Origin of the sequence: Psychrobacter sp. Ps3, assembly GCF_022129275.1 — a bacterium.
GTDB lineage: Bacteria > Pseudomonadota > Gammaproteobacteria > Pseudomonadales > Moraxellaceae > Psychrobacter > Psychrobacter submarinus.
In genome coordinates this window covers 1-57,671 of sequence record NZ_JADQAL010000001.1, presented here as the reverse complement: position 1 = coordinate 57,671, position 57,671 = coordinate 1, and the positions used below count along the sequence as shown (strand labels likewise).

At 45.5% G+C, this 57,671-nt stretch carries 49 protein-coding genes, 2 tRNA genes and 1 pseudogene (1 of these 52 running past the window's edge); 29 read left to right on the top strand and 23 right to left on the bottom strand.

Annotated elements, in window-relative coordinates; all coding sequences use genetic code 11:
* Both gpmI and I3248_RS00255 read left to right on the top strand, forming a co-directional pair.
* On the top strand, window positions 1–40 hold the 3' portion of the coding sequence (gene gpmI / locus I3248_RS00260) for a 2,3-bisphosphoglycerate-independent phosphoglycerate mutase (protein WP_238062127.1). Its footprint begins 1,601 nt before the window's first position; 40 of the gene's 1,641 nt are visible here — the last part of the coding sequence; its start codon lies beyond the left edge, outside the window; the stop codon is at window positions 38–40.
* Between the two features lie 280 nt (window positions 41–320).
* Window positions 321–1,868: a S41 family peptidase gene (locus I3248_RS00255; RefSeq protein ID WP_238062126.1), complete on the top strand. Its 1,548-nt coding sequence runs from the start codon at window positions 321–323 to the stop codon at window positions 1,866–1,868.
* 66 nt (window positions 1,869–1,934) lie between these two features.
* Here the strand turns inward: I3248_RS00255 and I3248_RS00250 are convergent, their stop codons facing one another.
* The 3 genes from I3248_RS00250 to I3248_RS00240 form a co-directional block, all read right to left on the bottom strand.
* On the bottom strand, window positions 1,935–3,467 hold the full coding sequence (locus I3248_RS00250; protein WP_238062125.1) for a sigma-54 dependent transcriptional regulator: 1,533 nt from the start codon (window positions 3,465–3,467) through the stop codon (window positions 1,935–1,937).
* Between the two features lie 105 nt (window positions 3,468–3,572).
* Window positions 3,573–5,276: an ATP-binding protein gene (locus I3248_RS00245; RefSeq protein ID WP_238062124.1), complete on the bottom strand. Its 1,704-nt coding sequence runs from the start codon at window positions 5,274–5,276 to the stop codon at window positions 3,573–3,575.
* A gap of 104 nt (window positions 5,277–5,380) precedes the next feature.
* Window positions 5,381–6,016 (bottom strand): response regulator, encoded by a 636-nt coding sequence (locus I3248_RS00240; RefSeq protein ID WP_201557696.1) that lies wholly within the window; start codon window positions 6,014–6,016, stop codon window positions 5,381–5,383.
* Between the two features lie 446 nt (window positions 6,017–6,462).
* Here I3248_RS00240 and I3248_RS00235 point away from each other — a divergent pair, with 446 nt between their 5' ends.
* The gene (locus I3248_RS00235; protein WP_025647319.1) at window positions 6,463–7,569 is read left to right on the top strand and encodes a serine hydrolase; all 1,107 of its coding nucleotides are present in this window, start codon (window positions 6,463–6,465) and stop codon (window positions 7,567–7,569) included.
* Window positions 7,570–7,729: 160 nt separating this feature from the next.
* Entirely contained in the window at window positions 7,730–8,410 is a 681-nt protein-coding gene (locus I3248_RS00230) for a thiamine phosphate synthase (protein ID WP_238062123.1), read from the top strand.
* A gap of 128 nt (window positions 8,411–8,538) precedes the next feature.
* On the opposite strand, the gene I3248_RS00225 is transcribed toward I3248_RS00230, so the two are convergent.
* Window positions 8,539–8,868 carry a TraR/DksA C4-type zinc finger protein gene (locus I3248_RS00225; RefSeq protein ID WP_201557692.1) on the bottom strand — a complete coding sequence of 110 codons (330 nt, stop codon included), beginning with the start codon at window positions 8,866–8,868 and terminating at the stop codon, window positions 8,539–8,541.
* A 656-nt stretch (window positions 8,869–9,524) separates the two neighbouring features.
* Here I3248_RS00225 and I3248_RS00220 point away from each other — a divergent pair.
* The 5 genes from I3248_RS00220 to ruvB all read left to right on the top strand — a co-directional run bounded on the left by I3248_RS00220 (window position 9,525) and on the right by ruvB (window position 14,498).
* The gene (locus I3248_RS00220; RefSeq protein ID WP_238062122.1) at window positions 9,525–10,739 is read left to right on the top strand and encodes a phosphoglycerate kinase; all 1,215 of its coding nucleotides are present in this window, start codon (window positions 9,525–9,527) and stop codon (window positions 10,737–10,739) included.
* Between the two features lie 223 nt (window positions 10,740–10,962).
* Window positions 10,963–11,349 (top strand): hypothetical protein, encoded by a 387-nt coding sequence (locus tag I3248_RS00215; protein WP_238062121.1) that lies wholly within the window; start codon window positions 10,963–10,965, stop codon window positions 11,347–11,349.
* A gap of 281 nt (window positions 11,350–11,630) precedes the next feature.
* The gene (gene fba / locus I3248_RS00210; RefSeq protein ID WP_025647311.1) at window positions 11,631–12,668 is read left to right on the top strand and encodes a class II fructose-bisphosphate aldolase; all 1,038 of its coding nucleotides are present in this window, start codon (window positions 11,631–11,633) and stop codon (window positions 12,666–12,668) included.
* 64 nt (window positions 12,669–12,732) lie between these two features.
* The gene (gene ruvA / locus I3248_RS00205; RefSeq protein ID WP_201557688.1) at window positions 12,733–13,353 is read left to right on the top strand and encodes a Holliday junction branch migration protein RuvA; all 621 of its coding nucleotides are present in this window, start codon (window positions 12,733–12,735) and stop codon (window positions 13,351–13,353) included.
* A gap of 161 nt (window positions 13,354–13,514) precedes the next feature.
* A complete protein-coding gene (gene ruvB / locus I3248_RS00200; RefSeq protein ID WP_238062120.1) occupies window positions 13,515–14,498 on the top strand; it encodes a Holliday junction branch migration DNA helicase RuvB in 984 nt (327 codons plus the stop codon).
* 132 nt (window positions 14,499–14,630) lie between these two features.
* Here the strand turns inward: ruvB and I3248_RS00195 are convergent, their stop codons facing one another.
* The 4 genes from I3248_RS00195 to I3248_RS00180 form a co-directional block, all read right to left on the bottom strand.
* The gene (locus tag I3248_RS00195; protein WP_238062119.1) at window positions 14,631–16,292 is read right to left on the bottom strand and encodes an AarF/UbiB family protein; all 1,662 of its coding nucleotides are present in this window, start codon (window positions 16,290–16,292) and stop codon (window positions 14,631–14,633) included.
* A 73-nt stretch (window positions 16,293–16,365) separates the two neighbouring features.
* On the bottom strand, window positions 16,366–17,067 hold the full coding sequence (locus tag I3248_RS00190; RefSeq protein WP_025647298.1) for a hypothetical protein: 702 nt from the start codon (window positions 17,065–17,067) through the stop codon (window positions 16,366–16,368).
* Window positions 17,068–17,115: 48 nt separating this feature from the next.
* Window positions 17,116–18,231, bottom strand: a complete 1,116-nt coding sequence (ubiE, locus tag I3248_RS00185) for a bifunctional demethylmenaquinone methyltransferase/2-methoxy-6-polyprenyl-1,4-benzoquinol methylase UbiE (RefSeq protein WP_238062118.1) — start codon at window positions 18,229–18,231, stop codon at window positions 17,116–17,118.
* A 101-nt stretch (window positions 18,232–18,332) separates the two neighbouring features.
* Window positions 18,333–19,046 carry a hypothetical protein gene (locus I3248_RS00180; protein WP_025647294.1) on the bottom strand — a complete coding sequence of 238 codons (714 nt, stop codon included), beginning with the start codon at window positions 19,044–19,046 and terminating at the stop codon, window positions 18,333–18,335.
* A 520-nt stretch (window positions 19,047–19,566) separates the two neighbouring features.
* Here I3248_RS00180 and I3248_RS00175 point away from each other — a divergent pair.
* Together I3248_RS00175 and I3248_RS00170 are read left to right on the top strand one after the other, a co-directional pair.
* Entirely contained in the window at window positions 19,567–21,210 is a 1,644-nt protein-coding gene (locus tag I3248_RS00175; RefSeq protein ID WP_238062117.1) for an ATPase, read from the top strand.
* 562 nt (window positions 21,211–21,772) lie between these two features.
* Window positions 21,773–23,383 carry an inorganic phosphate transporter gene (locus I3248_RS00170; RefSeq protein WP_238062116.1) on the top strand — a complete coding sequence of 537 codons (1,611 nt, stop codon included), beginning with the start codon at window positions 21,773–21,775 and terminating at the stop codon, window positions 23,381–23,383.
* Between the two features lie 108 nt (window positions 23,384–23,491).
* Here I3248_RS00170 and I3248_RS00165 read toward each other — a convergent pair whose 3' ends face one another.
* Entirely contained in the window at window positions 23,492–25,210 is a 1,719-nt protein-coding gene (locus I3248_RS00165; protein ID WP_238062115.1) for an aminotransferase class I/II-fold pyridoxal phosphate-dependent enzyme, read from the bottom strand.
* A gap of 402 nt (window positions 25,211–25,612) precedes the next feature.
* Between I3248_RS00165 and msrB the strand changes: the two genes are divergently transcribed.
* From msrB to I3248_RS00145, 4 genes are all read left to right on the top strand, one after another.
* Window positions 25,613–26,038 (top strand): peptide-methionine (R)-S-oxide reductase MsrB, encoded by a 426-nt coding sequence (msrB, locus tag I3248_RS00160; RefSeq protein ID WP_025647286.1) that lies wholly within the window; start codon window positions 25,613–25,615, stop codon window positions 26,036–26,038.
* Window positions 26,039–26,179: 141 nt separating this feature from the next.
* Entirely contained in the window at window positions 26,180–26,668 is a 489-nt protein-coding gene (locus I3248_RS00155) for a glutathione peroxidase (RefSeq protein WP_238062114.1), read from the top strand.
* A gap of 356 nt (window positions 26,669–27,024) precedes the next feature.
* A tRNA-Val gene (locus tag I3248_RS00150) sits at window positions 27,025–27,100 on the top strand.
* Between the two features lie 50 nt (window positions 27,101–27,150).
* Window positions 27,151–27,227 (top strand) — tRNA-Asp (locus I3248_RS00145).
* A 284-nt stretch (window positions 27,228–27,511) separates the two neighbouring features.
* Here the strand turns inward: I3248_RS00145 and I3248_RS00140 are convergent.
* Together I3248_RS00140 and I3248_RS00135 are read right to left on the bottom strand one after the other, a co-directional pair.
* Window positions 27,512–28,942, bottom strand: coding sequence for a heavy metal sensor histidine kinase (locus I3248_RS00140; RefSeq protein ID WP_238062113.1), 1,431 nt, complete (start codon window positions 28,940–28,942; stop codon window positions 27,512–27,514).
* An 11-nt stretch (window positions 28,943–28,953) separates the two neighbouring features.
* Window positions 28,954–29,709, bottom strand: coding sequence for a heavy metal response regulator transcription factor (locus I3248_RS00135; protein WP_238062112.1), 756 nt, complete (start codon window positions 29,707–29,709; stop codon window positions 28,954–28,956).
* Between the two features lie 214 nt (window positions 29,710–29,923).
* Between I3248_RS00135 and I3248_RS00130 the strand changes: the two genes are divergently transcribed.
* The 7 genes from I3248_RS00130 (at window position 29,924) to I3248_RS00100 (ending at window position 37,389) form a co-directional block, all read left to right on the top strand.
* Window positions 29,924–30,217 (top strand): hypothetical protein, encoded by a 294-nt coding sequence (locus I3248_RS00130; RefSeq protein ID WP_238062111.1) that lies wholly within the window; start codon window positions 29,924–29,926, stop codon window positions 30,215–30,217.
* Window positions 30,218–30,260: 43 nt separating this feature from the next.
* Window positions 30,261–30,857: a cytochrome c gene (locus I3248_RS00125; protein WP_346268412.1), complete on the top strand. Its 597-nt coding sequence runs from the start codon at window positions 30,261–30,263 to the stop codon at window positions 30,855–30,857.
* 267 nt (window positions 30,858–31,124) lie between these two features.
* Window positions 31,125–31,751 (top strand): DUF411 domain-containing protein, encoded by a 627-nt coding sequence (locus I3248_RS00120; RefSeq protein ID WP_238062110.1) that lies wholly within the window; start codon window positions 31,125–31,127, stop codon window positions 31,749–31,751.
* Window positions 31,752–31,807: 56 nt separating this feature from the next.
* On the top strand, window positions 31,808–33,511 hold the full coding sequence (locus I3248_RS00115; RefSeq protein ID WP_238062109.1) for a copper resistance system multicopper oxidase: 1,704 nt from the start codon (window positions 31,808–31,810) through the stop codon (window positions 33,509–33,511).
* 25 nt (window positions 33,512–33,536) lie between these two features.
* Window positions 33,537–34,424, top strand: a complete 888-nt coding sequence (locus I3248_RS00110; protein ID WP_238062108.1) for a copper resistance protein B — start codon at window positions 33,537–33,539, stop codon at window positions 34,422–34,424.
* A 236-nt stretch (window positions 34,425–34,660) separates the two neighbouring features.
* Window positions 34,661–35,134 (top strand): DUF305 domain-containing protein, encoded by a 474-nt coding sequence (locus I3248_RS00105; protein ID WP_238062107.1) that lies wholly within the window; start codon window positions 34,661–34,663, stop codon window positions 35,132–35,134.
* Between the two features lie 53 nt (window positions 35,135–35,187).
* On the top strand, window positions 35,188–37,389 hold the full coding sequence (locus tag I3248_RS00100) for a copper-translocating P-type ATPase (protein ID WP_238062106.1): 2,202 nt from the start codon (window positions 35,188–35,190) through the stop codon (window positions 37,387–37,389).
* A 264-nt stretch (window positions 37,390–37,653) separates the two neighbouring features.
* Here I3248_RS00100 and I3248_RS00095 read toward each other — a convergent pair whose 3' ends face one another.
* The 6 genes from I3248_RS00095 to metG all read right to left on the bottom strand — a co-directional run bounded on the left by I3248_RS00095 (window position 37,654) and on the right by metG (window position 44,590).
* Window positions 37,654–38,448, bottom strand: coding sequence for an ABC transporter ATP-binding protein (locus I3248_RS00095; protein ID WP_025647265.1), 795 nt, complete (start codon window positions 38,446–38,448; stop codon window positions 37,654–37,656).
* 50 nt (window positions 38,449–38,498) lie between these two features.
* On the bottom strand, window positions 38,499–39,398 hold the full coding sequence (locus tag I3248_RS00090) for an ABC transporter permease (protein ID WP_201600998.1): 900 nt from the start codon (window positions 39,396–39,398) through the stop codon (window positions 38,499–38,501).
* A gap of 254 nt (window positions 39,399–39,652) precedes the next feature.
* Window positions 39,653–40,696: an ABC transporter substrate-binding protein gene (locus tag I3248_RS00085; protein ID WP_201559405.1), complete on the bottom strand. Its 1,044-nt coding sequence runs from the start codon at window positions 40,694–40,696 to the stop codon at window positions 39,653–39,655.
* 148 nt (window positions 40,697–40,844) lie between these two features.
* Window positions 40,845–41,879, bottom strand: coding sequence for an ABC transporter substrate-binding protein (locus tag I3248_RS00080; RefSeq protein WP_238062105.1), 1,035 nt, complete (start codon window positions 41,877–41,879; stop codon window positions 40,845–40,847).
* 294 nt (window positions 41,880–42,173) lie between these two features.
* Window positions 42,174–42,464: a hypothetical protein gene (locus I3248_RS00075; protein ID WP_238062104.1), complete on the bottom strand. Its 291-nt coding sequence runs from the start codon at window positions 42,462–42,464 to the stop codon at window positions 42,174–42,176.
* Window positions 42,465–42,526: 62 nt separating this feature from the next.
* Window positions 42,527–44,590: a methionine--tRNA ligase gene (gene metG, locus I3248_RS00070; protein WP_238062103.1), complete on the bottom strand. Its 2,064-nt coding sequence runs from the start codon at window positions 44,588–44,590 to the stop codon at window positions 42,527–42,529.
* Window positions 44,591–45,224: 634 nt separating this feature from the next.
* Between metG and I3248_RS00065 the strand changes: the two genes are divergently transcribed.
* From I3248_RS00065 to dcd, 7 genes and pseudogenes are all read left to right on the top strand, one after another.
* Window positions 45,225–45,938 carry a CoA transferase subunit A gene (locus I3248_RS00065; protein ID WP_238062102.1) on the top strand — a complete coding sequence of 238 codons (714 nt, stop codon included), beginning with the start codon at window positions 45,225–45,227 and terminating at the stop codon, window positions 45,936–45,938.
* 106 nt (window positions 45,939–46,044) lie between these two features.
* On the top strand, window positions 46,045–46,674 hold the full coding sequence (locus I3248_RS00060; RefSeq protein WP_238062101.1) for a CoA transferase subunit B: 630 nt from the start codon (window positions 46,045–46,047) through the stop codon (window positions 46,672–46,674).
* Between the two features lie 355 nt (window positions 46,675–47,029).
* Window positions 47,030–47,275 (top strand): annotated as a pseudogene (locus I3248_RS00055) (magnesium transporter); the annotation flags it as partial.
* 59 nt (window positions 47,276–47,334) lie between these two features.
* On the top strand, window positions 47,335–48,555 hold the full coding sequence (apbC, locus tag I3248_RS00050) for an iron-sulfur cluster carrier protein ApbC (protein ID WP_238062100.1): 1,221 nt from the start codon (window positions 47,335–47,337) through the stop codon (window positions 48,553–48,555).
* A gap of 93 nt (window positions 48,556–48,648) precedes the next feature.
* Window positions 48,649–49,074 (top strand): hypothetical protein, encoded by a 426-nt coding sequence (locus tag I3248_RS00045; protein WP_238062099.1) that lies wholly within the window; start codon window positions 48,649–48,651, stop codon window positions 49,072–49,074.
* Between the two features lie 27 nt (window positions 49,075–49,101).
* Window positions 49,102–50,223 carry a DUF2804 domain-containing protein gene (locus I3248_RS00040; RefSeq protein WP_238062098.1) on the top strand — a complete coding sequence of 374 codons (1,122 nt, stop codon included), beginning with the start codon at window positions 49,102–49,104 and terminating at the stop codon, window positions 50,221–50,223.
* Between the two features lie 112 nt (window positions 50,224–50,335).
* Window positions 50,336–50,911 (top strand): dCTP deaminase, encoded by a 576-nt coding sequence (gene dcd / locus I3248_RS00035; RefSeq protein WP_238062097.1) that lies wholly within the window; start codon window positions 50,336–50,338, stop codon window positions 50,909–50,911.
* 81 nt (window positions 50,912–50,992) lie between these two features.
* Here the strand turns inward: dcd and I3248_RS00030 are convergent, their stop codons facing one another.
* The 6 genes from I3248_RS00030 to I3248_RS00005 form a co-directional block, all read right to left on the bottom strand.
* On the bottom strand, window positions 50,993–51,430 hold the full coding sequence (locus tag I3248_RS00030; RefSeq protein WP_201559415.1) for a ClpXP protease specificity-enhancing factor: 438 nt from the start codon (window positions 51,428–51,430) through the stop codon (window positions 50,993–50,995).
* A 74-nt stretch (window positions 51,431–51,504) separates the two neighbouring features.
* Complete coding sequence (locus I3248_RS00025) at window positions 51,505–52,119, bottom strand: glutathione S-transferase N-terminal domain-containing protein (RefSeq protein WP_025647255.1); 615 nt, start codon at window positions 52,117–52,119, stop codon at window positions 51,505–51,507.
* Window positions 52,120–52,372: 253 nt separating this feature from the next.
* On the bottom strand, window positions 52,373–53,089 hold the full coding sequence (locus I3248_RS00020) for a cytochrome c1 (RefSeq protein ID WP_201559416.1): 717 nt from the start codon (window positions 53,087–53,089) through the stop codon (window positions 52,373–52,375).
* Window positions 53,089–54,294, bottom strand: coding sequence for a cytochrome bc complex cytochrome b subunit (locus tag I3248_RS00015; RefSeq protein ID WP_238062173.1), 1,206 nt, complete (start codon window positions 54,292–54,294; stop codon window positions 53,089–53,091). The genes I3248_RS00020 and I3248_RS00015 overlap by 1 nt, the downstream gene beginning before the upstream one ends.
* Window positions 54,295–54,316: 22 nt before the next feature.
* A complete protein-coding gene (gene petA / locus I3248_RS00010; RefSeq protein WP_238062096.1) occupies window positions 54,317–54,901 on the bottom strand; it encodes a ubiquinol-cytochrome c reductase iron-sulfur subunit in 585 nt (194 codons plus the stop codon).
* 610 nt (window positions 54,902–55,511) lie between these two features.
* Complete coding sequence (locus tag I3248_RS00005; protein ID WP_238062095.1) at window positions 55,512–57,449, bottom strand: ATP-binding cassette domain-containing protein; 1,938 nt, start codon at window positions 57,447–57,449, stop codon at window positions 55,512–55,514.
* Between the last annotated feature and the right edge of the window lie 222 nt (window positions 57,450–57,671).

Genomic DNA, 57,671 nt, shown 5'->3' with positions numbered 1-57,671 from the left:
CGAGATGACTGGTGAAAACTTACTGATCGCTAACGCTTAAGTCGATAAGCTTAAATCGATAAGTAGTTCTAAAGCGTACTTATAATCGGCGATTTAAACGGTCTTATCAGCATTTGCCAAAGATAGAAAAAGGGAAGAGTAGAGATTATTCTTCCCTTTTTTATGCTTTGCTGTGCAGGCTTTGTCCTCTATAGTTTTTGCTTCTATGGTTTTTAAAGTTTATTGGTTATTAAGCCGACTTTAAGTGGTTTTTATCATAGCCTTAAGCTATCTTATGGTGTTATATAACAAAATTATTTATTTTTCAGGTGAGTTTTCCTATGCCTTTATCTGCTCTCAAAAATCTTCTTTTGGTAATACCAGTGAGTCAGCAGCAAGTGCTCCGAGCTATGCTGAGCCCTTGTCTATTAGCGGTGTTCGGCTTGAATGGGCCTGCGCACGCTGCGCTCAATGATGATCAGATAAAAGTGATAGACAAAGCTGGTGAGCAACAAAAGCAGGACACCGATACTACTGCTAATCTGCAGCTGATCAGCTTACAAGATAACAGGCCAATGATTGACAGCAGCACTGATAATCGGAGTGATGGTTTTTTAGAAGACGATACTAGCGCTTCTGATCAAAGCCAAGATTGGCCAGAGGATGACAGTGATGACAATGATGACAATGATGATATCGATGCCTTTGGCGATAGTACAAGCAGCCCATTAGCAGACGATATTGACGATGACTATGAAGAGGTACCGCGTGAAGTGGCGAACGTATCGCTCAAAGCCATCTCTCCTGAGACCCTTAAAACCTTTGTCGCTGTCGTTGATTTGGTGCGCCGCGAGTATATAGATCCGGTCAATGATGAAGTGTTATTCAATAATGCTATGAGCGGTATGCTGACCAAGCTTGATAGTCATGCAGAGTTTTTGGATGCTGAGGCGTATGAAAACTTACGTGCTTTCACCCAAGGCGATGTGGGTGATGTCGGTATCGAAGCGCACTATCAAGCGGATGCTGATCATTGGGTCGTGACTGAAGTGATAAAAGATTCACCTGCAGACCAAAAAGGCGTGACTGTCGGAGATTATTTACACCAAGTGGGCGAGTTTAAGCTTGATGATGAACGTGCGCCTAATGATATCAAACAATTATTAACCGGTATTGCCGGCTCACAAATCGATGTCATCGTATCAAAAGCCGGACGACGTAAACGCGCAGTGACGCTCCAGCGTAATCATACACGTACACAGAAGATAGATACGCGTTTGCTAGATGGCGTGGCTATTGTAAAACTACCATCTTTTCAAGAAACAACGCGCGAAAAAATAGTACAAAGTCTGATTGATTTAGACGCGCCTATCACTGGAGTGCTGTTAGACGTACGAGATAATCCAGGCGGGGTGCTGACCTCGGCAATCGATGTCGCCAGCCTTTTTATGAAAGATACGGATGTGGTACAAGTTAAAGGCCGTCAAGGCGATCCACGTATCTTAGCGACGAAAGGCAGCGCGTTACTTGCGCCGTTGCCGGTAGTCATTTTACAAAACCGGTATTCTGCCTCAGCAGCAGAGGTGTTAGCCAGTAGCTTACAGGCGCAGAACCGCGCCACTATCGCTGGGGAGACAAGCTACGGTAAAGGCTCGGTACAGTCGGTAATCGCATTAAATGATGAGCAAGCCGTCAAGCTAACGGTAGCCCACTATCTAACTACAGAGGGTGCAAAAATCGATAAAGTTGGGGTGCAGCCTGATGTGACTTTGAATGGTAGTGAAGGCTCATGGGAGCAGCAAGCACTTGACTTACTACGCCCAAAAATACAAAACTCAGGAATTCATCTGGTTAGAAAAAGCCATGTTGCCCAGCCAGCGGTGAAGTAGCTAGAGCGCTGATTATATAGCTGTATGTAGCTCTTAATGGCTAGACTATGCTGATAACTAGCGTAGTTACGAGTCTGTTTGCTCTTCAGCAATTCCAAGTTTTTTCATGCGATAGCGTAAGGAGCGAAAGGTGGTACCTAAGAGCTCAGCAGCTTGTGTTTTATTCCAACCAGTCTGCTGCAGCGCAGTGACAATCAGCTGTTTTTCTTGCTGCTGTAGATAAGCCTCTAAGCCTTTTTCGGGTAATTCAGCAGAGGTACTTTCTTGCATCGCTGCTGATACACTCGCTTTCGTGTCTTTTTGAGGATTATCCGTTGGTAAACTATCCTCTGCCGCAGCTACGCTGTTGGATAAAGGCGTAGTTTGGCTAGTCGGATCAGTCGTAGATTGTGACTGATCATAATAGGATGGCTCAGACAATGACGCCTCAACCTCCGGTAATCCTAAGTGCTCGGCTGCGATGATATCACTCTCCGCTAACGTTATCGCTCGCTCTAACAAATTACGTAGCTCACGGACGTTACCGGCGAAATGATGCAACTTTAAACGCCCAATAGCATCATCACTGAGCTGTGGTGATCCTTCTAGTTGCCACTCCTCACGAATCAAAGCTAAGAAATGCTGAGCCAAAGCCGGAATATCATGCGCACGCTCGTTAAGCGCAGGTAGCTTTAGCTCAATGACATTGATACGGTAGTATAAGTCTTGTCTAAAGTGGTTAGCCGCTACCAGCTGCGCCAGATCTTTATGAGTGGCAGATAATAGGCGAATATCGATGGCGACCTCTTTGGTATCGCCAATCGCACGCACGGTTTTTTCTTGAATGGCGCGCAGGAGCTTGACTTGCATCGCTAAAGGTAAGTCTGCAATTTCGTCCAAGAACAACGTCCCGCCATTGGCTTGTTGAAACAGTCCTTGCTTGTCAGCCACTGCACCCGTAAAGCTGCCTTTTTTATGACCGAAAAACTCTGACTCCATTAGCTCAGAGGGGATAGCGCCGCAGTTGACAGGAACAAAATGCGCCTCACGTCGAGGACTTAAGTCATGAATGAGCCGAGCGGCGACTTCCTTACCTGTCCCTGAAGCCCCTGATAAAAATACCGGTGCTTGCGAGCGGGCAAGCTTTAAGATAGTCGATTTTAGCGTATGCATGACTTTGGTGTCGCCAATTAAGCGCTGGTCTAGCAATTGCTGTTCAGGCGTCTTCGCGTCTGCTGGTTGAACGCTATCATCTTGACGAATGACTTTTAGAGCGTTTTCGACCAACTGCCGCAAACGCGGTAGCTCCAAAGGCTTATTGACAAAATCAAATGCGCCTAATTTTAGCGCTTCGATAGCTAAGTCCATACTGCCATGTGCGGTGATGACAGCCACTGGCACAGTAGAGCTGCTGCTGATAAGTTTGACCAGATCAAGACCTGATCCATCCGGTAATTGCAGATCTGTGAGACAAAAATCGTATTCATTGTCTTGCCAGTAAGCTTTTGCCTGCGCTAAATCATAAGCGACATCGCTTTTGATGCCCATTTTAGTCAGGGTGATTTGCATTAAGCGGCACAAATCTACTTCGTCATCGACGACCAGTGCAGTTGCTGTCATAAATAACCTTTCAGTGTTCAACGAATAAAATGGGTATAAAGCAGTTAGTATAGATTAATGGGTTAAAAGGCAGCTAAAGTCGGCCACCAATGAACGCTTATCTGTTTAGAGGTCCACACTCTCGGCTATAGCCTGCTCGGTTAAAATAGCTGGAATGATCAAGCGAAAGCAGGTTTTTTCGTGCTCTGGAACATAGACTAAACGCGCCTGATTAGCCTCACTAAACGCTTGTGATAAATATAAGCCTAAGCCTGTACCAGCTTTATCAGTGGTAAAAAACGGCTCAAATAAGTGCTCAATGTCAGCGCTTTTTACCCCTTTGCCATTATCTAAAATATCGATTATAACATCGTTACGCCGACTATAAATCTCTACTTCTACGTAAGCATGAGGATGAGATAAGCTACTATAGCGCAAACCATTGTTGATTAAATTAATCAATATCTGCTCTAATTGATGAGTATCAAAGACAATAAGAGGCTGCACTTTACCGGATAAAAACACATCATGACCACTAAAATGGTTAGCGATAAACTCTACCATCCAGCTCTCAAGCGTAATGCTGTGTTTATTGGGCGGCTGTCGTTTGGAGAGCTTTAGCACATCTTCAATAATTCTGTTAACGCGCTTGGTTTGCGAGAATATCATCTTGTATAGCTCAAAATTGCTATCATCGACGCTGTTAGCCGCTATCCTAACTGACGCGTCATCAGTACTGACAGGATCGGCATCAATATCTTCCATAAGCAGCTGGCTGGCTTGTGATATGGCGGATAAGGGGTTACGAATCTCATGCGCAATACTAGCGGTTAGCTGTCCAAGCGAGGCAAGCTTGAGCTGCTGCGCGCTGGCTTGTTCACGGCGTAAGTCTTCTAAGATGATCAGGCGGCTATAGTCTTTTAGCGGGATAACTTGCACTCGTAAACGCGCTATAATTGAAGCTTCTATAGTCGTTGGCAGCTCGTAAGTAAACAGCCTTGATTGCCCCGCAGGTACCGCCAAACAAGTCTGCAATAACTGCGTGTGTAGATGCGCTAATTGCTCATGGAAGCTTGCAAGCTCGTTGTTTGTCTCATCGATGTCTAATAGCTGATATGTCGCGCGATTGGCCAGTACAACCTGCTGCTGATCTAGGACTATGACGCCATTGATCATTTGGCTGATAACTTCTTGGTTGATATCGTTGAGCCGGGCCACTTCTTTCGCTTGCTGCGCGGAGACTTTTTCAACGTGTAATAAGCGCTGCGATATCGTCCAAGTTAAAAAACCAACAACCAAAAAGCTTGCCGACATAAGCAGCGCGTCGCCTAGATTTGCTAAGCTGATGCTACTAGAGAGCGCATAAAAAAACTGTTGATAAATAACAAATATAACAGCGAGCAAAGTGATGACTAGCGCTTGCGAGCCGGGAAGCAGCATAAAGCTTGCGGCAACGACCACCATATACAGCATCGTCAGTTGTAAATCTGGCGCGCCACTGCTATAAAGCAACAAGCTGAGCATAATGATATCGACCGCTAAACCAAAGCTTAGTTGGCGCTGTGGGCGCTTGCGTACGACATAAAATAAACCCAGTAGAATGATACTAAGTAGCGTGTAAAATATCAGCGCGGTCTGCTGTAATAAACTAGGCAAAAGCAGATTATCAGCATTAGCATTCGCATAAGCTAATATCAAAAAAAACACATTAATAACCACACGGTAACTGCTATACACCAGCCCCAATCGACGCAGCTGTGAGGAGGGTAGCGTATCGTTTTGCTGACGATAGTTGTTGATAACAGTCATCGTTTTGGCTAATAGGGTCATAAAGTATAAGCATCGAAGCAGTACAATAAAAATAGCATCATAGTAGATCACCTCAGCGGGAGTACAGAGTTAAACAAAGTTAAAATGTAACCTTGTTTTAGTCATTAAGGCTGTATTAAACCATGACGAATGGCTAAGTGGGTCAACTTTACATCGCTATCGACGCCTACTTTTTCGTAGATACGGTAGCGGTAAGTATTGATGGTTTTGACACTCACAAAGAGCTGATCAGCGATTTCTTGTGGGCTTTGACAGTTGACTACCATCATCGCTACTTGCTTTTCTCTATCACTTAATAAGTCAAAAGGCGAGCCGGCTTTATCAGAGAGTAATACTTCCGCTAACTGCTCGGCCACATCGTGACTGAAGTAACGCCCACCTTGATGTACCTTTTTGATTGCTCTTATCATCTCATCAAGAGGCGTTCCTTTAGTGATATAACCGTTGACGCCTGCTTTTAGCAGCATAGAAGGATAGGGCTGAGTGACGACGCTGCTTACTGCTAAAATCTTGCTGCCTATGCCGAGCTGTACCAAACGTTTAGTCGCTTCTAGACCGCCGATATTCGGCATATTGACATCCAACAAGATGACATCAGGGATCAGGTCACGCGCCAGTTTGATAGCCATGTCGCCGCCATCAGCTTCCCCTACGACTTCGATATCAGCACTATCGGCCAACATCCGACTGATACCCATACGCACCAGATCGTGATCGTCTACTACTAATACTCTAATCATAGTTATACTCTTAATTATACGGTCCACAGCGTGTTTGATTGCTACTTTTACGATAAGCTATTATTTATGATTGGAAATAAAACTATTACTAATCAAAACCTTAGAGCTAAAAACTCCAAAAATAACAAGCGAATAGAATTATATTACTGGAATGTTAATCAATATTGCTAGAAACTAAAGCAAATGTAGCAAAGTTTACTTAAGACTCAAAAAGGTTTACGTATGCAGCATAGTCGATTACTCTAAAATACAAACCATGATACACTAAAAGTACACAATACTATCTTAGTAATCATTTGCCAGTCGTTATTGGGCTATATCAATAGAGAGCTGATAGTAAGCTAATTGTTATTAAGCTACGTATAGCCATCATCGTTTCACGCTATTTATCTATCGGTCGTCTATTATAATCGGTGACTGACGCCATACCAACCGCAGGGGGAAGAATGAGACATTTATCATTAACCAAACAGCAGCTCGTTGCTGCTCTAATTTCAATGAGTTTGGGCGGTGTTGCGCAAGCAGCGCTTACAATTAATGGTAACCCTGAAGCTAGTGCGCGCGTTAGTTGGGGCGGTGCTGATAGTCTATCAGAAGCTCGTAATATCATGTACAGTAAATCGTCTACTGTCAGCCGTGCTAATAATGGTTCAAGCATTAAAAAAGTAGATAACGGTTACGGCACTACCAATATTACTAACGCTAGTAGCTATGGTAGCAGCAATAATAGATTCAACGCTAATAATAGATATAACACGACTTACAATGGCAGCTTTGGCAGCAGTGATATGATTCCGATCAGCACTGACTCTCGTAGTGTGACGGTAATTGATGCGGAGACTGGCGAATCTATTTATGAAAAAGATGCGGATAGAGCGCGTCCTATGGCTAGTATCACTAAAGTGATGACAGCGATGGTGGTACTAGATAGTGGTCTAGATATGCGTGAGGAACTTATCTTGGAACCTGAGGATTTTATTGGGCCTAAACGTGCCAGCTCACGCCTAAAATCAGGCGATCGATTGAATCGTGCTGAGATGCTATTAATGTCATTAATGAAGTCTGAAAACCCTGCAGCAAAAAGCTTAGCGCGTAACTATCCAGGCGGCTATGATGCCTTTATGCGCGCGATGAACCGTAAAGCGCAAGAGCTCGGTATGACCTCTGCATTCTTTGGCGATCCGACAGGACTTGATAAGCGTAACGTTGCTTCCGCAAACGACTTAGTAAAAATGGTACGCGCTGCTGGTAACTATGATGTGATCCGCCGCTTCTCTACCACAAAGAGCTACGACTTTTATGTTGCCAACTATGCCCGTGGTAACCGTACTTACTCAGCTAACAATACTAGCAGTTTGGTTCGCTCAGGTAACTATCCTATCGGTATCTCGAAGACCGGTTTTATCAATGAAGCAGGTCGCTGCGTAGTTATGGAAACCCGCGTCAATAATCGTCCGGCTATCATTGTGATCTTAGGTGCTAATAGCTCAGCGACACGCTGGGGCGATGCTAAAAACATCTTAAATAGTTTAGCGAGCCGCCGTACGGTATAAGACTGTCCTACATTTGTGATTATGATTAGGCTGTTATTTAAGATAACAGCCTTTTTTATGACACTTATCTTTAGAGCTGAGATGTGACTTAAGTTTTAGCTTTTATGTCTTATATTTTGAACCCATAAATCATCTAAACTTACATCGAGCTGCCCGCGATATGACTGAGCTATTGAAACCTTTAAATCTACTAGTGCCTAAGCTGTATCTATTGACCAATGATGACAAGTTACCAGTGCTGCTGGCGAAGCTTGAGATGGCCTTGGCGACAGGAGTCGTGCACTTGCTTCAGATCCGCCGTAAGCAAGTTTTAGCTACAGATAATGGTGCCGCTAAGCTCTATCAAGAGGCGCTGCAAATCGTAGCGCTTGCCAAAAGATACAAGGTTGCGGTCGTGATTAATGACGATATAGCGCTCGCCGAGCAGCTAGGCGTGGGCGTACATCTAGGGCAGAGCGACGGCAGTATCGAGGCGGCTAGGCAGCGCTTAGGATGTCAGCAAGTGATTGGACGGACTTGCCACGATGATGTCGATTTGGTCGTTAAGGCGAAAAGCGCAGGCGCAAGCTATGCCGCAATGGGCGCTATCTTTAGCTCAACCACTAAGCCTAATGCCCAGCCTATAGAGCGCTCGAAGCTTATAGCAGGATGCAAGCAAGATATAGATATCTGCGTGATAGGCGGTCTAACCGCTGAGAATATTACCGGGCTGCAAGGTTTGCCTATTCGTTATGTCGCAGTCGTCGGCGATATTATGGATTTGAGCGTTGATAAAATCGCGCATCGTTGCCAGCAGTGGCAGCAAGCGTTAAATACTTGGAGTACGGCCAGCTCAAAATAAAGAGCTAATAAAGTCTTAGCATCAATGACTTCAACGTTTGCGACAAAATATTGCTATAAAAAAGGCATACTCATCACAGTATGCCTCAATGTTTATTAATAAAAACCCGATTTTAAACTTTAGATAGCTTATTCTGCGTGCTCCATACATAAAGTGGCGTAAGGCACGGCTTTTAGACGCTCTTCTTGGATAGGCTCACCGCAGACTTCACACTCAGTATAAGTCCCGTTTTCGATACGGCTTAGCGCCTCATTAACATAAATAAGGTTCTGCCTAGCTTCTTCAGCCAGCAGCTGGCGCGTATCGTTTTGACGAATAGAGATCGCTTGATCTTCCCAGTCTTTATTGAGCTCGTCTTGCGGGTTTTGAATATGGTCTTCGATAGTATCGATGCGGGTTTGGTATTCTTCTTGTAGCTCTAATAGTGTCTTTTTGGCCGCATCTAAATCAATACTCATTGTACTCTCCTATTGGTTTTTGTTGTTTTGTACCGTAACAGCTTAAGGCGAATAAGCAAATAGTGCCACCACGAAATGTTACTGATATTTATTGAATAGGCTTATAAGGGCGTGTTGAACATTCAAATATTAGGACTGCTGATAGATAAAATCGCACCAAACTAGGCGTAAACCGACGATAATGTCGAGGCCTTAGCTAGGTTTACAACACCGTTTGGGGTGATTTTAGCATCAGCCCTTTGGGGCGGGGCTCTTTTTTGCCAATACATGGCGAAATTGTCTATCCTAGAATGACTAGGCTTCGAAAATTTCACTGCGTATTGCCTGTAAAATAGCCGCCGCCAGTGCCACATTTGAATGTTCAACACGCCCTAAAAGCGTTTATCGAAGGTTTGTTATCATGTGGACTGTTTTGTTAAGTATAAATATAAGCGAGATTAAGTTGACGGTATATGAAATAGACCGCTAAAATGCGGCCAGCAAATAACGCTATACATAAGAGCCAGCATGTGAGGGCTAGCGATTAAAAGCTAGCTGGTAACAAGTTAGCAGATGCGGCTTGTAAAATGAAATAGTGTCAAAGCAGTTGGACGTGCTCAACATGAGCTAATGAATAAATTAAGTATTCAATAAGAGACGATAAGGTAGAGAAGGTCATGAACTTTTTGCGTATGAGTGAGCTGGAATTGGCGGATAAGGTGGTTTTAATTCGTGAAGATCTCAATGTCCCCATCAAAGACGGCAAAGTGATGAGCGATGCCCGTTTACAAGCAAGCTTGCCAACGATCAAAATGGCTTTAGACAAAGGCGCAGCTGTTATTATTTGCTCTCATTTAGGTCGTCCGACTGAAGGTAGTCCGGAAGATAAATACTCGCTTGCGCCAGTTGCCGACTATTTGACCCAAAAGCTGGGCACGCAGATTGATAAACCGGTCACTGTAAACCGTGATTATTTAGAGCAGAGTGTTGACATTCAGCCAGGAGAGGTGGTACTGCTTGAGAACGTTCGCTTCAATAAAGGCGAGAAGAGTAACGATGCTAGCTTATCGCAGCACTATGCTGACTTATGCGATGTCTTTGTGATGGATGCTTTTGGCACCGCTCATCGGGCGCAGGCATCTACAGAAGGGGTGACCCAAGCGATGCATCAGGCGGATAAAGTCGCTTGTGCAGGGCCACTACTAGCGGCTGAGCTCGATGCACTCAGCCGCGCGCTTGAGACGCCAGCTCAGCCTATGCTAGCGATTGTTGGCGGCTCAAAAGTTTCTACGAAGCTTGAGGTGCTGCATAGCCTAGCTGCCGTCTGCCGCCAAATTATCGTTGGCGGTGGTATTGCTAACACTTTTTTAGCAGCAAAAGGGCACAATGTTGGCGCTTCTTTATTTGAGGCAGACTTAGTCGATACCGCGCGTGATATTATGGCCAAAACTGACATTTTATTACCAGAGTATGTGGTTACCGCCAGCAAGAATGACATCGATTTTGCAGATTTTACCGGCTCACTGCAGCAAGCCAAGGCTGAGGTAAAAGCGGTTACCGATATAGCCGCTGACGATATGATCTTAGATATCGCTGAGCCAAGCGCCAAAAAACTAGCCGACGCTATCAATAATGCGAAGACTATTCTTTGGAATGGCCCGGTTGGGGTCTTTGAAGTGGATGCTTTTGGTACAGGCACCCAAATTATCGCTAGAGCTGTGCAAGACAGCGACGGGTTTTCGATAGCTGGCGGCGGCGATACGCTAGCAGCTATTGATAAATATCAAGTCGCTGATGGCGTGAGCTATATGTCGACAGGCGGCGGCGCGTTCTTAGAATTTGTTGAAGGGAAGGTTTTACCTGCCGTAGCCGCCTTACAATTGAGCGCTTAAAATCGCTGATAGTAACACTAGAAGTACAAACTACATAAATCAACTGAGGTAGGCTGTCAAATTATTCGCAAACGTTATCGTCATTTAATAGCGTTGAAGAATAATAGTATGGAGCAGTTATTATATTGTTAATACACTGAAAATTTTATTGCATGTCCTATTTGCTAACTATAAACTAGCGAAACCATGTGATTTGACATGCATTATTTATGAGAGGTTTATTATGTTAAAACGTCATTTGTTACTTGCCAGTATCCTTGCTGGTACTTTTGCAGTCATTGCATGTAGCCAACAAACTGAAGAGAACACCGAAGCTGCTGTTGAGTCTGCTGGTGATGACATCGCAGCTAACACAGAAGCTGCCGCTACTGAAGCTGAATTGGCTGCTCAAGACGCTGAAGTTGCTGCGCAAAACGCTGGTGATGAAATCGCTCAAGGCGCTGAAACAGCCGGAGCCGCTGCTACTGAAGCGCTAGCTAATACTGGCGATGCTATTGCTGATGGCACAAATGCTGCTGTCGAAGGTACAGCTGAAGCCGTAGCTGACGGTGCTGACGCTACAGAAGACGCTGCTAATGAAGTGGCCGTAGAAGCGGACCAACAGTACTAATACTCATTTAAGCCGCTGACACTATTTTGCAGTAGCTTTAAGAGCACTGAGTTAAAGATAAATCTCTACTTTATTGAAGAAGCCTTGGTTATTACCAAGGCTTTTTTTTGCGTTTAGTCGTGCTAACTAACGTTGTCTATTATTAGGTTTTATGATTAAGGTGGCAAAAAGATAAATACAGACACAAGCACTACGAGAGAGGGGTATATTTTGCTATAATCGCCCCGCAACAATTATCAGTGTTACTTTCATGTCTTTAAAATTTAAATAGAGAGCGTTTTATGGCCTTAATATCCCTACGTCAGCTACTAGATCATGCCGCTGAGCATAGCTACGGCGTACCTGCTTTTAATGTCAACAATCTAGAGCAGATGCGAGCAATCATGATGGCAGCCGACGCTTGTGATTCACCAGTGATAGTGCAAGCAAGTGCAGGAGCACGTACTTATGCTGGATCCGCTTTTTTGCGTCATCTCATTCTAGCGGCTATTGAAGAATGGCCGCATATTCCGGTCGTTATGCACCAAGATCATGGTATGTCGCCGGCGATCTGTCAGCGCTCTATTCAGCAAGGGTTCTCCTCAGTGATGATGGATGGCTCTTTAGGTGAAGATGGCAAAACACCGATGGACTATGACTACAATGCTAGCGTCACTCGTGAAGTCGTCAAGTTCTCTCATGCCTGCGGCGTCTCAGTAGAAGGGGAGATCGGCTGTTTGGGTAGCCTTGAGACGGGCATGGCAGGCGAGGAAGATGGTTCTGGCGCGGAAGGCGTGTTAGGTCATGAGCAATTATTAACCAGCAGCGACGAAGCCGAGCAGTTCGTCAAAGACACCCAAGTCGATGCGCTAGCGATCGCAATCGGTACTAGCCATGGTGCCTATAAATTCACCCGTCCGCCGACTGGCGACATCTTATCTATCGAGCGGGTCAAAGAGATTCATGCGCGTATCCCCAATACGCATCTAGTGATGCATGGCTCGTCATCGGTACCGCAAGAATGGCTCAAAGTTATCAATGAGTATGGCGGCGATATCGGCGAGACTTACGGCGTACCCGTCGAGCAAATCGTTGAAGCGATTAAGCATGGTGTACGTAAGGTGAATATCGATACTGACTTGCGTCTGGCATCCACAGGGGCGATTCGTCAACATTTGGCTCAAAACCCGAGCAACTTTGATCCGCGTAAATACTTCAAAGCGTCTATGCAAGCGATGTCCGACATCTGTACTAATCGCTTTGAAGCCTTTGGCTCAGCAGGCCAAGCGCATAAAATTCGTCCGATTAGCCTTGAGGGTATGGTTGAGTTTTATAAGTAAGTTTTTTGGTTAAAATAGCTTATTTAATGATATCTTATAACTCTATTAACGATAGGTGGCGCATATGATAGGACTGATTACTGGGCAAGTGCAGCATTTGATGGCACCAACCGCTTGTATTATGACCGCTTCTGGAGTGGGTTATGATATCGAGCTGCCGCTGTCGTCGTTCTGTCAGTTGCAGCTTGAACAGCAAGCGAGTATCTGGACGCATTTACATGTGCGTGAAGATGCGCAGCTACTGTTTGGCTTTATTGATCGTAAAGAGCGCGACGTGTTTCGGCAACTGATCAAAATCAACGGCGTCGGTGCCAAGATGGCTTTAGCGATGCTTTCAGCGATGTCAGCTGCGGAGCTCAAAATGCACGTTGAAGCGGATTCGGAAGTTGCGCTCACTCGCATACCAGGTATCGGAAAAAAGACCGCGCAGCGCTTGCTGATTGAGCTCAAAGATAAGCTGAAAAACATTGAAGTTGATAACAGCGCGCTTGAGCTCGACGTAGAGCCTGTTGTTGTCACCTCTGAAGGTAGTATTTTAGCGGAGGTGGAAGGGGCGCTAGTGAGCTTGGGCTATAAAGAAAAAGAAGCTCAGCAAGCCATCAAGGCAGCCAAAGCTGACGGCGCTACCTTTGATGACACCCAAAGTCTACTGAAAGCGACCTTGCAGCAGTTGTCCAGATTTTAGTTAACTTCGCTGATCACAACTTTTAATTCTTCATAAATAAGCGACACTAGATGTCGCTTATTTACCTTATATTGTCTCCGAATTAGGGTTTATGCATGACATAGACCAACACTTTGGTTATGCTATTTGCTAACTCAACATTTTTATAAAATGATACAACTATGACCCAAGAGCGATTAATTAATCCTTTAGAAGGCGCAGGTGATACGCCTGATGCCAATATTCGTCCGTCATTACTCGCTGAATATATCGGACAGCCGGTGGTGCGTGAGCAGATGGAGGTGTTCATTGGTGCGGCGCGGGCTCGTGATGAGGCACTAGATCATACGCTGATATTTGGTCCACCCGGTCTAGGTAAAACCACGCTTGCCAATATCATTGCGCGTGAGATGGGCGGCAATCTGCGCTCAACCTCAGGGCCAGTACTTGAGCGGGCAGGTGATTTGGCGGCGATGCTGACCAACTTAGAGACAGGCGATGTGTTATTTATTGATGAGATTCATCGTTTAAGCCCAGTTATCGAAGAGATCCTTTATCCAGCGATGGAGGACTTTCAGCTCGATATTATGATTGGCGAGGGGCCCGCTGCCCGCTCTATTAAGCTTGATCTGCCGCCTTTTACTTTGGTTGCGGCGACGACGCGAGCGGGCCTACTGACCTCACCGCTGCGTGATCGCTTCGGTATCGTGCAGCGCTTGGAGTTTTATAATATTACCGATCTGACCACTATCGTTAGCCGCGCAGCGCGCTTGATGGGAGTTCCTATGAGCGAAGATGGGGCAGTGGAGATTGCACGCCGTGCTCGTGGTACGCCAAGGATTGCCAATCGCTTGCTGCGCCGAGTACGCGATTATGCTGAGGTTAGAGGCGATGGTAGTATCAATGGAGTAATAGCGGCAAGCGCGCTTGATATGCTAGCCGTTGATAGACGCGGGCTTGACCACTTAGATAGACGCTATATCGAGATTTTGTTAGAGCGTTTTGATGGTGGACCTGCAGGCGTGGAAGCCGTTGCGGCCGCCATGGCTGAGGATAGAGGTACGCTTGAGGATGTCATTGAGCCCTACCTTATTCAGCAAGGTTATGTACTGCGTACTGCGCGCGGCCGCATATTGACGCAGATGGCGATCGATCAGATGGAGTAGGTTTGTAAGTTTTATCGCTGTTTAAAACATGACAGCCATTAACGTCTTATAGCAGTAAAGATCATAGCAGTAACTATGACAGTGTCACTAACCTTGCTAGCGCTACTTTGACTCAGGATTTGAAGATTGTTATTAAGCTAAAATACGCCAAAGCACGGCTAAAACCGCCAAGATATAAAATAGCGGCGACAACCAGCCGATGACTTGGGTGGCAATGGCAATGCTAATCGCGAATCCTGCTAGCGCTAACCAGTCGCGGCGGCGGTCATTGAGCATATCCGCGCGTATTTGCTGCATCTCGCGCAGTTGGCTGTCTTGTCTTGAGCCTTGCGAGGCTAGGCTCTGTAAGCCCTGATTCAGCAGCTTTGGAATATCGGTACTCGATAACAAAATCTCAGGCAGCTGCTGACGTAGCTGCTGCAGATTACGCATAGGATCGAGCTGCTCTTTGATCCATCCGCTTAGAATTGGCTTAGCTAATGACCAGATATCAAGATCAGGATACAGATCGCGGCCTAGACCCTCGACATGCACTAAGGTTTTAAGCAGGAGCATCAGCTGCGGCGGGATACTCATGTGATGGCGGCGGGCAATGTCTAATATCTGCATGAGTACGCCAGCAAAATCTATCTCGTTGATCGATTTTTGCACCATAGGGCCGACCGTACGGCGCATGTCACGTACTAAGGCATGTTTATCGGTATTGGGCGGTATCCAGCCGGCGCGGCTCACAATATCAACTAAGGCGGTGAAGTTATTATTCATCACTGCAAGCAGCATTCGCGCCACTATTAGCTGATCTTCCTTTGATAAAGTACCCATAATGGCACAATCAAGACCGATGTAGCGCGGCGCATGACCTAAGTCGACAGGGGTTATCTCACTATTAAGAGTTTTAACAGGCGGGGTTTCGACAAAGACATTACCCGGATGCATATCAGCATGAAAGAAATTATCACGAAAGACTTGGGTAAAAAATATCGTTAAGCCTTTTTCTGCTAATGCCGCACGGTCATAACCAAGCTTATCAAAGACTTCTACTTGCGAGATCGGCACGCCTTGAATACGCTCCATGACCATGACGTTCTTTGAAGCGTCATAAACCTCAGGCACATACATTAGCGCGGAGCCTAAGAAGTTATTACGCATCTTAGTGGTATTATCGGCCTCTAGCGTCAAGTCGAGCTCATTGAGCATCACTTGCCGATAGTCCTCGACGATATCGATCAGATGCACCGCACGCGCCGCTTCTATGCGCGCAGAGGCCCAACTCGCAAGCTCGCGCAGCAGCTCAAAGTCAGCGACGATAGTCTTTTGAATATCGGGACGCACCACTTTCACGACGACTTCGCGGCCATCAGGCAAGGCAGCGGTATGTACCTGTGCAATGGAGGCGGCGGCTAAGGGTTTAGTATCGAAGCGGGTGAATAGGCTATCAATATTCTGACCTAAGCCATACTTGCTATCTTCGATTTGGGCGATGGCTGTAGCAACATCGAAAGGCTTTACTTTATCTTGTAATTGAATAAGCTGTTCGATGATCTCAGGCGGCACTAAATCACGGCGGGTCGAGAGCAGCTGACCTAATTTTAAGAACAGCGTACCCATATCCTCAAGTGCGTACTTGACGGCATTAGGCTGATGCTTTTTGCCCCAAGCGGCAGGGTGCAGCCGCAGTAAACGCGCTACGGGCTGCAGCTGCGGCGCTTCTTCTACAGGAAAATGGGTATCGAGTCGATAACTGGCGGCAATACGCCAAAGCTCGAGTAGACGCGTGCGATGAGATAGTAGCATGAATAATAATTACTCTAGATAAGGGACAAGGTTAAAACAGTGGTAGCTGTGTTTAAGAAGATTTCACAGTAAATTATTGATCTTGTCTTAAACGCGCTTGCTCCATTCTCAGCGCTGTCAGCTTAGCCTGCTCGCGCTCGACATCAGCACGCAGCTTGAGTAGCTGCTGCTTTAGATCGTTCACCTCAGCTTTATCAATTGGATCCGGCTCACTAGTACCTGCGATATCATTGGCCCAGTCAGTGACATCATCAAAGACGCGCTTACCACTGTGGCGCAGTCCCCATTTGAGCTGCGTGATTAATAGCTGTAGCTGACTTGCCATAGGTTTGCCAATCAATGGCTCTAGCTGACCGGCAATGTCAGGATCAAACCCAGCGACTAACTGCTTGAGCTGCATGAGCACTTTGTAGTCTCCCTCTATCGGCAAGTTACCTTTTGGCTCGCGCAGCAAGTTAAGCAGCTGCGCAGGATTATCTACGGTAATAATACAGTCAGGCTGACTGTGGCCTAGCCGCGCCATCTCCATATCTGCCTGCTCGCGCTCATCTAACGGATCGCCGCCGCGCGGCTCAAACACACTAGGAGTCGTTACTGGTTCAAAACGCAGGCGCTTATGATTGAATATAACGTCTAAATGCAGCTCTGGCATCGCCATGTTGAGGCGAAGCACTTTACCAGCAAGCGGCTCAAGACCGGCTTGGGTAATCTCATCACTCATCAAAGCGACATTAATTAGCTTCTCAGCGCCTGCCAAAAGTAAGACCGTTAGCATAATATTCTCACAGTAATCAGATTAGGGTTCAGCTTTAAACTTAAGCAGCTACGCTTTAAAACCGCGATGCACAGCAACGATACCAGCCGTTAAGTTATGATAATCGCAATTGACAAAACCCGCTTGCTGCATCATCTGCTTAAGCGTTTGCTGATTGGGATGCATACGGATTGACTCAGCCAAATACTGATAGCTCTCCGCATCATTAGCGACGATTTTACCTATCATCGGTAGCGCGGTGAACGAGTATAAATCGTAAGCTTTTGATAACGGCTCAAATATGGGTTTAGAGAATTCTAAAATCAGTAGACGTCCGCCGGGCTTGAGCACACGGTACATGGATCGTAGTGCAGCATCTTTGTCCGTGACATTACGTAGACCAAAGCTGATGGTTAATAAATCAAAGCTATCATCATCAAAAGGCGCTAGCGTCTCAGCATTGGCAAGGACAAAATCGACGTTATTGCAGCCGGCATTGATTAAGCGCTCACGGCCAACCTCGAGCATCGCGGCGTTGATATCTGACAGCACGACATGACCATGACGACCGACTTCACGGCTGAACACCTTTGCTAAGTCGCCTGTACCACCTGCGATATCGAGCACCTTTTGGCCGGCGCGAACCCCTGATAAGCTAATCGCAAAGCGCTTCCACAAACGGTGAATACCAAAAGACATTAAGTCATTCATGATGTCGTATTTTTTGGCGACTGAGGTGAAGACGTCTGCCACGCGCGCTTGTTTTTCAGCCTTATTGACTGTCTTGTAGCCAAAATGCGTTTGCTCTAGACCATCGGTGTCTGGCGTATGCGGGTTATTGATATCGTCGCGCTGATTAAAGGCAGCTTTTTTGCTTGCACCGCTATTTAATGCAGACTGCACCTGAGACTGGGTTTGACTATCAGTAGCCGTATTCGGCATATCATAGTTAGACAGCGAGGTCTGTTGACCTTGCGGGGTTCCTACCGGTAAGTCTTGAACTTGGGTGAAATCATCGGCTTGCTGAGCGCCATCTTTACTGGTGTTTTGCTGTGCTTTAACTTGCTCGGTGATATGCTGATTAGTGGCAATACTATCTTTCACTAATTGGTCTCGTTGTTTATCGCTCGGCAAACTCTGATTGTGAGCTAAACCATGGCTGGAAGAGGTTGTTTGATCGGTCATAAATATTTCCTATTACTGATATACACAGCGATGAATAAAGCGCTAAAGGACTGTCATTTAAATCAAATTATTTGAATAAATTTGTTTAAATTAATAATTATTTAGGCGGCCTCAAACACTTGTGCGGCGTTGTCGCTATCGCTGTTATGGACTTTGTCAATAATCTTGAGCTCGCGAGCACAAAAGGGATCGATAAAGCCTTTGACACTATCAAGCGGACGCATCGCAGCGAAGCCTGAATTGATAAAGTCGTATAAAGAGTTGAAGTTATAACGATAAGCGGTACGTTTTGTCATACCAAACGCTTTTCTTATCATAAATGAGTTGATGTACTTATCAGCGCGGTAACAAACTTCTTTGACGTTCTCGAGCTGAGCTTTACGAGCATCGCCTTCGTCAACAGCGCGGTAGGCTTTGAGCATAGTGTCTTCATTGACAGGTAGGCTGTGCTCCATTAACCACTCAGCCAAATGCAAATCTAATTCAATCGCTAAAGTGGAAGCTGATATTGCCATGCTCCCGGTTTCTAGAGCAGTAGCAGGCGCAAAACGCTCGACTTTCTGAGCCTTTGGAACGATGCGCTGTAGCTGTTTGGCAAGCGCTTTGAATTCAGCACCGTCATAGAGCTGAGTCAAAAAATAATCCGCCATCAGCTTATTTTTGGGCTTATTAAACAGCTCACTATGAGTACGCTTGATACGTGCTCTTTGCCAAGCTTGTACTTCGGTCAGCTTTTGATTGAGTGCCTCATCATCGTGGTGAGGTAATTGCCAATAATGAGCTAAGTGTTGTTGTAAATCGGATAGAGCAGACATGAAGAAATCCTATAATAAATGTGTTAAAACCCGTGTCTAAGAGTATATGCGGTTTGTGACTTATACTAATAGCAAAAAAGCGTGGTGAGCGTAACCTTGTTTTGTAAACCAAAGCTTTTTATGAACCCCAAGACTTCGTAAATGAGTCTAGCGACTACTTTGGTATTTTGTTATGAGGCTATGATACATCAAAGACTAGCGCTTTTCCGTTGTTATGCGCTTTTTTTCTTTTTTCACTAATGATAAGTTTACGTTTACAAAAGCTTGAATAAAGCTTGCTGCGCTCAAAGGGAGACGATACCGCTACCAGACTTGCTATAAAGCTTGCTGTGCCGACATTACACAGTGGCGGATTATCAGCGGTTATAGATATGGGCTATGCTGTATCGTACTCAAGTTACCTTTAAATAAAAAACAATACAAATGGCAAACTGTTACACAGTGATATTATCTCGGTGGCAAGTGAATGCTATTATTCGTCTACTCCCTCCTAAAAATAATGACTAAGTGAGTCGCTATTATGTCTAACGATAAAGAGCATAAAACCGGTGCCAATAAAAAAAATGATGATACCCAGCAAGCCGTCAGCGCGCGCTTAGATCCAAAAGTGGTTAGTAGCCGGCTAACGCCCAATCCATTGAGTGAGTTTTCGATGGATAAAGACGAGCTAAGGCTTGCATTGGTCACTGCACAATTCGCGCTTAGGGCGACCAGGCAACAAACACCGCCGCCGACCAATAACCCTACCGGCTTGCTGGTGCTCGTCAACGGTATGGAGCAAGCAGGTAAAGGCAGCTCAGTCAAGCAGCTGCGGCAGTGGGTCGATCCAAGGCTACTAAAAGTAGAGGCTACTATTGGCTACCCGCCCTTAGCTTATCAGCCTATTTGGCAGGCCCATACTAAAGCGATGCCGCGTCACGGCGATGTGATGGTTTATTTTGGGAATTGGTACGCCGATTTGATACATAACGTCATGCGCATGATTCAAGAGGCATCAGCAGACCGCGCAAGCGGGAAACAAGAATTGCCAACAGCAGATTGGCACCTTTATTTGACAGAGCAATTGGCTGAGCTTCAGACCTTTGAGCAAGATTTGCGCGCCAATCATACCAAAGTATTAAAGTGTTGGTTCCATATTGATGCTGAGACGCTAAAGGAGCGTCTTAATGATGATACCGCAGATCCTCAGTATCTATATCAGATAGACTGGTGCGATGAGCAGGTGCTCGAGCAGTTTAACTTAATAGCCGCAACGATATTGCGTGAGCAAGGCGACTGGGTCATCATTGATGGTAATGACAAGTCGCAAGCACAGATAAGTTTTTGTCATGAAGTGCTTCATGCTATACAAGCGGCATTAGCGAGTAGTGAGGTACCTATCGAAGAAAACTCAGATAACGTCTCAGTGTCTAATACTGCTGCTTCTGCTTTTGTAGCGGCAGAGGTACCAAAAGCGCTCACTGATATCAAAGACCATGACCTAGATAAGTCAGATTACAAAGAGGAGCTTGCGGAGAAGCAAGCTGAGTTTGCAAGGTTAATACGAGCTCGCGGAGGTCGTCATGTGGTATTTGCTTTTGAAGGTATGGACGCGGCGGGTAAGGGCGGCTCAATAAAAAGGATGGTAGCACCACTCGATCCGCGTGAGTATCAGATTTATAATATCGGCGCACCGATGCTCTACGAGCTGCAGCATCCTTATCTCTGGCGATTTTGGACGCGGTTGCCTAATGAGCAGACCGACCGTATCAGCCGTATTGCTATCTTTGATCGCACTTGGTACGGAAGAGTGTTGGTCGAGCGTGTTGAAGCGCTTGCTGGGCCTGCCGATTGGCAACGCGCTTATGGGGAGATCAATCGCTTCGAGGCGGATTTGCAAGCAGCAGGCACGCTTGTGATTAAGTACTGGTTAGCTATCGATAAAGACGAGCAGCTCAAGCGCTTTGAGGCAAGACGAGAGACTCCGCATAAAAAATTTAAACTCACTGATGATGATTGGCGCAATCGTGAGAAGTGGTCAGATTATGTACAAGCGGCAGCTGATATGCTCGCGCATACGGATACTGAGCACGCGCCTTGGTGTATTGTTGCGACCAATGATAAGCGCCGCGCGCGTCTTGATGTACTCGATCATGCTATTGCACAACTAAAAGCCTATAAATAAGTGGCAAAATAAACGACAAAATCAGCGGTAAAACAAAAAGATAGGCACTGATGAACCTGTCGTTACAATTTTGGCAATTTCAATGTGCATAAGTGCTAAATTTTTAATATAATGGGCGCACAAATAAGGGCTGATGATTCTTTAATTTCTAGGATCAGTCTTAAATACAGTATCTCAGTGTTTTAGTGCGTCGATGTTTATTGCTTTTATATTTATTATTTGGTATTTCATTGTCGCATTTTAATGATTTGTTCTAATTCTAATGGTTCCATTCTAATAAACTTGTCAGCGGATATTTATGATGTAGATAACCGCTAGTGACCTAAGCCGCGAGCTGCCTTAATCAATTGATTCGGACTGTTACTTGCGGCTTAATTGTATGTCTATAGCCTGTGGCAGGCAAGTTTAGAAGGATTGCTATACATTCAATAGAGTAGCTCTATCCAGATTCAAGCACGATGAAGTTAAGCCGCAACCACGTAACTGAGCATGATATCAGCGTGTATTGTGACATCATTATTACTAGCAAGTCTCTTTAATCTTACTCAAGGCGTCTCATTTTATGGGTATTAGCAGCAACTCTGCAGCATCAACTAAGCCGGTTGGTTCTATGAGAATCAATTTATTTTTTGCTATTGTACTGATTGTGATGACCAGCTACTTCTTATGGTGGGGTCTCGACTACACGATGCGTCAGCAAACGACGTTGTTTATCGTTGCTACTGCCTTTGGTGTCTTTATGGCATTCAATATCGGTGGTAACGACGTCGCCAACTCTTTTGGCACCTCAGTAGGCGCAGGTACCTTGACCATTCCGCAAGCTTTGGGGGTGGCCGCGATATTTGAGGTGTCAGGGGCGGTGCTAGCAGGGGGCAGCGTCACCAATACTATTCGTAAAGGCATTGTTGATTTAGATGGCTTGTCGGTGAGTCCTAATCAGTTCATCTATGTCATGCTTTCCGCCTTAATTGCTGCCGCGTTTTGGTTATTATTCGCCACCAAAAAAGGTCTACCGGTTTCCACCACGCACTCCATTATCGGCGGGGTAGTGGGTAGCTCGATTGTCTTAGGTATCACTTTGGGCGGTACCGATATGGCGCTATCCACAGTCAATTGGACCACTATCGGTACGATCGCTATTTCTTGGGTGTTATCGCCTTTATTGGGCGGGGTATTGGCTTATATTTTATATGGTCATATTAAGCGCAATGTTATTGACTATAATGATAAAGCCGAAGCGCAAGTTGCAGAGCTAAAAGCCGACAAAAAGGTCATCAAAAAAGAGCACAAAGAGCGCTTTGATGCGATGACTGAGTCGGAGCAGCTGTCTTATACCTCAGCGATGCTGCGTGACCAAGAGATATACAAGGATGATGACTGTGATGTCGAAGATTTAGAGACCGATTATTATCAAAAGCTATATATTGTAGAGCGTGAGCGCGAAAATGTAGATACTCTAAAAGCCTTAAAGAAGTGGGTACCTCTGCTAGCAGCTATGGGCGGTGTTGTCATGACCTCGCTGGTAGTGTTTAAGGGTCTCAAAAACGTCAATAGTAATATGACCACCCTGCAGGGCTTCTTAATCATGGGAATGATAGGGGCGTTAGTATGGCTTGCGACCTTTATTTATACCAAAACCATTCGCGGTAAGCACAAAGAAGATCTGACCAAAGCAACCTTTATTATGTTCAGCTGGATGCAGGTCTTTACCGCTTCAGCCTTTGCCTTTAGTCATGGCTCCAACGATATCGCTAACGCCGTGGGTCCTTTTGCCGCGATTATGGATGTGATCCGTACGAATGCGATCTCCTCAGAAGCGGCAGTGCCATCGCCTGTGATGCTCACCTTTGGGGTTGCGCTGATCGTCGGTCTTTGGTTCATCGGTAAAGAAGTCATTCAAACGGTCGGTACTAACCTTGCCAAAATGCATCCGGCTTCTGGTTTTTCAGCTGAGCTTGCCGCAGCAGGTGTGGTCATGGTCGCTTCCACTTTGGGACTGCCCGTATCGAGTACGCATACTTTAGTCGGCGCGGTGTTAGGTATCGGTATTGTCAACAGAGACACCAATTGGGCGCTTATGAAGCCTATTGGACTGGCGTGGGTTATCACTCTACCCGTCGCCGCCACGCTGTCGGCTATTAGCTTCTTAGTACTGAATCAAATCTTTAGTTAGTAAAATACCAACTATAAAAAACCAAAAAAGCTTATCGGTTATCATCGATAAGCTTTTTTACTATTACAAAGTGTGGATGGGGTTTAATGTAGTGCTCTTGTCACTCACTCAAACTTCAAGAGCTTGATTGCCAGCCGCTTGATTATCTGTCTTGTCTGGATCAAACTGCTGGTCTGTACCGAACTGCTGGCGTTTTTTGGCAAAGAAGCGATCTAGGCGATCCATAGCGTTCTCTAAATCATGTAGATTAGGTAAGAATACTAAGCGAAAATGATCAGGCGTATCCCAATTAAAACCAGTACCTTGTACCATCAGCACCTTTTCATCAATCAACAGATCCATCATAAACTCCATATCGTCTTTGATAGGATAGATCTCAGGGTCCATCTTAGGAAAGCAATAAAACGCCCCTTGCGGCATAGAACAAGAGATACCAGGTATCGCATTGAGACGCGATATAGCCATTTCGCGCTGCTTAAATAAACGGCCCTTCTCTGAGGTCAGCTCTTTCATGCTTTGATAGCCGCCCATCGCTGTTTGAATGGCATACTGTCCTTGTACGTTTGAGCACAGACGCATAGAGGCGAGCATATCTAAGCCTTCGATAAAGTCGGTGGCATGCTGTTTTTTACCAGACACCATCATCCAGCCGGCGCGAAAACCTGCGATACGGTGCGATTTTGACAAGCCATTATAAGATAGGACTAACACCTCATCAGTAAGCGTGCTCATAGGCTTATGCTCCACATCATCGTATAAGACTCGATCATAAATCTCATCCGCCATAATAATTAAATTATGCTCTTTAGCCACTTCGATTATCTGTTTCAAGTTCTCATCAGAGTATAGCGCCCCCGTTGGGTTATTCGGGTTGATAACGACGATGCCTTTGGTTTTGCTGGTGATTTTGGACTTAATATCTTCGATATCAGGCTGCCAGTTGTCATCTTCATTACAGCGATAGTGTACTGCAGTACCGCCTGAGAGGTTAGTTGCTGCTGTCCATAGCGGATAGTCAGGCATTGGGATGAGGACCTCGTCGCCATCATTCATCAGCGCCTGCATCGTCATCACAATCAGCTCTGAGACCCCATTACCTAGATAGACATCACGTACATCGACTGCCGATAGCAAACCTTTTGACTGATAATACTGCAGCACCGCTTTACGCGCCGAAAATATCCCCTGTGAGTCTGAGTACCCTGTCGCTTCTGGCAGATTCATTGCCACATCACGCAGGATCTCATGCGGCGCTTCTAAGCCAAAGGGGGCAGGATTACCGACGTTGAGTTTGAGAATGCGTTGACCTTCGGCTTCCATTTTATTAGCCGTTTTTAATAAAGGGCCACGAATGTCATAGCAAACGTTTTGTAATTTTTCAGATTTTTTGAGCTCGGTCATAGTAGTACCATCCTTGACTTGATATACAGTAGTATCAGCCGTGTTGTTAAGATAAGTGCTTGAGGGTTTAGGGTTTTGGTTGGTGTCTGCTGAGGAAGTAGGTAGAGGTGTAGCCGCTGATTTACTCGAACTTTGGCGGATAGTATTATTGTTGTTGCTAGAAGTCTCACGGACACTATCGCCACGAAGCAGATACCCTTCTGTGCAGCCTAAGATATGGGCAAGCGTAGGCAGCTTGGATGAGACAATACCGTTAATACCGCGCTCCCAGTTAGAGATAGCGCCGCGACTGACTTTAGCGCCCGCTTTGGTCATCGCCTGTGCTAATTGCTCGGCGGTCAGACCTTTGTCACGGCGAAGTTGTACCAGTCTCTCAGCTTGTGCTAAGCGTTGGTCTTGAGCGGAGTCAGCTTGGATTTTACTCATAATGGTCTTGCCCTTAGCTTGTGAACAATTTATAAAACACCTTAGTGCAAGATATTATTGCATTAAAAATAATAATGCAAGTCGCCTATACTAAGTTGATGCAAGTTATTCTTGCAATTTACGATTTGATTCTACTCCTTTACGCAAGCTTAAAGAGCTGTGCTTTATAAAATGCATTAATAACAAATACTTAAGATTCGTTGTAAGTATCAATCAAAGCAAAAGTAGTTTATATACTTACAAAAATATAAGCGAATTTTAACGTGTGATTTTAGTAATTGCGGCTAGCCATACATTGAATAATGAGTGATAAACATCATATCTTATAGGGCAGAAAGTTTTGAAGACTCAAAATTTTAATCAAGCGACTTTTAATCTAGAGACTAAGAATAAGGAATGACTATGCAAGACAGCCAACTTACCAAAGAAGAGATCGCTCAGTTAACCGAAGACGACTGGAAACAGCGTTTAAGTGCCGATGAGTATCATGTCATCCGCGAGAAGGGCACCGAACGTCCTTTCACTGGCGTCTATAATGACGTTAATGATAAAGGCATCTATCGCTGTAAAGCTTGCGGTGCCAAATTGTTTGATTCAGAGAGCAAGTTCGATGCTGGCTGCGGTTGGCCAAGTTTCGATCAAGGTATCGATAATGCTGCTATCGACGAGCACGTTGACGACTCTTTAGGTATGCGCCGTACTGAAGTGACTTGTAGTAATTGTGACGCGCATTTAGGCCATGTGTTCCCTGACGGGCCGCGTGAGACCACGGGTATGCGCTATTGCATCAACTCGGTGTCTATTGATTTGGATAAAGCGGAAGATTAAGCGGTATTCAGTATGAGCTACTTATCACGCAGGCTTTAAGATATAGTAGGGGAGCTAATAAGGCTCCCTTATTTTTTTATCAGTAGGTCTTTTTATAAATAGGTGAAGCGTAATAAAAGACAATTTAATTAAGGATGAATAATGAGTACGATTTATGATTTTACGGCTGAGCGTATGGATGGCACAGAGCAGTCTTTTGCTGACTTTGAGGGGCAAGTGCTGCTAGTGGTTAATACCGCGAGCAAATGTGGTTTTACCCCGCAGTTTGAGGGGCTTGAAGTCCTAAATGAGCAGTATAAAGACCAAAAATTAACCATCATTGGCTTTCCGTGTAATCAGTTTGGCGGACAAGACCCCGGTAGTAACGAAGAGATCGGCGCTTTTTGTCAAAAAAACTACGGCGTCAGCTTCCCGATGATGGCCAAAGTCGATGTCAATGGTAGCGATGCCCATCCAATTTTTAAGTGGCTTAAAGAGCAAAAAGGTGGCCTGCTCACTGATGGTATCAAATGGAACTTTACTAAGTTTTTGATAGGTAGCGATGGGCAAGTGCTTGAGCGTTATGCACCAACCACTAAGCCTGAGGCTCTTAAAGCTGATATTGAAAAAGCGCTGGCCGCTGCTAAATAAATTTCTATTACTAAGACGAGGTAGCTAGTAAGCAGGAAACAAATTATCTAAATATTTTTTGAATATAAAGCTAATAAAAACAGCTGCTTGCTAGTAAGTCACTATAAAAAGTAAAAAAATTTACTAAAAATGGTGAAAACTGTTTGACAGGCATCACTAAATCTATATAATACACACCCACAGCAAGGGGCTTTATTGGTTCTGAGCTGTTAGAAGTTAATTAAGAGGTGACAGTCTTGATTAGCTGGATATAAGAAATCTTAAACTCAGTTTTGGGTTAAGGTTTCTAGAATTTTCCCTTTAAGGAAAATTCTCTTGCAGAGCTAAAAAAGCAATGCTTTTTTATACGCTCTTCAGGGTGATTAGCTCAGTTGGTAGAGCGTCTGCCTTACACGCAGAATGTCGGCGGTTCGAATCCGTCATCACCCACCACTTATTAGCAAGTGGGCCTTTTATAAAGGCAAGATGCTAAGACGACCTAAGCAGCGGTAGTTCAGTTGGTTAGAATACCGGCCTGTCACGCCGGGGGTCGCGGGTTCGAGTCCCGTCCGCTGCGCCATATTTAAAACGAATTTAAACTCTCAAGTTTAAGCAAGTTTCGCCTCAAACATAACTTTGTTTGGGGTTTTTTTGTGTCTGTATTTCCTCTTCATGCCTTTACTTATAAAGGTTGGCTGCTTTTGCTATATTCATCTTTATAAAGTGCTCTATTCTTTAATAGTGCATGAGTAATAAGTCTTTGCGCATGCGCTCTATCTTTTGAAAGTAAGTGACCAACCGCTCGGTGACCAAAAGGTGACCAAAACCTGTTCAACACGCCCTGATAAAAAACAGTAAAAGATATCATCTCAAGCTTGGCAACTCGACCGTGACCTCAAAATAATACTCGTCTTTGATACGAATACTCACTGTGCCACTGTGAGCTTTGGCAATCGCTTGCACGATAGATAGACCTAAACCTGCACCTGCTTGATGCTGATCGGCTTTATCATAACGGTAAAAACGCTCAAAGAGCTTATCCGCCTCCTTTTGCGCTAACGGCTCAGGCAATTGATTGGTGATAGTGATAGTTGCCATTTTAGATGTAGTCACAGACTGAATCTCGATGACGCTATTGCTCGCAGCATAATAGATGGCATTGGAGAGCAGGTTGGCAAATAGTCGTTGTAGTAAGCTGTTGTCCCCTAATAGCAAGCCAAACGCGCCACTTTTTTCAAAACTGATATCGCGCTCCTCTGCTATGAGCTCGAAGTAGTCGATAAGCTTAGTTAATAGCACCTCACTATCGACAGGTTGCCGCTGCGAATCACTCAGCCCCTTTTGAGTTTTGGCAAGCAGCAGCATGTTATTAATCAGACTCGATAATTGCGCGAGGGTGTCATGCTGATGATGGAGCTGCTCGGTATATTCCTCAAGGCTTCTAGGTTTACTTAGCATGACTTGGGTTTGGGTGGTGAGCGTCGCAAGTGGCGTACGTAGCTCGTGGGCGATGTTGTCCGAGAAGCGCGATAAAGAATCAAAATTACTCTCAAGCTTTGCCAGCATCAGATTATACGACTGAGCCAACGGACGCAGCTCTAATGGCATATCGCTGACCGTCAGCCGCTCATCCAAGCGCTCAGGATTGATACCTTTCATCTTTTGCACGATCGTTGCCAATGGCGCAAAGCCCCAATAGACGCTCAGCGCGGCAATAGACACTAGCAGCAGGGTAATGACAAATAAGATCAGGCTTAGCTGACGGTTAAACTGCACCAAGTACTGATGATGAACATCGATAGGCAGCGCGATAAGCGATAGCGCTTGCTCGTTTTCGATGACGATAGCGCGGTAATGTCTGTCATTTATATGAGTGACAAACTGCTGCTGCGCGTTATTTTGCCACAAAGTTATGAGATTAAAATCATCACCTAACTCATGAGCAAAGCTGTTCGGAGTGGTGGATAATAGCTGTCCTTGCTTATCAGTAATGACGGTTTTTAGGTCATAATCGAGCGCTGAGGAATGTAGATGTTTATCTTTGTTTACCTTATATGGATCGCTCAATTCTGTTAAAGCAGTGTCTGGATTTTGCGCCTCTAAATCGCTTAGACGTTGACGCCAATTAAAGGCGGCGTGAGTGATAATCTCAGCGTCCATCTCTTCAAAGTGACCTTTCACTGAGTGGCCCACCCAGATATAAATTACTATCTGCGATAGCACCACAAAGATAGTCAATAAGAAGATGGTGCGCCATAGCAGAGGCAGGCGGCGATTGTCAGCTTTATACGTCATGATACGCTATTCTATTTTGAGACCAGATTTGAGTCCAGGTCAATTTGGGAATCAGTACTTTTATGGCTCTCATTACTGTCAGCGTTGGCAGCATTGTCCTCTAGCTTATAGCCCATACCGCGTACCGTATGAATAAGCTTAGTTTCAAACTCATCATCTACTTTGAGCCTTAGCCGCCGTATTGCCACATCGATCACATTGGTATCACTATCAAAGTTCATATCCCAGACTTGGGAGGCGATAACCGAGCGCGGCAATACCTCCCCTTGACGCTCAAGCATAAATTGTAATAACGCAAACTCTTTAGCAGTCAGCTTAATCGATCTCTCGCTGCGGTGTACCATGCGTTTAGCAATATCTAGCTTGAGATCAGCAAGTTGCAGCACCGTATTTTGATAGTCCGCTTGATTGGCACGGCGCAGTAGGTTTTTGACACGCACGATAAGCTCGGCAAAGGCAAAGGGCTTAGTAAGATAATCATCACCGCCAATCTCAATACCCTTGACTCTATCGCTTAGCTCATCTTTAGCGGTCAAAAATAGCACAGGGGTCAGCTTGCCCGCCGCGCGATAATTGCTCACCAATTCAAAGCCGCTAACGTCAGGCAGCATCACATCCATAATGATGACATTAAAAGTATCGGTCATCATTGCGTGATAGCCATCAAGGCCTGTCGCTCGATGCTCAACGATAAAACCGGCTTCGCTCAGACCCTTTTTTATATACTCGCCAAGCTTTATCTCATCTTCTACTAATAACACTTTCATGCTTTTTCCTTGGGTTTACTTCTTAAGCTTGCCAGTGGCTATTTTTATATTTTGTAGCACGCGCTGATATAAGCATACTAGCGCAATAGCCCTGTGAGCAGTATTTAATTTAGTGAAGATGACAAGATTGTCATCTTGCTGTCATGTCTCTGTCAGAATGAATAAGCTATGCTTTAAGCTAATAAAAGCCCTCAAAACTCATTAAGGATCAACTATGTCACCATTTGAATCAAAGTCTTTATTTAAATCAATCGTAACCACTGCTATCGCTTTAGCCGTTTCAACCTCAGCCTTAGCGCATTCTCCAGAGATGCGTGGTGAAAAAGATCAAATGAATTGTGAAAAAATACAAAAACATATGCAGATGATGCAAAACATGGATCATAGCCAAATGAATATGGACGATGCTGCGATGAAAGCTATGATGAACAATATGGGCAAAATGAAACAGATGTATCAAAGGCATTGCGTAAGTGATAAGCCTGTGAGCAGCAACAAAAGCTCTTAAATCCGCAGTTAACGATAACTTGCTTCTTTAATGGGCAAAGCCAATGGATGGCATAAAACCAATGAAGTTTTTATTAGGAATATTATTTAGTGTCATAGCCGCGATAATCGGGGTGTTTGCAGTGGTCAGTAGCGGCATGATTAGTGTCGCAGCGGATAAAGCACATCAGCCTATGGTCTATGATTTTTTAAATTGGGCTCGTAGCCAATCAATAGCAAAAGCTAGCGAAGATATTACAGTACCAAAGCTCGATGAGGCGGCCATGATTAGCTCAGGCGGGGCCGATTATAATGATATGTGTGCCGGCTGCCATTTGTTTCCAGCGGTAGAGAGCACTGACCTTAGCGCAGGTTTATACCCTAAACCGCCTAATTTTACTAATGCAAAAGTGGTTGAGCGTTACAAAAGCGAAGCGGGTGCTCAGCAGAGCTTTTGGGCGATTAAACATGGCATTATAGCATCGGCAATGCCCGCTTGGGGCGCGACTCATGATGACGATAGACTGTGGGCAATGGTCGCCTTTATTAGAGTATTACCTGAGCTGAGCGCTGATCAATACACGATGCTGACCACTCGATTTGATACCGATATGCTCGCCATGTCTTTAGATAGTGAAGCTATGGAGAAGACAGAACATTAGTTATAGTCAATTCACTCTAAAAGTAACATAGCGCTGCCGGAATGAATTTTGCGCAGCCTCTGTGATAACAGCACGCAAGTAAAATTTATACCAGTAGCGCGTTTGAATTTATAACAATCTTACTTTGAGCTGACTATAGCTTAACGAAGTAGCAGTTCAGTTATTGCTAGCTTAGATCAGGTGTACTTAGATATAAGGTTTGCCCTGATCGATGTAAGATAAGTTAATGTTAGATAAGACAAGATATGTTTTTAAAAGGATAAAAGTATGATGGCTACTAAATACCAAAAGCTATTGGGTTCATTCGTTGTCTTGACAGCGGCATCGACATTGATGGCTTGCAGTGGGCCTGAAAGCACAGCTGCCGAGGTGCAGCCTATAAATGATAGCGCGCCTACTAATGTGCAAATGTCACAAACAGACGCGAGCACTCAAAGCGCTATGCCAGCACCTTTGCAGTCCATGCAAGCGGTGTCTGAGCCAACGATCTTACAAAACGTCTCAGCAACAGTCTATAAAGATGCCAATTGCGGCTGCTGTAAAGAGTGGATCGGTCATGCTGAGGATCATGGTATGACAGCTGAGGGTCAAGACGTCACCGACTTAGCGGTATTTAAACAGCGCTACGGCGTACCTAATAATATGCGCTCCTGCCATACTACAGTGACGAGTGATGGTTATGTATTTGAAGGTCATGTCCCGGCCAAGTACGTGGCACAGTTTTTAGCAAACCCACCAAGCGAGGCGATTGGCCTTGCGGTTCCGGGTATGCCTATGGGCAGTCCAGGTATGGAGTATCAAAACAGATTTGATCCGTATCAAATCATGCAAATTAACAAAGACGGTAGCAGCACGGTTTATGCACAAATTGAGTCGCCGCAGCAGCAACTATAGTTTGAAGCGTTTTTAGAGATTTTAGTATTTATTAATTCCTTATTACGAGTCATCTTATGAATAATAAAAATACGCTCAACCGTCGTCATTTTTTGACAGGATCGTCCGCCTTGGTAGGGGCGTCCATGTTATCTGGCCTGCCAACGATGGCCAATAGTGCTTTGGGCAGCTCGAAAAATAACGCGGTCATTAATAGCGATAGACCCGATCATAAAGTGCCTATCCTCACAGGTAACGAGTTCGATCTTTATATCAGCAAAAAGCCTGTTATTGTTAATGGAAAATCCAGTATGGCCACGCTGATTAATGACTCACTACCTGCGCCAACGCTGAAGATGCAAGAGGGCGATACGGTCATCATCCGCGTGCACAATCAGATGAATGAGCCGACTTCTATTCATTGGCATGGTCTGCTCGTACCTTTTGAGATGGACGGTGTGCCGGGTATTAGCTTCGACGGCATCCCTGCCAATAGTACCTTTACTTATAAGTTCAAACTCAAACAATCAGGGACTTATTGGTATCACTCGCATACAGGCTTTCAGGAGCAAACGGGTATGCGCGGCGCGATCGTCATCGAGCCAAAAGCGGTGGAGCGCTATCCGGTGGCAGAAGATCATGTGATTTTGCTCAGTGATTGGACGCACCGTGATCCACATACGTTACACAAACTACTCAAACAGCGCGCTGACTTTGATAATTATCATCTACCAGATTTCAAAAAACTCCTTTCTGATATCGCCGCCACCGATATAGAGGCCGCTTTTGATAAGCGCAAAATGTGGAATCAGATGCGCATGATGCCGACTGATTTTAGTGATTTGTCAGGGGAGACGACTTTTACTTATCTGATTAATGGTAAGACTACCGCAGCGAATTGGGCGCAGCTGGTCAAGGCAGGGCAACCTGTTAAGCTACGCTTTATCAATGGCTCGGCGCAGACGATATTTGATGTGCGCATACCCGGTCTTAAGATAAAAGTCGTCGGCACTGATGGTAATGATGTCGCGCCAGTAGAAGTCGATGATTTTCGTATTGGTGTGGCTGAGACTTATGATGTCATCGTCACGCCAACTAAAGACGCCCATACTATCTTTGCGCAAAACATCGATCGCACCGATTATGTGACCGCGACCCTAGCTACTCAAAAGGGCGCTCGCGCTGTCACACCTCAGATGGATGGTATCGAGTGGCTCACTATGGCCGATATGATGGGGGCGATGGGCGACAAGGGTTATGACGCGCACCATGCCAAGACTGAGTATGACTTTAAGACCGATATGCGCGTCGATAGTCCGCGCATGAACCTAGATGATCCTGGGATTAATCTGCGTAACATCGATAGAGAGGTGCTGACGTATAGCCAGCTGCGTTCTGTTGGCAACGAGATCATGAACGAACAGCGCAAACCGACTCGCGAGGTTGAGATTCATCTAACGGGTAATATGGAGCGCTATATTTGGGCGCTCGATGGCATTATGTTTAAGGATGCGCCGCCTGTCAATATCAAACCGGGCGAGCGCGTGCGTATTACCTTAGTCAATGACACCATGATGAGCCACCCGATGCATCTACATGGTATGTGGAGTGATTTGCGTGCGCCTAATGGCGACTTTCAAGTACGCAAGCATACTATCTTAGTACATCCTGCGCAAAAGGTAAGTTTTGATGTGACGGGCGAGGCAGGACGCTGGGCTTGGCATTGCCATCTGCTTTATCACATGGAAGCCGGCATGTTTAGAGAAGTCGCTGTCGTTTAATGAATTGTGGAAGGTGAGTTTTATTATGAAAACAATTAAAAAATTTCTGCCATTCATTGGCTTATCATCAATGCTCTTGCTAGCATCGCCTTTTGCCATGGCTGCTGAAATGTCGAATATGGATCATAGCAGCATGGATATGTCGGGTATGGATCATAGCAGCATGAGTATGTCGGATATGGACATGTCAGGAATGCAAGGCGGAGAGCCGCCTGCTGACGCGCGTAGCCCTGATTATTCCAATGGCGTAGGCTATGGTGAGTATGGTAAGCCGGTGATGATGGGTAGCTTGCCGACTTGGGGCGTATCGGTAGATGATTTGGGCTATCAGTTCGAGGACGATCAAATCAACTTTGAGATAGAGGGTTGGTATGGTGATGATAGTAGCCGTCTTAGATTACGTACTGAAGGCAGTGCAGCGACCGAAGATGACAAAGAAATCGATAGTCTAAGCTCGCTTGCTTATTGGCAGCCGCTTAGTATCTTTTGGAATGGCGAAGCCGGCATCGCTTATAACACTGAAAACGACAAGTCAGCACTGATGGCGGGTATCGTCGGCACAGCGCCTTACTTTATTGAGACTGATGCTAGAGCCTATGTTTATACTGATGGTCAAGTCCAGCTCGATCTTGGTGCAGAATATGAGTGGCGCTTGGATCAGCATTGGGTAGTCATACCTGAGGTGGAGCTGACAGCATTTAGCAAGGATGATACTGATAATGACATTACTAAGGGCTTTAATGAGCTTGGAACTGAGGTTCGGCTCACTTATGAGATGCTCAGTCGTCAGCTATCTCCGTATGTCGGCTTTAGCTACGAGACAGTATTATCAGATGCAAGAGACTTACGTCGCCAAAACAATGAAGGTGTTGACACTAGTAGCGTCACCGCAGGGGTAAAATTTTGGTTCTAGGTTCCTAGTTCTAAATGCACAAATATCTCATTATTTAGAGTGCTGAGATTAACATTAGTATGAACCTTGATACTATTACTAACGTGTTAACGACTAAACAAGCACCTTTTAAAAGGTGCTTTTTTGTTAAATTATTATTTAGCTGAATTTAATAAGTATATTAATGGTTTGACTAAGCAACTAAAGATCAATTTTAAATTAGCTTAACCATATAACTATAAAAAAGGAGTAATCGCATGAACAACGATATGAACCATAAGCAAAAAATGAATCCTTATGTCAAATTTGGTCTGATGATTCTGACCTCGACCATCGTCATGTACATCATGATGTACTTTAATACGTATAAATGGGATCACGTCTATTTTAGTGAGACCCGTGCTTATATGGCACTATATATGGGTGCGATGATGGCTGTTATCATGCTTGCTTTTATGGGTAATATGTATAAAAAAACTAAGGTCAATTTGATGATTTATGGTCTTAGTATCGTGCTATTTGCTTTTGGCTTATGGGGCGTACGCTCACAGCAAACCGTCGATCAGGTGGATTGGATGCAGGCGATGATACCGCACCATTCTATCGCTATTTTGACCAGTGAACGCGCCGATATCGATGACCCGCGTGTTCGTCAATTGGCAGAGGACATCATCAAAGCTCAAAAGCGCGAAATCGGCGAGATGCAAGCATTAATCGAAGAGCTTGAATAAAGAGTAATGGTGCTAATACGTACCGTTGTTTACTGTGTTTAAGGAGCAGCGTCATGTCTCATAATATGGACAAAAAACTGAATGAAGCTGGCAAGTTTGACAAAGTACCAAAAGATTACCATGGTACGGTTTACACTTGCCCTATGCATCCAGAAGTTAGAGACGTCAGAAACAGCGGCTGTCCGATATGCGGTATGGGGCTTGAGCCTGAGACCATTACAGCGGGCGAAGAAGATACCGAAGAGCTTGACGATATGACGCGTCGCTTTTGGATCTGTACCCTGCTGACCTTACCGCTATTTATTTATGCTATGGGCGAGATGGTCGGCCTTAACTTTAAGCAGATCGGGCCGCTGGATCTCTCAGGTCAAATGGGTCAAATCATTCAGTTAGTGCTCGCCACGCCCGTCGTGGTTTGGGGCGCGGCTCCCTTTTTTGTGCGCGGTTGGCAGTCGATTCAGAGCCGCAACCTTAATATGTTTACCCTAATCTCGTTAGGGGTCGGCGCAGCTTTTGGGTTTAGTATTGTCGCAACCTTTTTCCCAGGCATCTTCCCAGATAGCTTTCGAGGGGCATCCGGTCAAGTTGGCGTTTATTATGAAGCGGCCGCAGTCATTACGACTTTGGTTCTGCTCGGTCAAGTGTTAGAGCTCAAAGCCAGAAGTCAAACCTCAGGCGCGATTCGCGCCCTGCTTGAGCTGGCACCGCCGACGGCTAGACGAGTTAACGACAAAGGTGAAGAGGTTGAGGTTTCACTAGATGAAGTGGTCGCGGGTGATCACTTACGCGTGCGACCCGGCGAGAAGCTTCCTGTCGACGGTATGGTCATTGAGGGCAGTAGTAGTGTTGATGAATCTATGGTGACAGGCGAGCCCATCCCCGTGACCAAAGAGCAAGGCGACGACGTCACAGGCGGTACGGTAAATGGTACCGGTACGCTACTGGTTGAGGCGGTTAATGTCGGCGAGGACTCAGTACTGTCCAAAATCGTGCAAATGGTAAGCGATGCCCAGCGTAGTCGCGCGCCCATTCAGCGCTTAGTTGACCAAGTGGCAGGCTGGTTTGTGCCTATTGTTATTGTGATCTCTATTATTACCTTTATCGTTTGGGCCATATTTGGCTCTGAGCCTGCGATGGCCTACGCTATGGTAAACGCGATTGCAGTACTGATTATTGCTTGCCCTTGTGCCCTTGGTCTGGCCACTCCTATGTCTATTATGGTCGGGACAGGTAAAGGCGCACAAAACGGCGTATTGATCAAAAACGCTGAGGCGCTTGAGACTATGGAAAAAGTTGATACCATCGTGGTTGATAAGACCGGAACCCTGACCGAAGGACAACCTGCGCTGACGGCCATTGATGCGCTATCAGGTCAAGATGAAGATGAGTTTTTGGCATTAGTTACCGCAGTAGAAAGCGCTAGTGAGCACCCTTTAGCAGAAGCGATTGTGAGAGCTGCACAAGATAAATCCTTGACTATCCCTAAAGCTCAAAATTTTAATTCAACCACCGGTGAGGGCGTAGAAGCTATCGTCAATGGTAAAGCCGTGGCTATCGGTAACTCAAAGCTCATGGAGAGCCTAAATAGCTATGATCAAGATTTATCAGACAAAGCTGACGTGCGCAGAAAAGAGGGCGAAACGGTAATGTTTGTCGCGATAGACGGCAAGGCCGCTGGTGTCATCTCCGTAGCTGATCCTATCAAGCCCAGCACCAAGAACGCTATAGGACTGCTACACGATGCAGGACTAAAAGTCATTATGCTAACGGGTGATAACCAAAAAACCGCGCAAGCCGTCGCCAATAAATTAGGCATCGATGAGGTGCATGCGGATGTCTCACCTGAAGATAAAAATCGTATCGTCAAAGAGATGCAAGATAGCGGTAAATTGGTTGCGATGGCAGGCGATGGTATCAATGATGCGCCAGCTTTAGCACAAGCCGATGTCGGCATTGCAATGGGTACGGGGACTGACGTGGCGATGGAAAGCGCTGGTGTGACTTTACTCAAAGGCGACTTAATGGGGATTGCTAAAGCCCATAAGCTGAGCCGCTCGACCATGCGCAATATTAGACAAAACCTGTTTTTTGCCTTTATTTACAACGCTATTGGCGTACCGATTGCCGCAGGCGTACTTTACCCTGCGTTTGGACTACTGCTTAGTCCTATGATAGCAGCGGCGGCGATGAGTCTGTCTTCGGTATCAGTGATTGCCAACTCGCTCAGACTGCGTACTTTGGATTTGTCAAAGTAGATAGTAAGATTTAAGTACCATCCGCTAAGTAAGCCCTATACCGTGAATCTTTTGATCAAAGTACATAGATGTAACAAACAGCTTTTAAAGCAATTATCCTCTTTATATAAAAAACCTCAAGCGTATTTAGCCCTTGAGGTTTTGTTTTATCGGTGAGAGCGTTTATTGGTTTTTAGCAGAAGTTATTTTTAATAACGCGCATCTTTGGGTTTTTAGCAGTCGGCCAGTCATTAAAAAAACACTTACTGTCTAAACGAGAGCCTATTAACTCAAAATCAGGCTATCATCATCAATCTTTTCACCGCGGGTGCGCTCAAACATATCGAGTAAATCATGTACTGTCATGCCTTGACGCTTTTCGCCTGCCACATCTAATACCACTTGACCTTGATGCAGCATGACGGTGCGCGTACCGTGGGCGAGGGCTTGCTGCATAGAATGGGTGACCATCATGGTTGTCAAATTATTATCGGTGACAATTTTATCGGTCAGCTCTAAGACGAAAGCGGCCGTTTTTGGATCGAGCGCTGCGGTATGCTCATCGAGTAATAGGATTTTGGAAGGTTGCAGGGAAGCCATAAGCAAGCTGACCGCTTGACGTTGACCACCTGATAATAGTCCCATGCGATCGGTAAGTCGATTCTCAAGCCCTAATTTCAATACCGATAGCTTTTCGCGAAACAGCTCGCGGTTATTGTGATTTAAAGCGAAGCTCAAACCACGTTTGCCGCCGCGCTTATAAGCTAGAGCCATGTTCTCTTCGATAGTAAGCGCTTCACAAGTACCCGCCATCGGATCTTGAAACACACGTGCTACCCAGTGCGCGCGCTGATGGGCTGACTTTTTGGTGACATCGATACCGTTCAATAAAATCGAACCACTATCGACGCGCGTCGTACCACTAACTGCATTCAAAAAAGTCGATTTGCCCGCGCCATTAGTCCCGATGACTGTGACAAACTCGCCATCTGCGATATTGAGATTGATCCCGCGAAGAGCAGGGTTTTCGATAGGGGTGCCTGGGTTAAAAGTCAGGCGTAAATCATTGGCTTGCATCATAATCGTAAGTGCCTATATTGCTAGATTGCTAGGTTTATAGTCTGCTCGCTTTAAGCTCTGACTCTACGCGATAAAAACTTGGTTTTTGCCTTAGGCAGTACTAATGCTAGCACGACCAACAGTGCTGTAATCAAGTTCAAATCTTGCGGCCCAAAACCTATACTACGTAGCGTATCGCTCGACAAGGCCACTTGGATAAATAGCTTGTAGAGCACCGCGCCAATAATGACGGCTAAAGTAATAAGCCAAATACGCTTAGCAGGAATAATGGTCTCACCAATGATCACTGCCGCCAGACCGATGACAATGGTACCGATACCGATAGAGATATCCGCGCCGCCCTGCGTCTGAACAAAGAGCGCTCCGGCTAGCGCAATCAGACCGTTAGAGATCGCCATACCGATAATAGTCATCCATGAGGTATTGATGCCTTGCGCTTGCGCCATACGCAGGTTAGAGCCGGTTGCACGCATCGATAGACCGGACTCAGTACTATAAAACCAGTCCAAAAATAGCTTAGCCAGTATCACCACAGCGCCGATAATCAAGCAGCGCATCCAAAAGCCATTATCGTTAGTGACCAGAGAGCTAAAGACAGTGGTCTCACCTAAGAGTGGCAGGTTGGGCGCGCCCATGATACGCAAATTGACAGAATACAGCGCCACCATCACAAGGATACTGGCCAGTAGCTGCAAGATACCAAGCTTAACATGCAACCAAGCGGTGACTACGCCTGCAACTGAACCTGCGAGCATACCAAAGGCGCAAGCGAGCCAAGGGTTAACCCCAGCAACGATAGAGACCCCAGCAACCGCACCGCCTAGAGGAAAACTACCATCAGCGGTCAAGTCAGGAAAGTCTAAGGTTCGAAAGGATATTAAGACGCCTAGGGCGACAAGACCGTAGATGAGACCACTCTCAAGCGCACCAAAAAAAGCAATTAAAGACATAAGTAATCAGTAAGTCATAACCAAGTGCTACCTAACATTAGCAGCGACTAAGCGGTGGGTTAAACAGATTATGCAATCTGCGATTAGGGTGAACCAAAGCGTGTATTCGCTAAGAGATAACAGGCTTTTATTTTATAGCGTTATCAGCAGCAGCAATAAAATAGAAAGTAGCAAAATAATAGCATCAAAAAACAAGCCCAGTCTATAAAGGGATAGCTGGGCTGTCTCTAAGCTTAGCGAGCAGCAAAATAAGCTTATTCTACCACTTCTTCTGCGTCATCGATAACCGCTTGCGGCAAAGTAATACCTTGCTCTTCAGCATTTTTTGGGCTGACATGTAGGTTTAAGTTTTGCGGGGTATAAACCGGAATAGCGCCTGGGTTTTCACCATTTAAAATATTGACAACGATTTTACCGGTTTCGCGGCCTAAGCTATAGTAATCAACGCCTAAGGCTGCGATAGCGCCGCGCTCAACGGAGCTCGTGTCCGAGGCAATAAGTGGGATCTTACTTTCTTTAGCGACTTGATAAAGCGCTTCATAAGCTGAAACCACGTTATTATCGGTTGAGGTGTAGATCATATCGACCTTACCTTCTAGGCTACGAGCTGCCATAGCGATATCATTACTACGAGCTGCAGGTGCTTCTAGGACATTAATGCCCATCGGTGAGAGCTTTTCTTTTAGGTTTTTGAGCGTAATGGTCGAGTTGACCTCACCTGGGCTATAGACGTAGCCGACGTTCTTTAGGCTTGGGATAATTTGGCGCATCAGCTCGATTTGCGGCTCATAAGGGAGCGCATCAGAGCCGCCTGTAACGTTAGTACCTGAGCCATCAAGCGTAGTAACAAGCTTAGCCTCAACAGGATCGGTCACCGCCGAGAATACTAGCGGAATCGTGCTAGTCGCCGCCGCTACAGACTGTGCTGATGGCGTACCGATAGCGACAATAACGTCGGCTTCATCAGCAACGAACTGCTTGGCAATCTGACCGGCAGTGGCGGTATTACCTTGCGCGCTTTGGAAGTTTAGCGTCAAGTTTTCACCGTCGTTAAAGCCTTGTTCGGCCAGCTCATCAACCACGCCTTTACGTACATCATCTAGCGCTGGATGCTCAACGATAGCAGTAATAGCGACCGATTTTGTCTCTGTGGCTACTTCACCGCCAGCGGCACCATCGATAGTGTCAGGGTCATCAGTTGGCGATTGATTACAGCCGGTCAAAATAGCGGTACAAACGCCGCCTAGCATTAAAGCTTTGGTAAAGTTAAAACGGCTAGCTCGTTTCTGATACAACATAGGTCTTACTCCTAAAGATAAAAATGTGTTCTTACAACCAGTAAAGGAAGATAGGGTCATAATCAGTAATTATTAGCAAATCCTTTGCTAATTCCTATACTCATTTTAATAATGCTTCAATTAATCTTTTATCGCCAACGTCCTAGGCTTACTGGTCATCGACGTTGATAGCGTCTTTTAGTACTTCGTCAGATAAAGTCACGCCTTGCGCTTGTGCATGTTTAGGACTGACATATAAAGTCAGATCATTCATCACTTGAGGTTTAACTGTCGCGACCGCTTCATCGTTCAATACTCGGTAAACCATCTCACCTGTGACGCGGCCAAAGTCATAATCATTGACCCCAAGCGCGGCAGTGGCGCCGCGTCTAACGCTGAATTCATCAGAGGCGATGACTGGGATTTTGAGCTCGTTCGCCGCGCTTGCCATCGCCTCAAACGCTGAGACGACATTATTATCGAGCGAGGTATAGATGACATCGGCGCGACCATCTAGGCTACGAGTCGCCATCGCCACATCGGTTGGGCGATTAGCGGTTAGATCCAAGATTTCGAGTCCGCGCGCAGGAGCCGCTGCTTTGAGCTGATTGAGCACAGTGACTGAGTTGGCCTCACCAGGACTATAAACATAGCCAATAGTTTTGGCTTTAGGCGCAACTTTCTGAATGAGATCTAACTGTGGCTCAATAGGCAGCTGGCTTGACAAGCCTGTGACATTAGACTGCGCAGGGACACCGTTTTCATCGATAAGCTTGGCAGCTAATGGATCAGAGATAGCGGTATAAATGACAGGAACCTGAGTCGTGGAAGCGACAATAGACTGTGCAGAGGGCGTTGAGATAGCGACGATAGCGTCTGGCAGGTCACCGGCGAACTGTTTGGCAATCTGTCCTGCGGTGGCTAGATTACCTTGCGCGCTTTGAAAATTCACCGTTAGGTTTTCGCCTTTTACGTAGCCGTTATCTGCCAGCTCTTCTATAAGCCCGCGTCTGATCTCATCGAGTGATGGATGCTCGACGATTTGGGTAATAGCGAGAGTCTTGGCTGGTTTTTCGCTACCAGTAGCCCCATCATCAGTGGTGGTTTCAGTAGCTGAGTTTGAGCAACCTACTAAGCCAAACATACTGATGGCACTCAGAGCAGCTCCGCATAGGCTTAGGCGTAGAGGGGTAGCAATAGTCATTATCAAATTAACTCTTCGGTTGGAAAATGCAAGTCAGCTCGTCCACTTAACCAAGCGCCACTTTCGGCGCGCGCCTGCAGCTGACTTAGATAAAATAGAGGGTTTATAAATATAAGTGGTTATATTATGACAGTAATGTAACGATTCGCAATAAAAAATTGAATGATAAGAGTCATCGAACAGTATATAAGGTCGAGCAAGGCTTGATTAGGCCTAGTAATACCTATGAAACTGGCTGATAAAAAAGCTCAAGAGGACATATATAAAGGGTTGTACTAAATGCGACAGTACAAATCAATCAAAAATCCGCCATAAACTTTTAAACAGCCAAATAATCATTCTAAAAGGTATCTCTAAAAGATCTGTTAAGTACCAAAAGTCCCAGATATCGTAAGCCTCGCGGTCCTGCTTACGCTTTCGCTGAGACTGTCTAATATCTGTAGTAATAATAAATAATAAAAAGCTGACAACGCCACTAACAATAGCGATAAGTAGCGCTGCCGTATCTTCACTCAAATACCAGTATAGCAGTAGACCTAAGGTCAAATAGCATAAGATATCGGCGATAAGTCTAAGTAATGCCATTATTATCTTCTTAAGATTAATTTACCAAAATACCTTAGCATAGATAATCTCAGCTATAGTCGCTAACCAAGTAGATCACCAACCACACAAGCATCAGGCAAAGTCACGACCGTGAGCTGAGTCTTAGGATTGCCAGTAGAGAGCACCATGCCTTCTGAGATGCCAAACTTCATCTTACGCGGCGCAAGATTCGTCACGCATATCACCTTTTTACCGGTCAACTGCTCAGGCTCATAAAACTTACGAATACCGCTAAACACATTGCGCGGCTTGTCTTCGCCGACATCGAGCGTAAACTGCAAAAGCTTGTCTGCGCCTTCGACGTGGCTGCATTCTAAAACGTGCGCGACTTTCATCTCAACTTTGCTAAAATCCTCGATACCTATATAGTCGGCTTGCTCAGCGCTGTTGTCCTCTTTATCAGTTGCAGCTGGTTCCTCTTTTGATTCGCCCAATGACGCTTTTGAGGCTTCAATCATCGCAGTGACATCTTTTTCTTCGATACGCTGCATCAGCGGCTTGAACTTATTAATCTGATGACCGAGCAGCCACTCGTTACGGCTATGAAAGCTCAAATCATCGATATTCAAAAACGCTTTGGCGTTATGGGTTAGCTCAGGCAATACCGGAGCCAGATACACCATCAATTGACGGAAGATATTAATCGCTACTGAACAGACGTCTTGTACTTCTTGCTCAGTGCCCTCCTGCTTGGCAAGCGCCCAAGGCTTTTTCTCGTCGATGTACTCGTTGGCTTTATCCGCGCACTGCATGATCAGACGCATAGCACGGCTAAACTCGCGGTTCTCGTAAGCGGTGGCGATCTCATCACCAGTCTTAGTGATGTCTTCTAGTAGTTTAGGCTCCGCGCAAACCTCAGTGAGCATGCCATCATATTTTTTGACAATAAATCCGGCGCTACGGCTGGCGATATTGACCACTTTGCCGACTAAGTCAGAGTTGACCTTTTGCATAAAGTCTTCAAGATCTAGGTTAATATCTTCGACTTTATCTGATAGTTTACTGGCAAAATAATAGCGCAGGTACTCAGGGTGTAAGTGCTCTGCATAAGTCTCAGCCTTAATAAAAGTACCACGCGACTTACTCATCTTCTCGCCATTGACCATCAAGAAGCCATGAGCAAAAACGCCAGTGGGCGTGCGGAATTCGCTACCCGCAAGCATCGCCGGCCAAAATAGAGCATGGAAATAAACGATGTCTTTACCAATGAAATGATAAACTTCCGTTTTATGTTCATTCTCAGCCGCCCAGTAGCGATCAAAGTCGAGCGCGTTGTCCGTGCCTGCGCGCTTATCACACAGGTTTTGAAAGCTTGCCATATAGCCGACAGGCGCATCCAACCAGACATAAAAGTATTTATCCGGCTCGCCCTCAGGGGTGTCTGGTATCTTAAAGCCAAAGTAGGGCGCATCCCTCGAGATATCCCAGCTGGCAAGACCGGCATCGAACCATTCTTGTAGTTTATTGGCAACTGAAGGCTGTAGACGCTTGTCACTGCGTGTCCAATCTTGTAAGAACTGCTCGAACTCTGGTAAATCAAAAAAGTAATGCTTAGAGACTTTAAGTACTGGCGTGGCATCCGATAACGTTGAGCGCGGGTTTTTCAGCTCAGTGGCATCATAAGTGGTGCCGCAAACCTCGCAGTTGTCCCCGTACTGATCGGCCGATCCGCATTCAGGACATTCGCCTTTGACAAATCTATCGGCCAAAAACAGCTGCTTTTCAGGGTCAAATAATTGCTCGACGTCACGGGTTGAGATGTGACCGGCGCTATTGAGCCGACGATAAATTAGCTCTGAGTAGTGCTTATTTTCAGCGGAGTGAGTGCTGTGATAATTATCGAACTCAATCAAAAACTTAGCAAAATCAGCTTCGTGCGAGGCTTTGACCGAAGCGATCTGCTCCTCTGGCGTGATGCCGTTATCTTCAGCCTTTAGCATAATAGCCGTACCATGAGCATCGTCAGCGCAAACATAAGTGACTTGATGGCCTTGCGCCTTCATTGCCCGCGCCCAAATGTCAGTTTGGATATATTCTACAAGATGGCCTAAATGAATATAGCCATTGGCGTAAGGTAGGGCACTAGTTACTAAAATTTCACGCACTTTTATCACCTTTGTTATCGATATAAATGGGTTGATTATCTCACGACTCGACTTTTCAAGCTTTATCGTTATCGATCCTAATAATGAGATATTTCTGAATTAAAAATTTTGTCTATGATACCGTAAATCTATCATTTATGTGATAGTGCTTAGTAATTAACTAAACAACAGCGGTTCATCAATCGGGGCCAAAATCAGTACTGAATATCCCCGGTAAGCGAAGAACATCAGTAGTAGCAAGGTAATAACAATAGCAAAGGTACTAAACATAACCGCCTTTCCTTGGCATAAAAAATAATGAGTAAGATATACTCACTGCTAACTGAAATAATGATTTGATAAAGAGTAGCGTCAAAAAGCGAATAAAAGGCAGCGAGAGATGACTCAGTACTGCTGTCGGTATAAGTTGCTACAACTCATTATTACGGCTTTGAGTTTTTCTCTAGGCTCTATCAAAATATTATGGTAAGTTAGCATAATCTTTTTAAATAAGATATAACGATATGATACGTATCTTTTTAGTGTAATACGCTTACCGTGTAATTTTTATCGTTAAGTCTATGTTTTTTAAAATAAAAAAATGCGTAAGTGATTATCGAAAATAAATGAAAAAAATAGCTTAAAGGAGATAAGCATGAGTCAATCAAAAGTGTACAACAGTGCAAAGAGCGCTCTACAAGATATCGTCAAGGATGGCCAAACCCTCGCTATCGGTGGTTTTGGTCTATGCGGCATTCCAGAAGCATTGATCGAAGCACTACGTGATAGTGGCGTTAAAGAGTTGACCTGTATCAGCAACAACGCTGGCGTCGATGATTTTGGACTTGGTCTGCTACTACAGACCCGCCAAATCAAGAAAATGATTTCATCATACGTTGGTGAAAACAAAGAGTTCGAACGCCAGTACTTGGCAGGCGAGTTAGAAGTTGAGCTAACCCCGCAAGGTACATTGGCCGAAAAGCTACGCTCAGGTGGTGCGGGTATTCCTGCATTCTATACAGCGACTGGTGTGGGCACATTAGTTGCCGAAGGTAAAGAAACACGAAATTTCGATGGTCGTACTTATGTGCTTGAGCATTCTTTAACTGCCGATGTGGCTCTTATCAAAGCGCAGAAAGCCGATAAAGCTGGCAACCTTATCTTTAATAAAACCGCGCGTAACTTCAATCCAGATTGTGCGATGGCTGGCAAAATCACTATTGCTGAGGTCGAAGAGATCGTCGAGACCGGCGCGCTTGATCCTGATGAGATTCATCTGCCAGGCATCTTTGTGCAGCGCATTGTTCTCAATAGCACCCCTGAAAAGCGCATCGAAAAAACCACGGTCAAAGCGGCTGGCAGCGCTTAAATAAGCGCTTTGGAGTAACTTTAGATCGTGGTAATAACTAGAGTGTAAATGAATGATAGTCGCTTAAAAAAGCAACTTTAAAAAGTAATCAAAAAAGGAGTACGACATGGCATGGACAAGAGAGCAGATGGCACAGCGGGCAGCACAAGAGCTGCAAGATGGTTACTACGTAAATTTAGGTATCGGTCTGCCAACTTTAGTAGCTAACTATATTCCTGAGGGTATGGATGTTTGGTTACAGTCTGAGAATGGCCTATTGGGTATCGGCGAGTTTCCAACTGAAGACAGCATCGACGCCGATTTGATCAATGCTGGTAAGCAAACGGTTACCGCAGCTTCTGGCGCAAGCTATTTTGGTAGCTCAGAGTCATTTGCGATGATACGCGGCGGGCATGTCAATCTTGCCATACTAGGCGCGATGGAAGTCTCGGAACACGGCGATCTGGCCAACTGGATGATCCCCAAAAAGATGGTCAAAGGCATGGGCGGTGCGATGGATTTGGTCGCCGGCGTACAGCGTGTGATTGTATTGATGGAACAGGTCAATAAGCATGGCCAGCCCAAAATCCTTGCCAATTGTGAGCTACCATTGACGGGTAAAGGCGTAGTCGATCGTATCATCACTGAGCTTGCGGTGTTGGACGTCACTGATAACGGCTTACAACTGGTTGAGCTGGCCGAGGGCGTCAGCTTTGCTGAGCTACAAGAAAAGACGCCAGTAGCCATTGCTCAATAGCTGTTTTTCAGTCGTTATAATGCGATAGCTAAAACCAACAGCTACTGCTCGATAAAAATCAAGAGCAGTATTTAGGGCGTGTTGAACATTCGATCTTGGCACTGATAGATAACGTCTATTAATTGGAGCCAATACTATTCATACTATTGGCTCTTTTTTATGATCGCTAAGTGCATCGTTTAGGCTGCTCGGAGTAAAAGAATGCATAATGAAGCTTTTGCATTAAAGAGGCGCTAGTTGCGCTGCGACTAGAAGCGCCTGATGCCGAGACAATTTATCATGCTTATGTCATCGACCAAGAGCGCCGGCTACAAGGGGTTGTGTCTTTGCGAGTACTGATACTAGCAGCGCCTGAATGGCGGTTGCGGTGGCTATTATTGGCTATATTCGCGGCGATCTTGTTGTCTCTTTAGTGCTAGCACTGAGTATGGTTTCGGTAGTCATGATAGGTAGTGTGATTGGTATGAGTCTGCCCTTTGTGCTTAATAAGCTTGGCTTCGACCCTGCGACAGCGAGCGCCCCTTTGATTACCTTAATCAGCGATGCCTCAGGTGTGCTTATCTACCTATTTATTGCCTCGAGGTTTTTGGCTATCGGCTAAGACACGTCTTATTGATGTTATAATAACGACAAATACTGATAATAATGATAAAGGCAACTATGTTTAATTTTATGAAAAAAAAGACCAAACCTGAAACTCCAGAGCAGCAAGCGCAGCGTGATAGCGCGGTTGATAAGGCGTTGCTTAGCTATCACGTCGGTGATGCGAGCATTGCGACTATGGTCACCGGCCTTGAGCGTAATGATCATGAGCTCACTTTAGACTTGCGTTTGCCGCACAGTAGTGACCCTGAAGTGATTCAGCAGGAGCTTGGGCAACTGCTACGTCCTCACGGTATTGAGGTCATTCATATGAATGTCCGCTTGCCTGCGCCTCCCAAAGCTTCGAGCGCAAGCCTGCCCAAATCGTCAGCGACCTCGATGCCAAAAACCACTGATGCTATGGCGGGCAGTACACAGTCACAGGCCGCTCGTAGCGATGCTGAACCCGCTATCACTAAGGCCGCTCCCACCCAAGCCTCTCTAGCCGCGCATCCGCGTATTCGTCACATTATTGTCGTGGCATCAGGTAAAGGCGGCGTTGGCAAATCAACAACGACGGTCAATATTGCCTTGGCATTACAGAAACTAGGTCACAAGGTTGGGGTGCTTGATGCCGATATTTATGGCCCTAGTATGCCAACGATGCTTGGGGTTGCCGATGTTAAGCCTGAGCTGGAAAACGATCAGTTCGTTCCGGTCGAGGCGCACGGTTTAGCGATGCTCTCTATCGGCAGCTTGCTCGATGGCGATAATACGCCAGTGGCTTGGCGTGGTCCCAAAGCGACGGGCGCGCTGATGCAACTGTATAATCAGACCAACTGGCCGCAGCTCGATTACCTAGTTATCGATATGCCGCCAGGTACCGGTGATATTCAGCTAACGCTTGCCCAGCGTATTCCGGTGACTGGCTCAGTAATTGTTACAACCCCGCAGCATGTCGCACTGCTCGATGCACAAAAAGGCATTGAGATGTTTAATAAGACCAACATTCCCGTACTGGGTGTGGTTGAAAATATGGCGCTACATACTTGCAGTAACTGCCAGCATACCGAAGCCATTTTTGGTAAAGGTGGCGGCGAGATGATCGCTGAGCAGTACCACGTGCCTTTATTAGGGCAGCTACCATTGGCCAGTGGTATTCGCGCGCAGGTCGATAAAGGTGAGCCTAGTGTATTAGCCGATGATGAGTTTGCGAATTACTATATCAATATAGCCAAAAACATCGAGACTAATATTGATAAATTTGCTAAGCCTGTTGATGATAAACGTATATTTTAATCGTTTATGATGATTGTTTATCAATAACAAATTAGCCTAAGCAAATATAAAGTTAAAAGCACTTTTATTCTAACAAAGAAGCAAGGAAGCTTTGTGAGCGTATCTATTTATCAAAGTCATTTAGAGGCTGCGCCCAAGCAGTACACGTTATTAAAAATGCTGCGTCCGCCCGTGTATGAAATTGAGCTATCAAATAACCAACTGATTGGCGTTTGCTACTATAAAGATGGTAGTAGCAAGCGCTATCAAGTCAATGCAACCTTTAGTAATAGGCGAATGGTGATTGCCGATTTTTTGTCAGCAGTAGAGGCGATGGCGGCTTTATTGTTAAAGTTTCCTAAGCATCCTTTTGGGACAAATGCTTTTGCCGTAGCAAATGTGACGCAGGAGCTGGCCGATGGACTCACTGCAATAGAGGTCAAAGCCATTACAGAAGCCATTTGGGCCGCATCAAGGCAAGCAAAAAGAACAGTGATAAGTACCGAAGTAAGCTATCAAGGACAAGTGATTAGTCAGTAATAAATGCAAGACAAGGATGTCATAGCAATGCATGGACCTATTAAAAGCGACAAGGTAGATAATGTAGCTTACGCAAATATCATTTCTACCGATATAAAGCCACAAGCTATCGAACAGCTCATCCAAAATGGTCAGCCGCAATTTGGGGTGTTCTCGCAAGTTAAACAAATCAATTATCTCGATTATTACAGTCCGCTAATCTCGCAAAAACCATTATCAAACTGGCGTAAAGACTTCAAGGCCAATCAATTCTGTTTTGTCCAAATCATCGAGCCGCCTTTTAGAGTATGTCTCGCACTGGCAACGATTAAGATTGCCACTAGTGCTTTTGTTTATGTTTACAATGAAGAGACTGCACAATTAGAGATTGGGGAAGCCTTGCAGCCAGTTACGCGCCGCAGTGCATTTAAAGGCGATCACTATCAAGGGCAGATGTCTTTTACCCATAGCAAGCTTAGCCTAACGCTAGGTTTTACCCCAGAGCAGGTGAGTATAGAGCTTGATAGCCAATATCTAGCAGTCCATGCAAAATTAGAGCGTCAGCAGCAGCCGCTTGCGATATGTACGCCAACAGGCAGACGCGGTTGGACGTTTACCCAAAAAGAGCCGTTGAGCGCTGCTAGCGGCGAGATAATTATCAAAGCGGGTGCACAGATAACCGCTGATAGTCAGCAGCAAAAACTTGAATTGAGCAAGACAACAAGAGCCAATCTAGATTGGACACTGGGTTATATGCGTCATGAGACCAATTGGTTTTGGACTTGTATCAACAGCTACCTAGCAGATGGTCGGCATTTTTTATTGAATCTCTCTATGGGTGTCAATGAGACAGGTCTAAGTGAGAATGCTTGTTGGCTCGATGGCGAGATTTTTTATCTGCCGCCTGTATTATTTGAGCGTAAAGATACGAATGACTCCTCTGCCAATACTTGGCACATTTATCATCGAAGCTTAGGCTGGAGCAGTGTCGATATCGATTTAACTTTCACGCCGATTAGAGTCTACAAAAAAACAGATAATTTCGGTATGGTCGCCAGCATCTTTGAGCAGTGGCTAGGGGAGTACAGCGGAGAGATACGCTTAGCTGGGCAAGTGCTACGCTTGGATAAGGTAATGGGACTAGCGGAAGATCACTTTGCAAAATGGTAATATCTGACTCAAGCTGAATAGCGAGTGGATACTTTTATCTCGCGTAAAACCTATAAATTGAGCCATCAATTCCGTATAATCATCGCTATTAAAAATTTGCTAAGGAATAACAATGTCTATTAAGTCTGACCGCTGGATTCGTGAAATGGCCGAAGAGCACGGCATGATCGAGCCATACGAGCCAGGTCAAGTGCGCTTCAATGATGCAGGCGAGCGTCTCATCAGCTACGGCACCTCAAGCTACGGTTACGATGTGCGCTGCGCTCCTGAATTTAAAGTATTCACCAACGTACATTCAGTCGTCGTCGACCCCAAAAACTTCGATGAAAAAAGCTTCATTGATATCGTTGGCGATGAGTGCATTATTCCACCAAACTCCTTTGCGCTAGCTCGTACTGTAGAATACTTCCGCATTCCGCGTGATGTGCTGACCATTTGTCTAGGCAAATCGACTTATGCGCGCTGCGGTATCATCGTCAATGTCACGCCGCTAGAGCCTGAGTGGGAAGGGCATGTAACGCTAGAGTTCAGTAATACCACCAATTTGCCAGCGCGTATTTATGCCGGAGAAGGCGTCGCGCAAATGCTGTTTTTCCAAAGCGATAGCGACGATGTCTGCGAGACCAGCTACAAGGATCGCGGCGGTAAATACCAAGGTCAACGCGGAGTGACCTTGCCTAGAACTTAGATTGATTAAACATATGCTAATAAAAAAGGAGCCTATCTATAAGGCTCCTTCTTTATGGTTTAATGCTTTATCTTATGCAGACTATTTGAGTATCTTTAAGCCTGCTTTGTTATCGCGTTTAGGTCTAGTCGCAGCTTTTGGTTTATTCGCTACCGCGCTAGCCTCTTCTTCAGGCTCATAGTTATCGTACTCGTTAGGATCAAAAAACATCCCTTGCGAGTTTTCTTTAGCATAGATGCCAATTACCGCTTGCAAGGGTACCCAAATCTCTTGCGAGACACCGCCGAAGCGCGCACTAAAATGAATATAATCATTTTCCATACTCATATTACCGGTGGCACGACTGGCGATATTGAGGACGATACGACCATCTTGCACGTGTTCTGTTGGAATCTGTACGTTTTCTGCCGTGGCATCAACCATCAAGTAAGGGGTTAGTGCATTATCTTCTATCCACTGGTAGATAGCACGTACCATATAAGGGCGCGTTGGGGTAGTAGCGATAGGGGTATCACTCATTTTTTATTCCTCTACTGATATTTTACAAAATAATAGTAACAAGTATTCTCAAGTTATAAAAGTACGGCAAAAGGTTAGCGCACACTGGCCCGAAAGCTTTTACGTTCAAACAACCGCTCTTGATAGTCCAGCAATGGGCGACTGATATTGCGTGGTAGCTCAATTTGCATCTCTTCTAATCGCCATAACAGCGGTGCTAACAAGACATCGCACCAGCCAAACTCATCAGCCATAAAATAAGGCTTATGAGCGAATAGGGGCGCTAAAGTAATCAGCGAGTCGGCTAGTTGCTTCTTAGCCAGCGCTGCTTGAGCTTTATTAAAGCTATCAGGGTGCATCAGCAGACGTTTACCCAAGACTAGCCAATCACGCTGAATGCGCCAAGCCAATTGTCGAAACTGCGCGCGCTCTTGCGGGGTCTCAGGGAGTAATTTATTGGCATGATAACGCTCTTCTAAATACTCAAAGATAACGTTGATCTCATATAACGCAGTCTCACGCTGCTGTAGTACTGGCAAAGTATGATAAGGGTTTAGTTCAGTTAAGTCTTCAGGGCGCTCAGAGTGCAAGCGCGATAGGTAATACTCTAGTTTTTTTTCTTCCAGTAATAAGCGCACGACATGGCTATCGTAGCCATCATCAGCATATAAGATCAGCTGACTACTGGGAATGTCATTCGCATCAATCATAGCAGCCTAATATTCATTATTAAGGCTGTCATCGTAAACAAACTCACCTTGTTAATCAAGACAGTAAGCGTAAATGCTAACCAATTCCACGCGGTTATCTATAATTTGTTAGCGTAGCCGGTTTGAGGGTTTCTCTGCTGTCCCAATGGTATATGGCTATTAAACATTGTCTGCACATTTTTTTTTGCACAAAAAAAGCACTACCGAGGTAATGCTTTTTTTTTAGTACAAATCAGTTAGCTTTAGCGCTTACTTATTTAACATCTTTCCAGAACTCTTTGTTGAGTAAGTAGACCGGAATGAGCAATACTAGTAGGAATAGGATGACAAAAGCACCGATGACACGGCGATCATGACGAACCGGCTCACCCATCCAAGCCATAAAGTTAACTAAGTCGCCGACTTCAGACTCAAACTCTTCTTGGCTCACGCTTTCTTGCAGGTTGTGCAAGACGTGAGGCATAGCCGCGTTAGCTAACACTAGGTTGTTCGCGCCCCAAGGACGGCTAGGATCTTCGTAAAAAGATAACAGGTAAGTGTAGACCCAATCATCACCGCGTAAACGGTTGACTAAAGATAGATCAGGAGGCGCCGCACCGAACCAAGACGCTTGTAGCTCAGGGTCAATCTCAGCATCGATATGATCACCGATTTGATCGGTGGTCACCATCAGATATTTCTCGACCAGCTCTGGCGGTATTTCAAGGTCTTTGGCGATACGTGAGTGACGAACATACTTCGCTGAGTGACACCCAGCACAGTAGTTCATAAACATTTTTGCGCCGTTTTGTAGCGAACCCTTGTTAGTGAAGTCAATAGGAGCGTCGCTACAAGCCAAATGCTCTTCCACACCCTCAGCATTGGTAAAAGTGCCACATCCGTGACCGCCAGCTGCCATTGCGCTACCAGCCGTCAAGGTCAATGCCGCGCCTAAGCCTAGACCCGCTAGGGATTTGATTAGGGTTCTCATTAGTGACCTCCGGTAACGCGTTCTGGTGGCTGTTTACACGTCTCAATAGCAGTGTAAAACGGCATTAGTAAGAAGAATAAGAAATATAGAATCGTGAATACACGAGCCATAATAGTCGCAGTTGGCGTTGCAGGTGTCGCACCTAAATAGCCAAGTACGATAAAGCTAATAGCAAAGACAGTTAGTGCAATCTTAGACAAGATACCTTTGTAGCGTATTGAGCGTACAGGTGATCTGTCGAGCCACGGTATCAAGAATAGTACAGCGATGGCCGCACCCATGGCGATGACCCCGCCCAGCTTATTCGGCACCGCGCGCAAGATAGCGTAGAATGGCGTGTAGTACCATACTGGCGCAATATGCTCAGGTGTCTTCAAGGAGTTTGCTGCCTCAAAGTTAGGTGGCTCAAGGAAATAACCGCCGCCCTCTGGGAAGAAGAACACCACTGCAAAGAACAAGATAAAGAAGACTACGATACCAACCATGTCATGCACAGTGTAGTACGGATGGAATTCGATACCATCTAACGGTACACCATTCTTGTCTTTGAGCTTCTTAATATCGATACCATCAGGGTTGTTAGAACCAACGTGATGCAAAGCCACGATATGCATAAATACTAAACCAACTAAGACTAGCGGAATAGCCACAACGTGTAGCGCAAAGAAGCGGTTCAGCGTGATACCTGAGATGATGTAATCACCACGTACCCACTCAGCAAGACCATCACCGATGACCGGTAGCGCTGCTGGTAAGTTCAAGATAACCTGAGCACCCCAGAATGACATATTACCCCAAGGTAATAGATAGCCGAAGAACCCTTCTGCCATCAAGGCAAGATAGATACCCATACCGATCAGCCATAGTAGCTCGCGTGGCTTTTGATATGAGCCATACAGCAAGGCTCTAAACATATGCAAATAGACGACAACGAAGAACGCTGATGCACCTGTGGAGTGCATATAGCGGATGAGCCAGCCGCCTTTGACATCACGCATGATATATTCGACCGAGGCAAACGCGCCTTCAGCACTCGGGTTATACATCATGGTCAGCCAGATACCAGTCACTAATTGGTTAACCAATACCACCATCGACAACACACCAAAAAAATACCAAAAATTGAAGTTTTTTGGTGCATAGTATTTGGACATATGGTATTCGTAGGTTTCAGTCGCAGGAAAGCGCGCGTCCACCCAATGCATTAATTTTTTACCCATACTCATATTAAGCCTCCCCAACTGTCAAGATGGTACCAGCCATACTATACTCTGGGACGGGTAAATTGGTTGGTGCCGGTACGCCGCTATAAACGCGACCCGCTAAGTCATATTTAGAACCATGGCAAGGACAGAAAAATCCGCCATACCAATCATTACCGCCTAAGTCAGCCGCGCCAACTTCGGGACGATAGTTTGGGGCACAGCCCAAATGGGTACAAACGCCTTCAACCACTAGTAGACTCGGCTCGATAGAACGAGTTTGGTTCTTGGCGTATTCAGGTTGTAGTGATGCGCTTGAGTCGGGATCAGCGAGTAAAGACTCAACAGGCTCTAAAGTATTCACCATATCTTCAGTACGTTTGACGACGTAGATAGGTTTGCCGCGATACTTTACGACAATCATTTGTCCTTCTTCAATAGAAGCGATATCTTGGGTAACTGCCGCACCCGCAGCTTCAGCTTTGGCGCTAGGTGTCCAAGAGCGAACAAAAGGGGTGGCTACCGCCGCGACTCCAGCTGCACCAATTACGGCAGTTGAAGCAATCAAAACTCTACGGCGTTGTACATTAACGCCTTCGGCTTGGCTCATTAATACTTCCTCCAGGTGAATGAAATGGGATTATCCCACACTGGGTTTGTGACTTAGAAATATAAAACATTTAGTATTGGTTCATACTATATTGACAATATAAAGAGACAAGCCACATCAGCTATGCCTAATTTTGCTAATTGTTACTATTCTAAGCTATTTTGGTTAAAAAATAAATTGGTACGCCAAAAATAACGCGACCTTTGCAGGCATTATTATTAGCTTTACACTGTTAAAAGTCCTAAATCATTATCAGAATAATCAGCATTGAATTCGTATCGACTGAACGGTACGCGTCATTGTCATATTCAGTTAAATAGCATTTATAATCACTATTAAATACAAGCACTATTAAAAGTATCTGTAATGACTAGTAAAGTCTCAAAGACTGCTCTCATCGTAAAGTAATCGATATCGCCTTTTGAGTGATAAGATTACCTTATAAATGATAAGGATATTTATTTATAGGCGATGATACTTGAAATCAGCCCAATGTTCACTAACTTTCAGCACCTTTACGTAACCGATTTTGTTTCATCTCTCATGTAAGTCAGTAGCAATGAGAGAGTGAGAAGATAAAAGATAGTTGGACAATACCCGACTTTTATCATTAATCACTCTCAAGTTCTTCCCAGCGCTCAAGCTTTGCCATCATTTCCTCCTCAATGACCGCTAAGCGCTCACTGGCGGCTGTCGCGGCATCAAAATCCTCGGTAAACCAAGAGCCATCAGCCAGCTTGTCTTGTAGCTTGGCTTGCTCTGTTTCTAGCTTAGTGATTTCTTTTGGTAGCGAATCAAGCTCGCGCTGCTCATTGAAGCTGAGCTTTTTTTGCGCTTTAACAGGTTTAGCGGGTGTTGCCGCTGGTTTTTGGTTGGCTTTGGAAGTATGCGCACGGCTCGGCGCTTTAGACGCTTGCGCGCGATTCTTTTGAATCAAGTATTCTTGATAGCCGCCGACATATTCATCGACCACGCCGTTACCGTCTTCATCGGTATCAAATACCCAAGTAGAGGTAACCACGTTATCCATAAACGAGCGATCATGGCTGATAAGTAGTATCGTGCCATTAAAGCTACTGACGGACTCTTCTAATAACTCAAGGGTCGCCATGTCCAAATCGTTGGTAGGCTCATCGAGCACTAATATATTGGCAGGCTTTAACAGCTGCTTGGCGAGCAGTACCCGGTTACGTTCACCACCGGACAAGGCTTTGACAGGGGTGCGCGCGCGCTCCGGCGCAAATAAGAAGTCTTGCAAATAGCTCATGATATGGGTCTTGCGGCCGCCCACTTCGATGAAGTCTGAGCCTTCAGAGACGTTTTGGGCAACGCTAGCTTCTAGATCGAGCTGATCACGCAACTGATCGAAGAAAGCGATTTGCAGATTAGTCCCTAGCTCCACAGTACCGCTCTTGGTGACTTCATCGTCAGACATATCGAGTAGCGCTTTTATTAAAGTGGTTTTACCAGCGCCATTAGGACCGATGATACCTATCTTGTCACCACGCATAATGGTGGTACTAAAGTTGTCGACGAGCACATTGCCATCGTATTCAAGATGAAGGTTTTTGACCTTACAAACCAGCTTACCGCTTTTTTCGCCTGCATCCATTGTGATGTTGACGTTACCGACTTGCTCACGGCGTTGGCTACGCTCTTCACGCAGGGCCTTTAGATCGCGCACGCGGCCTTCGTTACGAGTACGGCGGGCTTTGATGCCTTGGCGAATCCACACTTCTTCTTGCGCCAGTTTTTTATCAAAGTTGGCATTACTTTTTTCTTCAGCGAGCAGTTGTTGCTCTTTTAGCTCTTGATAGCGCGCGTAGCCTTTAGCGCCTTGAGTGACATCATAGCTGGTCAATAGACCACGATCTAATTCGACGATGCGCGTTGCCAGCTTATTGACAAAGGCTCTATCGTGAGTGACAAATAGCAGCGTCAGACCTTGCCAATCTAACAAGAAGCGCTCCAGCCACTCGATACTATCGACATCCAAATGGTTGGTCGGCTCATCAAGCAATAATACGTCAGGCTTAGTGACTAAGGCTCTTGCTAGCAGCACTCGGCGCTTACGACCACCCGATAGCGAGGATAAGTCATCATCCGCGTTAAGCCCCATAGTGGTAATCAGCCGCGTCGCTTCACGCTCTAAATCCCAGCCATGTACCGCGTCGATATCATGTTGCAAAGTCGCCATGCGCTCACAGGCATCCATATCACCCTCAGCGCATAGATCGGTTTGCTGGTTATAGGCCATGAGCAGGTCAGCGGTTTGCCGACTGCCGCCCATAACGATGTCTAGTATACGCCCCGAAGTTTCAGGAACATCCTGCTCAAGCATAGCAACACGCACGCTGCTATTGATAATGACTTCGCCGCTATCAGGCTGCATAGAGCCGTTGATAAGCTTGAATAAAGTGGATTTACCTTCGCCATTACGACCGATCAGACAGACGCGTTCGCCTGCCTCAATGCTAAAGTCGACACCATCAAGGATAGGTGCTACGCCAAAAGCGAGGTGGATGTTTTTTAGATGTATCAGTGCCATAGAATGTCTTAAGCTTATATATAAGAGAGTGGAATAGATGATAAAATAGCGAGTTGCCCATTATTAATCATAAATTGATAATAAATTGTAGAGACTAGCAAATAGTCAGCAGTATAACATGACCCTAGAGGACTTTAGGATGCGTCATGCTTTTTTATCGCTGTGACTTAGGGCGTGTTGAACATTCACAAATGCGCACTGCTGATCGCTAAAATAGTTCTA

What these genes read in the sequence shown, in the direction of transcription:
- I3248_RS00255 (WP_238062126.1), top strand. Translation starts at nt 321, where the DNA reads ATGCCTTTATCTGCTCTCAAAAATCTTCTTTTGGTAATACCAGTGAGT.
- I3248_RS00250 (WP_238062125.1), bottom strand. Translation starts at nt 3,467, where the DNA reads ATGACAGCAACTGCACTGGTCGTCGATGACGAAGTAGATTTGTGCCGC.
- I3248_RS00245 (WP_238062124.1), bottom strand. Translation starts at nt 5,276, where the DNA reads ATGACCCTATTAGCCAAAACGATGACTGTTATCAACAACTATCGTCAG.
- I3248_RS00240 (WP_201557696.1), bottom strand. Translation starts at nt 6,016, where the DNA reads ATGATTAGAGTATTAGTAGTAGACGATCACGATCTGGTGCGTATGGGT.
- I3248_RS00235 (WP_025647319.1), top strand. Translation starts at nt 6,463, where the DNA reads ATGAGACATTTATCATTAACCAAACAGCAGCTCGTTGCTGCTCTAATT.
- I3248_RS00230 (WP_238062123.1), top strand. Translation starts at nt 7,730, where the DNA reads ATGACTGAGCTATTGAAACCTTTAAATCTACTAGTGCCTAAGCTGTAT.
- I3248_RS00225 (WP_201557692.1), bottom strand. Translation starts at nt 8,868, where the DNA reads ATGAGTATTGATTTAGATGCGGCCAAAAAGACACTATTAGAGCTACAA.
- I3248_RS00220 (WP_238062122.1), top strand. Translation starts at nt 9,525, where the DNA reads ATGAACTTTTTGCGTATGAGTGAGCTGGAATTGGCGGATAAGGTGGTT.
- I3248_RS00215 (WP_238062121.1), top strand. Translation starts at nt 10,963, where the DNA reads ATGTTAAAACGTCATTTGTTACTTGCCAGTATCCTTGCTGGTACTTTT.
- fba (WP_025647311.1), top strand. Translation starts at nt 11,631, where the DNA reads ATGGCCTTAATATCCCTACGTCAGCTACTAGATCATGCCGCTGAGCAT.
- ruvA (WP_201557688.1), top strand. Translation starts at nt 12,733, where the DNA reads ATGATAGGACTGATTACTGGGCAAGTGCAGCATTTGATGGCACCAACC.
- ruvB (WP_238062120.1), top strand. Translation starts at nt 13,515, where the DNA reads ATGACCCAAGAGCGATTAATTAATCCTTTAGAAGGCGCAGGTGATACG.
- I3248_RS00195 (WP_238062119.1), bottom strand. Translation starts at nt 16,292, where the DNA reads ATGCTACTATCTCATCGCACGCGTCTACTCGAGCTTTGGCGTATTGCC.
- I3248_RS00190 (WP_025647298.1), bottom strand. Translation starts at nt 17,067, where the DNA reads ATGCTAACGGTCTTACTTTTGGCAGGCGCTGAGAAGCTAATTAATGTC.
- ubiE (WP_238062118.1), bottom strand. Translation starts at nt 18,231, where the DNA reads ATGACCGATCAAACAACCTCTTCCAGCCATGGTTTAGCTCACAATCAG.
- I3248_RS00180 (WP_025647294.1), bottom strand. Translation starts at nt 19,046, where the DNA reads ATGTCTGCTCTATCCGATTTACAACAACACTTAGCTCATTATTGGCAA.
- I3248_RS00175 (WP_238062117.1), top strand. Translation starts at nt 19,567, where the DNA reads ATGTCTAACGATAAAGAGCATAAAACCGGTGCCAATAAAAAAAATGAT.
- I3248_RS00170 (WP_238062116.1), top strand. Translation starts at nt 21,773, where the DNA reads ATGGGTATTAGCAGCAACTCTGCAGCATCAACTAAGCCGGTTGGTTCT.
- I3248_RS00165 (WP_238062115.1), bottom strand. Translation starts at nt 25,210, where the DNA reads ATGAGTAAAATCCAAGCTGACTCCGCTCAAGACCAACGCTTAGCACAA.
- msrB (WP_025647286.1), top strand. Translation starts at nt 25,613, where the DNA reads ATGCAAGACAGCCAACTTACCAAAGAAGAGATCGCTCAGTTAACCGAA.
- I3248_RS00155 (WP_238062114.1), top strand. Translation starts at nt 26,180, where the DNA reads ATGAGTACGATTTATGATTTTACGGCTGAGCGTATGGATGGCACAGAG.
- I3248_RS00140 (WP_238062113.1), bottom strand. Translation starts at nt 28,942, where the DNA reads ATGACGTATAAAGCTGACAATCGCCGCCTGCCTCTGCTATGGCGCACC.
- I3248_RS00135 (WP_238062112.1), bottom strand. Translation starts at nt 29,709, where the DNA reads ATGAAAGTGTTATTAGTAGAAGATGAGATAAAGCTTGGCGAGTATATA.
- I3248_RS00130 (WP_238062111.1), top strand. Translation starts at nt 29,924, where the DNA reads ATGTCACCATTTGAATCAAAGTCTTTATTTAAATCAATCGTAACCACT.
- I3248_RS00125 (WP_346268412.1), top strand. Translation starts at nt 30,261, where the DNA reads ATGGATGGCATAAAACCAATGAAGTTTTTATTAGGAATATTATTTAGT.
- I3248_RS00120 (WP_238062110.1), top strand. Translation starts at nt 31,125, where the DNA reads ATGATGGCTACTAAATACCAAAAGCTATTGGGTTCATTCGTTGTCTTG.
- I3248_RS00115 (WP_238062109.1), top strand. Translation starts at nt 31,808, where the DNA reads ATGAATAATAAAAATACGCTCAACCGTCGTCATTTTTTGACAGGATCG.
- I3248_RS00110 (WP_238062108.1), top strand. Translation starts at nt 33,537, where the DNA reads ATGAAAACAATTAAAAAATTTCTGCCATTCATTGGCTTATCATCAATG.
- I3248_RS00105 (WP_238062107.1), top strand. Translation starts at nt 34,661, where the DNA reads ATGAACAACGATATGAACCATAAGCAAAAAATGAATCCTTATGTCAAA.
- I3248_RS00100 (WP_238062106.1), top strand. Translation starts at nt 35,188, where the DNA reads ATGTCTCATAATATGGACAAAAAACTGAATGAAGCTGGCAAGTTTGAC.
- I3248_RS00095 (WP_025647265.1), bottom strand. Translation starts at nt 38,448, where the DNA reads ATGATGCAAGCCAATGATTTACGCCTGACTTTTAACCCAGGCACCCCT.
- I3248_RS00090 (WP_201600998.1), bottom strand. Translation starts at nt 39,398, where the DNA reads ATGTCTTTAATTGCTTTTTTTGGTGCGCTTGAGAGTGGTCTCATCTAC.
- I3248_RS00085 (WP_201559405.1), bottom strand. Translation starts at nt 40,696, where the DNA reads ATGTTGTATCAGAAACGAGCTAGCCGTTTTAACTTTACCAAAGCTTTA.
- I3248_RS00080 (WP_238062105.1), bottom strand. Translation starts at nt 41,879, where the DNA reads ATGACTATTGCTACCCCTCTACGCCTAAGCCTATGCGGAGCTGCTCTG.
- I3248_RS00075 (WP_238062104.1), bottom strand. Translation starts at nt 42,464, where the DNA reads ATGGCATTACTTAGACTTATCGCCGATATCTTATGCTATTTGACCTTA.
- I3248_RS00065 (WP_238062102.1), top strand. Translation starts at nt 45,225, where the DNA reads ATGAGTCAATCAAAAGTGTACAACAGTGCAAAGAGCGCTCTACAAGAT.
- I3248_RS00060 (WP_238062101.1), top strand. Translation starts at nt 46,045, where the DNA reads ATGGCATGGACAAGAGAGCAGATGGCACAGCGGGCAGCACAAGAGCTG.
- apbC (WP_238062100.1), top strand. Translation starts at nt 47,335, where the DNA reads ATGTTTAATTTTATGAAAAAAAAGACCAAACCTGAAACTCCAGAGCAG.
- I3248_RS00040 (WP_238062098.1), top strand. Translation starts at nt 49,102, where the DNA reads ATGCATGGACCTATTAAAAGCGACAAGGTAGATAATGTAGCTTACGCA.
- dcd (WP_238062097.1), top strand. Translation starts at nt 50,336, where the DNA reads ATGTCTATTAAGTCTGACCGCTGGATTCGTGAAATGGCCGAAGAGCAC.
- I3248_RS00030 (WP_201559415.1), bottom strand. Translation starts at nt 51,430, where the DNA reads ATGAGTGATACCCCTATCGCTACTACCCCAACGCGCCCTTATATGGTA.
- I3248_RS00025 (WP_025647255.1), bottom strand. Translation starts at nt 52,119, where the DNA reads ATGATTGATGCGAATGACATTCCCAGTAGTCAGCTGATCTTATATGCT.
- I3248_RS00020 (WP_201559416.1), bottom strand. Translation starts at nt 53,089, where the DNA reads ATGAGAACCCTAATCAAATCCCTAGCGGGTCTAGGCTTAGGCGCGGCA.
- I3248_RS00015 (WP_238062173.1), bottom strand. Translation starts at nt 54,294, where the DNA reads ATGCATTGGGTGGACGCGCGCTTTCCTGCGACTGAAACCTACGAATAC.
- petA (WP_238062096.1), bottom strand. Translation starts at nt 54,901, where the DNA reads ATGAGCCAAGCCGAAGGCGTTAATGTACAACGCCGTAGAGTTTTGATT.
- I3248_RS00005 (WP_238062095.1), bottom strand. Translation starts at nt 57,449, where the DNA reads ATGGCACTGATACATCTAAAAAACATCCACCTCGCTTTTGGCGTAGCA.